This is a genomic window from Streptomyces sp. NPDC006207 (assembly GCF_040613835.1).
Lineage (GTDB): Bacteria > Actinomycetota > Actinomycetes > Streptomycetales > Streptomycetaceae > Actinacidiphila.
The window spans coordinates 170,595-228,265 of sequence record NZ_JBEXSX010000003.1 but is presented as its reverse complement, the minus strand read 5'-3'; the positions used below and the strand labels follow the sequence as shown (position 1 = coordinate 228,265).

Below are 57,671 nucleotides of genomic sequence, written 5' to 3'. Positions count from 1 at the left end.
CGCGGCGCCGAGGTGCTGGAGGACTTCGGCATCCCGCGGCAGGAGGCCGAGGAGCTGAGCGAGCGCTCGGAGTACCTGCAGCTCTTCCGCAGGCTGCTGTTCAGCCGCATCGTTCCGTGCGTGAAGGACATCGGGCTGTGGGGCGAGCGGCTGCAGCGCGCCTACGTCGACATGGGCGTCCTGGAGATGGGCGACTCCAACCTCGACCTGCTGATGGCGCAGGACGAGGAGATCGCCGAGAAGCTCGACGCCGAGCGCTTCGCCCAGGAGGAGACCGAGCGGGCCGCCGAGGTCGAGCAGGCCATCGCGCTGGGCGCCCAGGACTGACCGCGGCCGGCCACGGGATCAGCGTCCCAGCACCGCGCGCATCACGGCGCGGGCGACCGGGGCCGCCTTGCCGCCGCCGCTGATGTCGGCGCGGTCCGCGGCGGCGTCCTCCACGACGACGGCGACGGCGACCTTCGCCGGGGCCCCCCGGCCCTCCTTCGCCCAGGAGATGAACCAGGCGAACGGGTTCCCGCGGTTGTCCTCGCCGTGCTGCGCCGTGCCCGTCTTGCCGCCCACCACCGCGCCGGGCAGGGCGGCGTTGCGGCCCGTGCCGTGCCGCACCACGGCGACCATCATGTCCTGCATCACGAAGGCCACGGTCGCGTCCATCACCTGCCGGTAGGCCCGTTCACCGGTGATCTCCAGCGGGAGGCCGGCGCCGTCGGTGGTCCGGTCCACCAGGTGCGGGTACATCAGCGTGCCGTCGTTGGCCACGGCCGCAGCGACCATCGCCATCTGCAGCGGGGTGGCCCGGGTGTCGTACTGCCCGATGGACGACAGCGCCAGCTGCGCCCGGTCCATGCGGCGGTCGAAGACGCTGACCGCGGGGTGCGACGGGACCCCGATGGAGGGGTCGTTGAAGCCGAAGGCCTCGGCCGTCTCGCGCATCGCCCGCAGCCCCACGTCGTCGCCGAGCTTGCCGAAGACGGTGTTGCAGGAGACGACGTACGCGTGGAGCAGCGGCGCGTCCTCACAGCCCGCCGACGCCGACTCGTTGCCCAGCGTCGTCGTCGTGCCCGGCAGGCGATAGGGGTCCGGGGAGTCGGTGGGCTTCCCGACGTCGGTGACCACCCCGGAGGCGAGCGCCGCGACCGCCGTCACCGTCTTGAAGGTCGAACCCGGGGGGTACGTCTGGCGCAGCGCCCGGTTGAGCATCGGCTGGTCCTCGGCGGTGACGAGCCGGTGCCAGGCGCCGAGCGCCTCCGGGCCGGTGCCGGCGATCGTCGCGGGGTCGTAGGAGGGCGTGCTGACCAGCGCCAGGATCCGGCCGGTCGCCGGATCGAGGGCGGCGACCGCGCCCTTCTTGCCGCCCAGCGCCTTGTACGCGGCCTGCTGGGCGGCCGGGTCGATGGTGGTGCGGACGTCGCCCGGGCGCTGCGGCGCCCTGCTGACCGCGTTCCACAGCGGGAGCGCCGACAGCCCGGGGGAGGAGCCGGACAGGACGTCGTCCGCGGCGGCCTCCAGCAGGGCCGTGCCGTACGTCTGGGAGGAGAAGCCGGTCACGGGCGCGTAGAGCGGGCCGTCGGCGTAGGTGCGGACCCAGTCCAGCTGGGCGCCGGTGGACCGGGAGCCGGTCACGGGCCGGCTGCCGACGAGGATGTCGCCGCGCGGCTGCGCGTAACGGTCGATCGGCACCCGCCGGTTGGCGGGGTTGGCGTCGTACGCGGGGGCCCGCACCACCTGGACCCGGATGGCGTTCACCAGCAGGGCGACGAGGAGCAGCAGGCACAGTGCCGCGGCCCGGCGGGCGTACGGGGTCACGCCGCGGCCGACCCGCCGCTGGTGGCCCGGCCGGCGGTCCGGCCGGTGTCCGGGCCGGGCGGCGGGCGTCGGGCGGTGTCGCTGAGCAGGATCAGCAGCGCGACGATCACCCAGTTGGTGACGACCGACGAACCGCCCTGCGCCAGGAACGGCATCGCCATCCCGGTCAGCGGGATCAGGTCCGTCACCCCGCCCGCGATCACGAAGACCTGCAGCGCGACGATCGAGGCCAGCCCCACGGCCAGCAGTCTGCCGAACGGCTCGCGGACTGCCAGCCCCGTCCGGTAGCCCCGGGCCACCAGCAGTCCGTACAGCAGGAACAGCGCGGTCAGCCCCGTCAGTCCCAGCTCCTCGCCCGCCGTGGCCAGGATGAAGTCGGACTTGGCCGCGAAGCCGATCAGGATCGAGTGCCCCTCGCCCAGGCCCGTGCCGAGCAGCCCTCCGGCGGAGAACGCGAACAGCGACTGCGCCAGCTGCCCCGGCCCCTGCCCGGCCTCGATGCTGGCGAAGGGGTGCAGCCAGTCCGCTACCCGGGAGTGCACGTGCGGTTCGAGCGAGCCGACGAGGAAGGCACCCGCCGCCGACAGCAGCAGCCCGATCGCGATCCAGCCGGTGCGGCCGGAGGCGACGTAGAGCAGGATCACGAAGAGGCCGAAGAACAACAGCGAGGTCCCCAGGTCGCGTTCCACCACCAGCACGCCGAGGCTGATCGTCCAGACCGCCAGCACCGGGCCCAGCACCCGGCCGGTCGGCAGTTGCAGCCGGCGGAACCGCCGGACCTGCCGGCCGGCGTACGCGAGCGCGGCGCGGTTGTCCGCGAGGTACGCCGCGAAGAAGACCGCCAGCAGCACCTTCGCGAACTCGCCGGGCTGGAAGGAGAAGCCCGCGACCCGGATCCAGATCCTGGCGCCGTTCACAGCGGGGAAGAGGCTCGGCACGATCATCAGCACCAGGGCCGCCACGACGCCCAGGTACGCGTACCCGGCCAGGGCGCGGTAGTCGCGCAGCAGCAGGACGACCGCGATGAACAGGGCGACGCCCAGCCCGGACCAGACCAGCTGCGCCGGGGCGGCGGCGTCGGGGGTCTCCAGGTCGAGGCGGTAGATCAGGACCAGGCCGAGTCCGTTGAGCAGCACCCCGATCGGCAGCAGCAGCGGGTCCGCGTACGGGGCGCGCAGGCGCACCGCCAGATGGGCCACCAGCGCCAGCCCGCCGAGCGCCGCGCCGTAGCCGGCCGCCCCCTGCGGTACGGCGCCGTCGTGCGCGAGGCCCACGGCGCAGTAGCCGTACACCGGGATCAGCACCGCGCCGACCAGCAGCGCCAGCTCGACGCCACGGCGCCGGGGCAGCCGGACGGCGGGCACGGCGAGGGCCGGTGGCGAGGTCCCGGGGGCGGGGGCGGTCATGGGACGCAACGTAGCAAGACATCCCGGACAAATCGTTCATATTCGTGGGAGGTGGCGTTGTCACAGGGGGCCACTAGCGTGGCCGCCATGACCTTCAAGGCGCCGCAGTCCCTGTCCGAGCTGCCGTACGCGCAGGCACTGGAGCCGTTCGACGAGCCCGGGCTGGGCGTCGAGGAGCGGTACGACACCGTGCACTTCGACGGCCTCACCTTCGGCGAACAGGACGCCGGCGGCGCCGTCTTCCTGGAGTGCGCGGTCACCGACACCGTCTTCGAGGGCGGCAGCCTGCGCCGGGCGCGCTTCAACGAGGTCTGGCTGCAGGGCGACCGCTTCGTCGGTACCTCGGCGGCCGAGACGAACTGGATGGACGCGACCGCCGACTCCTGCGTGCTCGCCGGTGTCGAGGCCTTCGGCGCGGTGCTGCGGCGGGTGGTCTTCCGGCGCTGCAAGTTCGACTCCGTCAACCTGCGCTCGGCCCGGCTGCACGAGGTCGTCTTCGAGGACTGCGTGCTGCGCGACGTCGACCTCGGCGGCGCCCGCCTGAAGGACGTCTCCTTCCCCGGCACCGCCCTGGAACGCCTGCGGCTCGGCCGTGCCGAGCTCGACGCCACCGACCTGCGCGGCGCTACCCGCCTCGACCTCGCCGACGGGCACGACTCGTTGCGCGGCGCCGTCATCGGCAGCGCCCAGTTGCTCGACCTGGCCCCGGCGCTGGCCGCCGCGCTGGGCATCGTCGTCCGGGACGGAGCGGACGACGGCCCCCGCCGTCCCCGGCGGCGCTGACCCGTCCACGGCCGAAAAGGTGCGGCGGAAGCCGGGCCGCCGCCGCAGAATCACAGGCATGGGAAAGACGTACGAACGCATCGACGGGCGCCTGCGCGCGTTCATCGAGGAGCAGAAGGTCTTCTTCACCGCCACCGCGCCCCTGTCCGGCGACGGGCACGTCAACGTGTCGCCCAAGGGCCTCGACGGTTCCTTCGCCCTCCTCGACGACCGCACCTTCGCCTACGCCGACCTCGGCGGCAGCGGCGCCGAGACCATCGCCCACCTGCGGGAGAACGGCCGCATCACCCTGATGTGGTGCGCCTTCACCGGGCCCCCGACCATCGTGCGGGTGCACGGGCGCGGCGAGCCCGTCTTCCGCGACGACCCGCGCTGGGACGACCTGCTCCCGCACTTCTCCGACGACATCCGGGCGCGCACCGACCTGCGCGCCGTCATCCTCGTCACCGCCGAACGCATCAGCGACAGCTGCGGATTCGCCGTCCCCTGCATGGACTTCCGGGAGGAACGGCCCCTGCACACCCAGCGCTTCTCCCGCGAGACCGAGGAGTCCTTCAGCGACTACTGCGTGGGCAAGCCGTACGTCGCGGTCAGTCTCGACGGGCTGCCGGGCCTGCCGCTCCCGCTGCCGCCCCGCACGTCCTGACGGGGGCGCCACCGCGCCAACCCGGTTCCGGGCCGCACGATTTGGGACGACAGAGTCTCAAAAGCACCCTTGCGGCGACAAGATCCCTCTGTCGTACTTGTACGGCCGTGTGTCCGGAGCCGAGAGGTGGTCCCCCCATGCCCGTACGGCCCGTGCGCGGTCGCCACCGCAGACCCCAGCCGCCGAGCCGGCTCTCGCCGGTGTCGGTCGCCGTCACCGCCGCCTCCGGAGCGGGACTCGCGCTGCCGCTGGTCGCGGCCACGGGCGCGGGCGCGGCCACGACCGGCACGTGGGACAAGGTCGCCCAGTGCGAGAGCAGCGGCCGCTGGCACATCAACACCGGCAACGGCTACTACGGCGGGCTGCAGTTCGCCCAGTCGACGTGGAAGGCCTACGGCGGTGGGAAGTTCGCCGCCCGGGCCGACCTGGCGACCAGGTCCGAGCAGATCGCGATAGCCGAACGGGTCCTGGACGGGCAGGGTCCCGGGGCGTGGCCCGTCTGCTCGCAGCGCGCCGGGCTCACCCGGGGCGGACCGCAGGCGCAGGACCCGCCGCGACGTGCGGCGGCCCCGGCGAAGAAGACCGAACGCAAGGAGAAGCCCGGGACGGACCGTGCCCCCGCGGCGCGGGACGACTCCTACACGGTCGTCAGCGGGGACACGCTCTCCGGGATCGCCGACGAGCAGGACGTCCACGGCGGCTGGCAGCGGCTCTACGCCGTGAACCGCCGGGTCGTCGGAGCCGACCCCGACCTCATCCTCCCCGGACAGGAACTGTCCGTGCCGGGAGCGGAGCCCGCGAAGGACCCCAAGCCGGCCAAGCCCGCCAAGCCCGCCAAGCCCGCCAAGCCCGCCAAGCCCGCGAAGACCGCCAAGCCCGCCGAGCGGCACGCCGCGCCCGCCTCCGCCGCGCGGACCTTCGTCGCACCGGTCGGCGGAGCGCTCGGCACCCCGTACCACCGCAGCGGATCCCACTGGGCCAGCGGTTACCACACCGGCCAGGACTTCGCCGTGCCCACCGGCACCTCCGTCAAGGCGGTCGCCGCGGGCACGGTCGTCGAGGCCGGCTGGGGCGGCGCCTACGGCTACCAGGTCGTGATCCGGCACCACGACGGCATGTACACCCAGTACGGCCACCTGTCCTCGCTGACCGTACGGACCGGCCAGACCGTGGCCGCCGGCCGCCAGGTCGGCCGCTCGGGCTCCACGGGCAACACCACCGGCCCGCACCTGCACTTCGAGGTGCGCACCGGCGAGGGCTACGGCTCCGACGTCGACCCGGTCGCCTACCTGCGGCGGCACGGGGTCCGCCTCTAGGTCGTGTCGTCACACCGGTCCGCTGGGAGGTGCCCCCAGGTGCGGTGCATCGCAAGGCGGAGAGTCGTCCTCGTAGTGGGCTACTCGGACGATTCGACGACTCCCCCGGGCCGAAGGCTGGGGGAGTGCCGTGCCTGGGGGCACCTCCCAGCGCCGGCTTGGGGAGCGTCGCGGGGTGGGGCCACCCCCGGGCCGAAGGTTGGGGGAGGGCATGTGACGACACGGCCCAGCGGCACACGCTTGCGGCCCGTCGCGGTCCGTGCGCGGCGGGCCGCACGGACCGCGCGCAGTGCCGGCTAGTGCTCGCGCTCGACGAGGTCCTTGAAGCGTTCGAGGTCGTCACGGACCGTGCGCTCGATCGCGCTGACCTGGGCGAAGCCCTTGGGGCCGCCGAAGGCGTCGCGGATCTCGGCGGGGTCGTACTCCATGCGCACCTGGACGCGGCTGTGCTGCTCGTCGATCGGGAGGACCGAGCACGTCCCGGTGATCTCGGCACCGCCGCTGGTGCGCCAGGTCATCTCCCGGGTGTCGCTCCGGGCCTTGGTGCGGTCGGAGAACTCCGCGTCGAGCAAGCCGCCACCGGTCCCCGACACGCCGAGCCGGGCCTTGCCGTCCCCGGTGGCGCCGGCCTCCCGGACACCCGCGACGAACTGCGGGTACTCCTCCAGGCGGTGCAGGTGCTGCCACGCCACCTCGGTCGGCACGTTCAGGTCGATCTGCTCTTCGAGTCTGCTCATGAGCTGCCACCTGCCTTCCTCCCTCCAGCGTGCCCCCCGGCCCCGGCTCACGCCACGTTGACCTCCGGGACGTCTGGGAGGCGAGGGACGTTTGGGACCTCGGTGACCGCTTCCGTTACGGCGACGCGGCCGCCGAGGCGGGGGGCGGCGCGGAGCCCGGCGTGGCCCTGGGTGAGCAGGCGGACGGCGGCCCAGGGCAGGTTCACGCCGGTGAAGGCGGTCTGGAAGATCCCGGCGGAGGGGCGCGGGTTCGCCTCCAGGAGCACGGGCTCGCCCTTGCGGTGGCGCAGCTGCACATTGGAGAGGTAGGCGAGGCCGAAGTGCCTGACGAGGCGACGGGCGATCTCCGTGATGGCGGGGTCGTCCAGCAGGAGCCGGTAGCGGCCCTCCTTGGCCCGGGGGATCGCGGCGAGCAGTTCCCCGCCCGGGGCGGACAGGCAGTCGACGCTGACCTCGGGGCCCTCCAGGTACGGCATGACGATCATGCTGGGCACGTGCTCGCCCTCGTCGGCGGCCCGCTTCATCGCCTGGGCGACCGCCTCGACCGAGGCCATCGGCCTGGCGGGGGCGAGCAGGTCACGGATGTCCATCGGCCGGTCTTCCAGGATGCGGAAGCCGAAGGCCGAGTACTCGCCGGCGGGCTTGATGCAGACGGTCTCGCCGGTCGCGGCGAGCTCGTCCACCGCGTCCCGCAGGCCGTCGGCGTCCCGGACCACCCGCCACGGCGGCACGGGGATGCCGGCGGCGAGCGCCTCCTGGTACGTACGGCTCTTGCTGGTCAGCACCTTGACCGAGGCCGGTGGCGAGCACATCAGCCGGGTCCCCGCGGCGGCGAAGTCGCCGGCCCGCCCGGCGAGCGCGGTCAGCCGGCGCGGCGGGACGAGGACGTCGATGCCGTGCCTGCGGCAGAAGTCGAGGGCGAATTCGGCGTACGCGTCGTCGCCGACGTGGCGGGGCTCCACCTCGGCCACGTCGCAGGCGGCCAGGGCGGGTGCCGAGGGATCGACATTGCTCCCGTAGACGCGGACGTCCACGGAGTCGGGGTTGCCGCGCAGCATCCGCATCACCTGGGTGGTGGCCACCCCCGCGCTGCTGAGCCATATTCGGAGGGCTATCGGACGCTCCCCTCATGCATGCGGCACGGCAGGAAGGCATGCGGGAGCGCACCTTTTCCGGCCGTCCGGGATCTTGTGTGAGGCGGATCATATCCGTGTTCGATGACGCCGGTGTTTCACGTCCGCGGAGCCCACGCGAAGGGCGGACGACCCGCCGTCACTCGTCCGTCCCCCGGGAACGAGCGGGACGGCCGCGGCGGGCCAAGGCTGGGAGGCGACAGCAGCCCCTCCGGCCGGAAGAGAGAACAGCATGGCTGGGCCGTCCTCCCCCGCTCCGCTGCACCGACGCCACATAGCCCGCGCGGGAGCGCTCGTCGCGGCCCTCGCCTCGACGGCGCTCGCCGCCGCCCCCGCCCTCGCCTCGTCGGTCGCCGACGGCGCCGCCGCGGGCCGCGGTGCCCGGCCGACCGTGGTGCTGGTGCACGGCGCCTTCGCCGACGCGTCGAGCTGGAGCCCGGTCGTCGAGCGCCTCGAGAACGCCGGCTACAAGGTCGTCGCCCCCGCCAACCCGCTACGGGGCCTGGTCGGCGACTCCACCTACGTGGCCAGTGTGCTGAAGAGCATCGACGGCCCGATCGTGCTCGCGGGCCACTCCTACGGCGGCGCGGTGATCAGCGGTGCCGCGGCGGGCAACCCGAACGTCAAGGCACTGGTCTACGTCTCGGCGTTCATGCCGGACGCGGGGGAGACCCTGGGCGCGCTCTCGGCCAAGTTCGCACCGAGCGACCTCGCCTCGGCGCAGCGTCCCGTGCCGTACCGGGACGGGTCGGGCAGCGGCACGGACATCTACATCCGCGACTCCGTCTTCCGCAAGGTCTTCGCCGCGGACCTGCCCGTGGCGGCGACCCGGCTGATGTCCGCCGAGCAACGGCCCATCGCCCTGCGGGCGTTCACCGACAAGGCGCCCGGCGCAGCGTGGCGGACCATCCCCTCGTGGGCGCTGGTCGCCTCCGCCGACCACGCCATCAACCCGGCCCTCGAACGCTTCGAGGCCAAGCGCGCGGGCTCGCACACCGTCGAGGTCGACTCCTCGCACGTCGCGATGCTCTCCCACCCCGACGCCGTCGTGCGCATGATCCGCGAGGCCGCCGACAGCACCGCGTCCGGTTCCGAAGGCGGTCCCGCACTCGCCGACACCGGCCCCCGGGACGAGGTCCTCACCAGCGTGGGCGGCGTCGCGAGCGTCGCCCTCGTGGCCGGCGCGGTGCTCGTCGCGGCGGTGCGGCGCTTCCGCCGCTGACCGGCGGCGCGGTGGGGGCGCCGCCCCCACCGCGCCGTGTGCCGTCAGCGGGCCCGGGTCCGCGCTACGCCGCGGCCGGCTTGCGGGCCAGGAACACCGCGGCCAGCACGGCCGCCGCGAAGGACACCCCGGCGACGACCCACAGGCCGGTGTGGATGCCGACCGTGAAGGACGCGCCGATCGCGTCCGTCACCGCGGGTGTGGAGCGGCCGCTGCCGCTTCCGCCGCTGCGCGCCACCGCCACGACCGCGTCGGCGACCGGCGGCGGCACATGGGCGGCCGTCAGCCGCTCCGGGAGCGCACCGATGAAACGGACCGCCAGGACGGCACCGAGCACCGAGGTCGCCAGCACCGAACCGATCTGCCGGAACGCGGTCACGGCGTTCGACGCGGCACCCATCTGCGCGGGCTGCACCACCGCGAAGGCGGCCGCCGTCGACGGCGCGACGACCAGCCCGCTGCCCAGACCGGCCAGGGCCAGGCCCACCGCCGTGATCGCGTACGCGCTGTCCGGCTGCTGCCGCACCAGCACCACGGCGGCGGCGGCCGTCACCAGCGAACCGGCCGCCAGCAGCCGGGCGGCGCCGACCCGCCCGGCGAGCCGCTGGGCGACCAGGGTGGACAGCACGAAGAAGACCATCGCGGGCAGCAGCCGCACGCCCGTGGCCATCGGCGCCACGGCCTGCACCCGCTGCAGGAACAGCACCTGCAGGAAGATGACGCCGACGAACGCGAACAGCGCCGCCGCGGCCACCACCAGCGCCGCCGACACCCGCACCGAGCCCATCATGCGCACGTCCAGCATCGGCACGTCCGTACGGCGCTCCACCAGCACCAGCGCCACCAGCGACACGACGCCCACCGCGAGCGCCGCCACCACCACCGGGTCGTCGTACCCGGCGCGGCCGCCGACCGCGATCCCGTACACCAGCGTGCCCAGGCCCAGCACGGACAGGCCCTGGCCGGGCAGGTCCAGCGGCCGGTCGGGCACCTTCGACTCGCGCACCGCGTACAGCGTGACGGCCACCGTGACCACCGCCAGCGGGGTGTTGACCAGGTAGACCGCGGGCCAGTCGAAGCGGTCGAGCAGGGCGCCGCCGAGCAGCGGCCCGAGGGCCAGGCCGAGTCCGGACACCGACACCCACACCGTGATGGAGCGCAGCATGCGCGGCAGGTCGACGAAGAAGGTGGTGGTGATGATCGCCAGCGAGGTGGGCAGCACCAGCGCCCCGCCGACACCGCTGACCGCCCGCCCCACCAGCACCTGCGGGAAGCCGCCGGCGGTGGCCACGACCAGCGAGCCGGCCGCCAGCGCGACCACGCCGGTCAGGAACACCCGCCGCCGCCCGTAGCGTTCGCCGAGCGCGCCGCCCGACAGCACGCACGCGGCCACCACCAGGGTGTAGGTGCTGGACACCCAGCTCAGGTCGGCGGGGGCGACCTGCATGTCGACCTGCAAGGCGCGCAGCGTGGAGATCGCCGCCGTCACCTCGATGAACGACATGAACAGCCCGAGGCAGGCGGCGAGCAGCACCAGCCGGCCGCGCGGGATCACCGGCTTCTGCGGCGCCTGCGCGGACGCTGCGCCCGTCACGGTGCTCACTGGGCGCGCTCCTTCTCCGCCAGGCGCCGGGTGGCGTCGTCCCAGGCGACGGGCAGGGCGTCGCGGGCGGTGGGGTAGAAGACGAACACCGAGCGGTCCATCACCTTCCGCAGCCGCGCCACGATCCGCGCGTGCGGGTCGGTGCGGGCGAAGGCGTCCAGCGCCTCCTGGTCCCGCCACGCCGACAGCGTCCAGAAGGTCCTCTTCAGCGGCTCCGCCCGCAGCGAGGCACCGACCACGCCGGGCGCCGACCGCACCTGCTTCCACACCACCAGCGACAGCAGGAAGAAACGGGGCACGCTCAGCAGCGACTTCACTTGGAGCTTGGAGGCCATGACCACGGCCTCACCGGAGCCGGCGGACTCCTTGGCGGCGGCCCCAGGCATCCAGGGAATGGTGGGCATGGCAGCTCTCTCCTCTTCGGTACGGGTGCGCGGCCGGTGCGCGCCGTCACGGCGGGAACCCCCGCCACCCACATGAGTCCCTCCCGCGGGCCTTCCGGACACCTCCGGGAGGCCGATAGGCCGGTCCGCGCGGCAGTTGGCCTGTTCGCGCCCCCGGTGCCCCCCGGGCACCGATCCGGACACCCGGGACGGGGCGCATCGGCGGCCCCGATGGGCCGGAAACCGTCGATGATGCGGTGTTTGACCCTCCGGCCCGGGCCGCCCTACGTTCCCAGTGCGCCGCCCGCCGCGCCGATCCGCGCGGGACACGGACGACTTCACGCCTTCAGAGGTCCCAGCCCTCTGCGCTCCAGCCGCCGTCGCCCAACGCGACCGGTTCCTGAGAACTGCTCGAGCCGAGGGGCTGCCTGTCATGACCACCCGTGTCGCTGTCGTCGGGGCCGGCATATCCGGCCTGTCCGCCGCGTACCACCTGCCCGACGACGTCGAAGTCACCGTCTACGAGAAGGAGGACCGGCCCGGCGGCCACGCCCTGACCGTCGAGGTGGAGGAGGACGGCCGCACCATCGGGATCGACACCGCCTTCGTGGTCTTCAACTCCCGGACGTACCCGCAGCTGAGCGCCTTCTTCCAGGAGATCGGCGCCACGGCCCTGGACCACACCGGCGGCTTCGACTTCTTCGACCTCGACCGCGGACTCGACTACGGCACTGCCGAGTTCGAGCTCACCGAGGAGGAGATCGCGCGGCGCTACCCGGCTGACTTCCTGCCGCTGTGGCGGGACGCCGAGCGCTTCCACCGCGAGGCCCCCCGCGACTTCCTGCGCAAGCGCACCGACATGGCCCTCGGCGAGTACCTGGACCGGGGCGGCTACTCCGACGCCTTCAAGTACGGCTACGTGGTGCTGCTCGCCACCGCCGTCTGGTCGGTGCCGGCCGAGCTCATCTGGGAGATGCCGGCCACCACCGTCATCGCCTTCTTCATGTCGCACGACCCGGGCGGCCTCGGCGGCCGCTCGGTGGCGTGGAAGACCGTCTCCGGTGGCAGCGTCGAGTACGTCCGCCGGGTCGTCGCCGCGGTCAACGGCACGGTCCGCACCGGCAGCCCGGTCACCGGGGTCCGGGAGGAGGCGGGCCCGGACGGCGGCGTCGTCATCGGCACCGCCGACGGCGAGGAGCGCTACGACTACGCGGTGCTCGCCTCGCACGCCGACCAGACCCTGGCGATGCTGGAGCGGCCGACCGCGCTGCAGGCCGACATCCTCGGCAAGGTCCGGTACAGCTCCACCCGGGCCGTCCTGCACACCGACCCGTCGGGCATGCCGCCGGAACGCGCCCGCTGGCAGAGCTGGAACTACGGCCTGAAGACCGTCGACGGCCGCACCCGCACCTGGGTCGCGTACTACATGAACTCCCTGCAGGGCTTCACCGCCCGCGAGGACTACTTCGTCACCCTCGACTGCCCGGTCGTCCCCCGCGACGAACTGGTCATCCGCGAGCTGCCGTTCACCCACCCGGTGATCGACCTGGACGTGCGCTCCATGCAGCGCACCATCTACGCCGTCAACGACACCGGCCGGATCAAGCTCGCCGGCTCGTACTTCCACTCGCCCAGGATCGGCCACGACCTGATCGGCTCCCACGAGGCCGGGTACGTCTCCGGGCTCAAGGCCGCCGAGTCCATCGCCCGCGACATCAAGAAGTGAAGTGAGGGAATCCCCATGCAGCGTGTCACCGCCGAGGAAGCGCAGGCCTGGCTGGTCGAGAAGCTCGCGGTCCGGCTGGAGGTCGAGCCGGCCCAGATCGACGTCGACCGCTACTTCGACGAGTTCGACCTCGACTCCACCGAGGCGCTGATCCTCGCCGGCGAGCTGGAGAAGTGGCTCGGCTTCGAGCTGGAGGCGACCGCGCTCTGGTACCACCCCACCATCGCCGCGCTGTCGGAGCACATCGCCGAGGAGAACGCCCGCCATGTCGCAGCGGCCTGACCGTACCGCCCCCCGCCCGGTCCTCACGCCGCTGCGCGAACCGGCCGGCGGGGCGGCCCGCCGGCTCTACGCCGTCCACCCGGGTGCACTGGCGCCCACGGCGTGGCAGCCGCTCGCCGACCGGCTGCCCGCGGACACCGCGCTGTGGCTGCTCGACCTCGGCACCATCCCGGAGTTCTTCGCCGCCGCCCTCGACCCGGACGCGGCCGCGGACACGGTCTCCATCGCCGGCCTGGCGGAGCGCTGCCTGTCCGAACTCACCGCCTCCGCGCCCGCGGACGCGGCGTTCTCCCTGGTCGGCTGGTCCTTCGGCGGCGTCGTCGGGTTCGAGATCGCCGCCCGGCTCGACGCCGCGGGACAGGGCGCCCGGCTGGAGGAACTCGTCCTGCTCGACAGCATCGCCCCCGTCCCCGCCTTCAAGCGCGCCGACGAACTGCTGGACCCCGCGATGCTCCTCGACTGGTTCGCCATGTACCTCGGCGCCAAGCGCGGCCGCCCGGTCGTCCTGCGCGTCCCGCCGGTCGCCGACACCGACGAGGGCCTGCCCGCGCTGCTTGCCGCGGCCACCGCCCAGGGCGTACTGCCCCCAGGCACCGAACTGGCCGGGCTGCGCAAGCTCTACGCCGCGTACCACGGTGGGCTGCTGCGCAACAACCGCTGCACCGCACCGTACGAACCCGCTCCGCTCGACCGCACGGTCACCCTCGTCAAGCCGGAGCGCTCCCTGCTCCCGGACCGCGGTGACCTCGGCTGGAGCCGGCTCAGCACCCGCCCCGTGCGGCAGCTGGGCGTCCCCGGCGACCACTACACGATGCTCGGGGAACCCACCGCCGTCGCCGTGCTCGCCGGACTGCTGGCCGACCCGGCCGTCGCCTGAGCACTCGTGGATCCGCGCCCCCGCCACCCGGCGCCCATGACCGAGAGGACCGTCGTGCATCACTCACGTCTGGCCGAGACACCGATCGCCATCGTCGGGTTGGCCGGCCTGTTCCCCAAGTCGCGCGACCTGCGCGAGTTCTGGCACAACATCGTGGACGCCCGCGACTGCATCGAGGACGTCCCCGCGAGCCACTGGAACGTGGACGACCACTACGACCCGGACCCCGCCGCCGAGGACAAGACCTACGCCCGGCGCGGCGGTTTCCTGCCGGAGGTCGCCTTCAACCCCATGGAGTTCGGCCTGCCCCCGAACACCCTGGAGGTCACCGACATCCTGCAGCTGCTGTCGCTGACCGTCGCGCGCGACGTGCTGCGCGACGCGGGCACGGACGGCGCGGACTGGTACGACGCGAGCCGGACCGGCGTCATCCTCGGCGTCACCGGCGCCAACTCCCTCACCCAGCCGCTCTCCGCGCGCCTGCAGACGCCCGTGCTGAAGGAGGTCGTGCGCAGCGTCGGACTGAGCGAGGCCGACGCCGAGGAGATCGCCCGCCGCTTCAAGAAGGCGTACGTCCCGTGGGAGGAGAACTCCTTCCCCGGCATGCTCGGCAACGTCGTCGCCGGGCGCATCGCCAACCGCTTCGACCTCGGCGGCACCAACTGCACCGTCGACGCCGCCTGCGCCAGCTCGCTGGCCGCCGTCAAGCTCGCCGTCAGCGAGCTGATCGAGGGCCGCGCCGACCTGATGATCACCGGCGGCTGCGACGCCGAGAACACGATCCTCATGTACATGTGCTTCAGCAAGACCCCGGCATTCTCCAAGAGCCAGGTCATCAAGCCGTTCGACGAGTCCGCCGACGGCACGCTGATCGGCGAGGGCATCGGCATGCTCGCCCTCAAGCGGCTCGCCGACGCCGAGCGCGACGGCGACCGGGTCTACGCCGTGCTGCGCGGCATCGGCACCTCCAGCGACGGCCGCTTCAAGTCCATCTACGCCCCGCGCGCCGAGGGCCAGCAGCTCGCGCTGCGGCGCGCCTACGAGGACGCGGCCGTGCCCGCCGGCTCCGTGGAGCTCTTCGAGGCCCACGGCACCGGCACGGCGGTGGGCGACCACACCGAGCTGTCCGCCCTCGGGTCGTTCGTCACGGAGCAGCCCGGCTCCGGTCAGCTCGGCTACGCCGCCATCGGCAGCGTCAAGTCCCAGATCGGGCACACCAAGGCCGCCGCGGGCGCGGCGGGCCTCATCAAGCTGGCGCTCTCCCTGCACCAGAAGGTGCTGCCGCCCACCATCAACGTCGACCGGCCCAGCGATGCCGTCGACCCCGTGCGCACCCCCTTCTACGTCAGCCCCCAGGCACGCCCCTGGGTCCTGGACCCCTCACGCGACAAGCGGCGCGCCGCGGTCTCCTCCTTCGGCTTCGGCGGCACCAACTTCCACATGGTGCTGGAGGAGCACGACCCCGCCGCGGCCCGCACGGTGCTCGGCCCGGTGGCCCGCACCGGCCTGTGGCACGCCGCCGACCCCGAGGCGCTCGCCCGCCGCCTGGAGCAGGGCGCCGCCCCCGACCCGGCCGGCCGGGTGCCCACGGGCGACGCGCGGCTCGGCATCGTCGCCCGCGACGACGCCCAGTTCGAGGAACTGCGGGCCGCGGCCGTGGAGCTGCTGCGCGCCAAGCCCGAGGCGTCCTCCTGGCAGCACCCCAAGGGCATCACCTACCGCCGCGCCGGGCTCCCGTCCGGGACGAAGACGGCCGCCGTCTTCGCCGGGCAGGGCAGCCAGTACGTCGGCATGGGCCGCCGGGCCGCCCTCGCCCTGCCGCCCGTCCTCGCCGCGTACGACAGGGCCAACCGCATCAGCACCGGCCCGCAGACCCTCGGCCGGGTCGTCTTCCCGCCGCCCGCCTTCGACGACGCCACGCGTGCGGCCCAGGAGGAGGCGCTGCGCCGCACCGACTTCGCGCAGCCCGCCATCGGCGCCCTGTCGGCCGGGCAGTTCGCCTGGTTCCGCGAGCTCGGATTCGCCCCCGACGGGGCCGTCGGCCACTCCTTCGGCGAGCTCACCGCCCTGTGGGCGGCCGGCGCCCTCGACGACGACGGCTTCGCCGAATTGGCCCGCGCCCGCGGCCTGGCCATGGCCCCGCCACGCGCGGCCGCCGCCGACTTCGACCCGGGCGCCATGGCCGCGATACGCGCCGAACTCGGTGAGGTGCAGGGGCTCGTCGCCACCTACCGCAGTGTCGCCATCTGCAACATCAACGCTCCCGGCCAGGTCGTCGTCGGCGGCCCCACCGCCGAGATCGACCGCCTCGTCGCCGATGTCGCCGCCCGCAAGATCCCCGCCAAGCGGCTCCCGGTCTCCGCCGCCTTCCACACCCGCTTCGTCGCCCACGCCGCCGAGGCCTTCCGCGAGGCCGTCGACCGCGTCGGCCTCGGGGCGCCGAGCATCCCCGTCTACGCCAACACCCCGGGCGCCGCGTACGGCACGGACGCCGACGCCAACCGCGACACGCTCGTCGAGCAGTTGCTGCAGCCCGTCGCGTTCCAGACCCGCATCGAGGAGATGTACGCCGACGGCTACCGCGTCTTCGTCGAGTTCGGGCCCAAACGCGTGCTGTCCGACCTCATCGACCGCATCCTCGACGGGCGCGGCGACGTGGTCTGCGTCGCGGTCGACGGCGGGCCCAGCAAGGACGGCGAGATCTCGCTGAAGCGGGCCGCCGTCGAACTGGCCGTCCTCGGCCTCCCGGTCACCGGCATCGACGACCACGCCGAGCCGCTCCCGGACGCACCCGTCCGCAAGGGGCTCACGATCCCGCTGCGCGGCGTCAACTACGTCTCCGACGCACGGCGCGAGGCGTACGCGAAGGCCCTGTCGGAGCCGGGTGTCACCGTCGCGCCGCGCAGGGCGGAGCCCGCCGCGGCTCCGGAGGCGACGCCGTCCGACGCGCTGGGCGACGTCGTCCGTGAGGGCCTGGGGCTCCAGGCCGAGATCCTGGACGCCCACGTCGCGACCGTCCGCGAGGCGATCACGTCCCTGGAACGGACCGTCCGCGCGGGCGGCCACCCCGACACGGACGCCGCACTGCGGCTCATCGAGCAGCACGGCAGCTCCATCACCACCGCCCACGAGCGCGCGACGCGCCTGCTGATCGACACCCTCCGCGGCGACGCCGCGCCCGCGCCCCAGACCGTGCCCGAGGTCACCCCTGTGGAGACCGTTGCGCCCGCGCCTGCTCCCGCTGTTGCCGATACTGCGGTGTTGGTGGCGTTGCTTGAGGTGGTGGCGGAGAAGACGGGTTATCCGGCGGAGATGCTGGAGCCGGGGATGGATCTGGAAGCCGATCTGGGCATTGACTCGATCAAGCGGGTGCAGATCATGGGGGCGCTGCAGGAGCGTTTCCCGGTGTCGGGGGACATCGATCCGGAGCGGCTGGGTGAGCTGCGGACGTTGGACGACATCGCCGGGTTCCTCGGTGGTGTCGCTGCGCCGGCACCCGTGGAAGCCCCTGCCCCTGCCCCTGCCTTTGAGGCTGCTCCCGCTGTTGCTGACACTGCGGTGTTGGTGGCGTTGCTTGAGGTGGTGGCGGAGAAGACGGGTTATCCGGCGGAGATGCTGGAGCCGGGGATGGATCTGGAAGCCGATCTGGGGATCGACTCGATCAAGCGGGTGCAGATCATGGGGGCGCTGCAGGAGCGTTTCCCGGTGTCGGGGGACATCGATCCGGAGCGGTTGGGTGAGCTGCGGACGTTGGACGACATCGCCGGGTTCCTCGGTGGTGTCGCTGCGCCGGCACCCGTGGAAGCCCCTGCTCCTGTTGCTGCCGACACTGCGGTGTTGGAGGCGTTGCTTGAGGTGGTGGCGGAGAAGACGGGTTATCCGGCGGAGATGCTGGAGCCGGGGATGGATCTGGAAGCCGATCTGGGGATCGACTCGATCAAGCGGGTGCAGATCATGGGGGCGCTGCAGGAGCGTTTCCCGGTGTCGGGGGACATCGATCCGGAGCGGCTGGGTGAGCTGCGGACGTTGGACGACATCGCCGGGTTCCTCGGTGGCGTGGCCACGCCGGCACCCGTAGAAGCGCCTGCCCCTGCCCCTGCCCCTGCCCCTGCCCCTGCCCCTGCCTCTGAGGCTGCTCCCGCTGTTGCCGATACTGCGGTGTTGGTGGCGTTGCTTGAGGTGGTGGCGGAGAAGACGGGTTATCCGGCGGAGATGCTGGAGCCGGGGATGGATCTGGAAGCCGATCTGGGGATCGACTCGATCAAGCGGGTGCAGATCATGGGGGCGCTGCAGGAGCGTTTCCCGGTGTCGGGGGACATCGATCCGGAGCGGCTGGGTGAGCTGCAGACGTTGGACGACATCGCCGGATTCCTCGCCGGTGCCTCCGCTCCCACCTCCGGGCCCGCGCCCGTCCCCGCGACCCGTGCGGAGGCGCCGTTGACGGTGACGTACCCGGCCGCGCCCGGGATCGGGCGGACGTTCGCTTCATTACGCGAACTGCCCGCGCCGTACTCGGTCGTGGGGGCGTACGCCGAGCAGCGGACCGCGCTCGTGGTGGACGACGGGTCGACGCTGACCCGGCCGGTGGTGGCCGCGCTGCGCGCGGACGGCTGGCGGGTGGAGGTCGTGGGGCTGCCCGACGGGGTGGCGACCGCGGCCGAGGCGGACGCCGTACGGTCGCTGCGGACGTGGGAGGCCGACGAACTGGCCCGCGTCGTGACGGCGGGCAGGCTCGACCTCGTCGTCCAGGTGGCGGCCGCGGCCGGGGAAGAGTGGGCCGATGCCGCGCGGCGGCTGGCGCACACCGTGCTCGTGGCCCGGCAGACGCAGCCCGCGCTGAAGGCCGCGGCGGCCGGGGGCACGCGCGCGGCGTTCGTGGCGGTCACGCAGCTGGACGGGGCGAACGGCTACCGCGGTGGTGCGTCCGGCCCGGCGCTGCTGGGCGGTGTGAGCGGACTGGTGAAGACCCTCGCCATCGAGGCGCCGGAACTGTTCACCCGCACCGTGGACTTCGCGCCCGGCCTGGACGACCACACGATCGCGGCCCGCTTCCTGGGTGAGATCAAGGACCTGGCCGGCGACCTCGCCGACGTCGGGCACGACGCGCAGGGCCGTCGCACCGTCGTGCCGTCGGCGCAGGCACCGGCCGGGCCCGCGGTGGCCGTGCCGGAGATCGGCGCGGACGACCTGCTCGTGGTGACCGGCGGAGCGCGCGGCATCACGGCGGACTGCCTGCGGGCGCTGGTGGCGGCCCGCCCGGCGGGGCTGCTGCTGCTCGGCCGCAGCGAGGCCGCCCCGGAGCCCGAGTGGGCCGCCGGGCTGGAGGGCACCGCGCTGAAGGGCGCGATCGCCCGGCGGATCGCCGCCGGCGGCGAGAAGCCGACCCCGCGCGGGGTGGAGGCGGTCTACCGGGAGCTGACGGGCAGCCGGGAGATCTCGGAGAACCTGCGTCGGCTGAGGGCGTACGGCGGGAGCGTGCAGTACGTCGCCGTCGACATCACCGACGCCGCCGCGGTGAGGACCGCCCTGGCCCCGTACGCGCCCCGGGTCACCGGGGTCGTGCACGGCGCGGGGGTGCTGGCCGACCGGCTGATCGTGGACAAGACGGCGGAGGAGGTCCACCGCGTCCTCGGCACAAAGATCGTCGGCTTGGGCAACGTCCTGGACGCGCTGCGCGGCACCGCCGCCCTGCGGCACCTGGTGTTCTTCTCCTCGGTCGCCGGGTTCTTCGGCAACCGCGGCCAGTCCGACTACGCCGTGGCCAACGAGGCGCTGAACCGGCTCGCCGTACGGCTCAAGCGGGAACTGCCGTCGGCCCGGGTGACCTCGGTCAACTGGGGTGCCTGGGACGGCGGGATGGTCACCGACGACCTGCGCCGGATGTTCGCCTCGCGCGGGGTGGAGCTGGTCCCGGTCGCGACCGGGGCGGGCATCTTCGCCGAGCAGTTCACGGCGGAGCGCGGCCACGACACGGTCATCGTGGCGGGCCCGCTGAGGCCGCTGTCGGCGCCGCCCGCCACCGGGTCCGGCGCGCCGGTGTCGCTGCTGGTGGACCGTGGGCTCGACCGGCTGGCCGCCGAGACGGTGCTGGCCGACCACGCGATCGGCGGCAGGCGGGTGCTGCCCGCCACCGCCGCCGTGGGCGCCCTGCTCAACGCCGTCGAGACGGCGACCGATGGGACGGTCACCGAGGTGAGCGGGTTCAAGGTCTTCAAGGGGGTCGTCCTGGACGGTGCCGAGGGCGAGGTCCCCGAGCGGCTGCGGCTGTTCGTGGAGCCCGGCCGGAACGCCGGCCCCGGCACCCTGGACGTGCTGGCCTCCGCCGTCGACACCGCCGGGCGCAGCCGCCCGGCGTACGGCGGCACCGTCGGCACGGACGGACCCGGCCCGCGTCCCGCGGACCGCGCGGACCTCGCCGAGGCGGCCCGCGCGGCGAGCGGCACCGACGCCGGCTACCTCTACCGCGACGGCACGCTCTTCCACGGCCCGTCGCTGCGCGGGCTGCGCCGGATCCTCGCCTCGGACGAGCACCGGCTGCTGCTCGGCGCCCGTCTCGGCGACCCCGTCCCGGCGCACGGCGCCTACCACGGCCTGCGGCACAGCCCCGTCCTGGCCGACCTGCTGCTGCAGGCCGGGCTGGTGTGGGTCCGGCTGTTCCGCGGCCGGGCCAGCCTGCCGATGGAGGTCTCCCGGATCCGGCTCTTCGCCCCCCTGCCCGCCGACGAGGACTTCCTGATCGCGGTGGAGGACGTCCGGCCGGCCACGACCGGGGTGACCTGCTCGATCACCGCGCTCGACCGCGAGGGCCGGGTCCTGCAGGTGCTCGACGGGGTGGCGTTGGTCGAGGACCCGGAACTGGAGGGCAAGTTCGGGCCCTGCGGGCGGTCCGGCGCGACCGCCGCCGTCCCGGTCTGACGACCGCCGACCCGACCGGACCGACTCGGACACTCGGAGGCTGACCCACCATGGGCACGTACGCGATCGTCGGCCTGGCCTGCCTCTTCCCCGGGGCAGGGACACCCGACGACTACTGGCGGAACCTGACCGGCGGCGTGGACTCGCGCACCGACGGGGACAGCCGGATCTTCGGGCAGGACCCACGGGTCCGCGAGACCGACCCCGACGACCGGCACCGCATCTACTGCACCCGGGGCGGGTTCCTCACGGAGGAGGACGCGACGGCCTTCGACCCGAGCGGATACCTGCTCCCGTCCGACTACCTGGCCGGCCTGGACCGCTCGTTCCACTGGGCGCTCCGGGTGGCCGGGGACGCTCTGGCCGACGCGGGCTCTCCCCCCGGCGCCGCGGCCGGCCGGAGCGGACGGAGGACCGGGGTGGTGTTCGGGAACTACCCGTTCCCCACCCCGGCCTCCGGCAGGGTCGCCGGAGAGTTGTGGGACTCGGCGGTGGCCCGGGGACTGGCGGACGCCGGTCTCCCGGCGGCGGCACCCGGCGGCGACCCCGCCGGGGCCGCCGGCCCGGCGGGCACCGCCGCCGCCCACAACCTGTGGGCGGGCGGGATGCCCGCCCAGGTGGTGGCCGCGGCGCTCGGCCTCGACGGGCCCCGCTTCACCCTGGACGCCGCCTGCTCCTCAGCGCTGTACGCGCTGAAGCTGGCCTGCGCCCACCTGGAGACGGGCCGCGCCGACCTGATGCTGGCGGGCGGGGTCTGCGCCCCCGACCCGACCGTCATCCACCTGTCCTTCTCCGACCTGCGGGCCTATCCGCCGGACGGCTTCAGCCAGCCCTTCGACGCCCGCTCCCGGGGCATCGTCACCGGCCAGGGCGCCGCCATGGTCGCCGTGAAGCGCCTGGCCGACGCCCGGCGCGACGGCGACCGGGTGTACGCGGTCGTCGACGCGCTCGCCCTCACCAACGACGGCCCCGGCAAGCACATGCTGGTGCCGAACGCCGCCGGGCAGCTCGCCGCGTACGAACTCGCCTACCGCGAGGCGGGCGTGGACCCCTCGGCCGTCCAGTACCTGGAGTGCCACGCCACCGGGACGCCGCTCGGCGACAGCACCGAACTCGGCGGGGTCGAGGCGTTCTTCGGCCGCGGACCGCTGCTGGGGTCGGTCAAGTCCAACATCGGCCACCTGCTGACCGTGGCCGGCATGACCAGCCTCATCAAGGTCGTCCTCAGCCTGTCGCACGGCATGATCCCGCCCACCATCGGCGTCGGGCAGCCCCTGCCGGGGACCGTCGCCGACCGGGTCGTCCGTGAGGCGGTGGCCTGGCCCGAGCCCGCGGGCGGCGGTCCCCGCCGGGCCGGCGTCTCGGCCTTCGGCTTCGGCGGTACGAACGCGCACGTCGTCCTCTCGGCCCCCGACCCCGACCCCGACCCCGCGCCCGACCGCGTTCCGGAGCCCGCTTCCGCGGCGACGCCGGTGCCGCCGCTGGCCGTCATCGGCATGGGCGCGCACTTCGGCTCGTTCACCACGCTGGACGCCTTCGAGCGTGCCGGGTACGAGGGCCTGGACGCCGTGCGCGCGCTGCCCCGACAGCGGTGGCGCGGCTTCGAGGACGTCGAGGGCGGCCCCCTGGCCCGGGCCGGGCTCGCCGGCGAGCACGCGCCGAGGGCCGCGTACGTCGAGGAGTTCGAGGTCGACGCGACCTCGTACAAGATCCCGCCCAAGGACCTCGACCACTTCAACCAGCAGCACCTGCTGATGATGCGCGTCGCCGAGGAGGCGCTGCGCGACGCCGGGTACGAGCGGCCGCGCCCCGGCACCGGCGGGGACGCCGGGCCGCGCCGGGTCGCCGTCGTCGTCGGCATGGAGATGGAACCGAGCGCGCACGGCCACGGCTCCCGCTACGAACTGGGCCGCAAGCTCGCCGACTGGTGCGCGCAGGCCGGCGTGGAGCCCACCCCCGGGCAACTGGCCGAGCTCACCCGGGCCGCGCGCAACGGCGTCCACGACTCCATCGAGCCCAACGAGGTGCTCAGTTACATCGGCAACATCATGGCCAGCCGGGTCTCCTCGCTGTGGAACCTGACCGGCCCCTCCTTCACCCTCTCCTCCGACAGTTCGGTGGGCGTCGACGCCCTCGACGTCGCCCGGTTGCTGTTGCTCGACCCGACCGTCGAGGCCGTCCTCGTCGGCGCCGTCGACCTCGCGGCCGGGCCCGAGAACACGCTCGCCCGCGAACTGCTGGAGCCCGGCTCGGTCCGGGACGGGCTGCGTGTCCTCGGCGAGGGTGCCGGGGCCGTCGTCGTCACCCGGCCCGCGTCGGTGCCGCCGGGACGGACCGTGTACGCCACGGTGGAGGCCGTCGCCGTCCACCACTGCGGGGACGTGACCCCCGGGGCCCGCCCCGAACTGGTCGCCTGCGCCGCCGAGGAAGCGCTGGCCGCCGCCGGGCTCACCCCGGCCGACGTCGAACTCGTAGAGGCGGGCGCCGCGACCGCCGCCGAACGCGAGGGCCTGGCCTGGGTCTGGACCCGTGACCGGGCCGGCGGCGAACTGCGCACCGCGCTGTCCGGAGTCCACGCCTGCGTCGGCGACACCGGCCGCGCCTCCGCGCTCGCCTCCGTCATCCGGGCCGCGCTGTGCCTGCACCACGCCTACTTCCCGGTCGCCCCGGGCGGCGGAGCCGTCCCTCCGGACGGCTCCTCCTTCTTCCTCCCCGCCGACTCCCGCCCCTGGCTGCGGGCCCGGCGCGACGGACGGCGCGCGGCGTCGGTGAGCGTCACCGGCACGGCGGGCAGCCACGGCCACGTCGTCCTGGCCGGTGCCAGGGTGCGCGGCGAGGTCGCCGAGACCGACTGGGCCCGCTCCGGCGGCGGCCTCGTCGTGCCCGTCGGCGCCGACGACATCGAGGGGCTGCTGCGACGGCTCGGCGAGCTGCGGGCGGCGCTCGACGGGGACTGGGCGGCCCTCGCCGAGGACCGCCCCGCCCGGCTCAAGGCCGTCCTCGTCGCCGACGACACCGCCGGGCTCGCCCGGCAGATCGACCAGGCCGTCAAGGACCTGCCGCAGGTGTGGCGGTCGGGCGGGGAGTGGACCTCGCCCTCCGGCAGCCACTTCACCTCCCGGCCGATCGGCGCCGGCGGCAGTGCCAAGGTGGCCCTGGTCTTCCCCGGCGCCTTCAACTCCTACCTGGGCCTGGGCCGTTCCCTCTTCCGCGCCTTCCCCGGGCTGCTGCCCCGCTTCGAGGCGCAGGCCGAGCTCCCCGCGGAGCTCCTGCGCAGCGCCGCCCTCTACCCGCGCTCCCGTGAGCTCCTCGGACGGCGCGAACTGATGCGCCGGGAGGGCGAACTCGTCGAGGACATCCCCCTGATGCTGGCCGCCGGCACCAGCTACGCGCTGCTGTCGACGGACCTGGTGCGGGAGGTCCTGGGCGTGCCCGTGCAGGGCGCGTTCGGCTACAGCCTCGGCGAGAGCAGCATGCTCTTCGCCACCGGCGGCTGGATCAAGAGCGCCCGCGGCGACGCGAAGATCAGCGCCTCGCCGCTCTTCGACGACATGCTGCGCGGACCCAAGCGCACGGTGCGCGAGCTGTGGGGACTCGGCGACGACGTCCCGGACGCGCAGGTGTGGGCCACACATGTGCTGCTCGCCCCGGCCGACGACGTACGGGCGGCCGTCGAGCGCTTCGACCGGGTCTTCGTCACCCACGTCAACACCCCGCAGGAGGTCGTGGTCGCCGGCGACCCCGGCCAGTGCGCCGAGCTCATCGCCGCACTGGACTGCCGCAGCGCCCGCTCGCCGGCCAACCACGTCATGCACTGCCCGGTCGTCGACGGCGTCCTCGGCGAACTCGCCGACCTCAACCGGTACCCGACCGGCGACGTCGGCGGCCTGACGCTCTACAGCAGCCGGCACTACGCGCCCGTGACCGGCCTCGACCCGGACGCCGTCGCCGCGAACATCGCCGTCACGCTGCGGGAGACGGTCGACTTCCCGCGGCTGGTGCGGCGGGCGTACGCGGACGGGTTCCGCTGCTTCATCGAGGTCGGGCCGAGCAGCACGTGCGCCCGCTGGATCCACGAGACGCTCGGCGACGAGCCGCACGTGGCGGTCTCCGTCGACCGGCGCGGGGCACGCGGCGCCGGCGACATCGCCCGCCTCGTGGCCCGACTGGCCTCCCACGGCGTCCCGGTCGACCTCGGCGCGTTCGCGGTCCCGGCGTCCGTCTCCGCGTCCGCCGCCCGGCGCCCGATCGGCCTGCGCACCTTCACGGTGGGCGGCGCGCCGGTCGCGCCGCTGGTGGCCGCGGGCGCGGGACCGGTGGTGGCGGGGCTGCGGCCCGCGCGGGGCGCGGTGGTTGCGGCTGCGGCTGCGGGTGCGGGGGCCGGGCTGGTGATGCGCGGCGTCGCGGGCCGCGGGTCCGTCGTGGGGTCTCCCATCCGCCCGCCCCTTCCCGGTGCTCAGGTGCCGGAAGGCGGTCAGTCCGTCCCGGACGTTGCGGGCGGCGAGTCCGGGATGGCGGTTTCTGCCGATCCGCCGGTGTCCGTCGCGGGGGAGCGCGGGTCCGTCGTAGGGCCTGCCACCCGCCCGCCCCTTCCCGGTGCGGGTGTTGCGCGGCCGCACGTGTCGGCCGCCGCTGTCGCGGAGCGCGGGCTCGGGGCGGGTGCGGGAGGTGCGGCGTCGCAGGAGCCGGCGTCCGGCGCGGGGGCCGCCGGGCCCGGTAGGCGTGCAGGGAACGTCATCCCCGCCCCGGGGCACCCCGTGGGCGGGGGGTCCGCCGCCGGCGTCCACGCGTCCCGGACGGCCACTCCTGCCGGGTCGCCGCTTTCCTGCGCGACGGGTCCGGCGGCTCGAAGGTCCGAGCCCGGCGTGCGTGCCGGGAACGTCATCCCCGCCCCGGCGAACGCCGTGGGTGCCGAATCCGCCACGGAATGGGACACCGCGATGTCGATCAGCCCCGCCGCACAGCCGCCCGCACCAGCGCTCGTGCTGGAGCGGGAGCCGATCACGATGATCCCGGCCGCCGCCGTGACCGCCACCGTCATCGCGGCCGCCCCGCCGGTGCCGGTCGTGGAGCCGCAGGAGCCGCCGGGCCCGGCCATCTTCGGGGCGCCGCTGCCCGTACAGCCGCCCCGGCAGGAGAGCACCGCCGCGCTCGTGCGCGGGCTGCGCAGCGAGATGCTGGAGGCCCACCGGGAGGTGCTGGACGCCCAGCGGGCCCTGCGCGACCAGCTGGCGGCCCTGCTGTCCGCCGCCACCCCCGCGACCGTCCCCGTCCCCGAGCCCGCGACCCCCGCCGTACGCGCGCCCAAGCCGGAGGGCGTGATCTGGGACGAGCACGACCTCCTGGAGTTCGCCACCGGGAAGATCGGGAACGTCTTCGGCCCGCGCTTCGCCGAGATCGACGGTCACCGCCGCCGTGTCCGGCTGCCCGCCCCGCCGTACCACTTCGCCACCCGCGTCACCGCGCTGGAGGCCGAACCGGGGGCGTTCGAGCCCTCGTTCATCCGCACCGAGTACGACGTTCCGCTCGACGCCTGGTACGCCGTGGACGGCCAGGTGCCCCCGGCCGTGACCATCGAGGCGGGCCAGTGCGACCTGCTGCTGATCAGCTACCTCGGCATCGACTTCACCAACCGCGGCGACCGCGTCTACCGCCTGCTCGACAGCAGCCTCAGCTTCGTGGGGGACCTGCCGCGGGTCGGCCAGACGCTGCGCTACGACATCTGGATCGACCAGTTCGTGCGGCAGGGCGACACGACGCTGTTCTTCTTCCACTACGACTGCTACGCCGACGGTGAGCTGATCCTGAAGCTGAACAACGCCTGCGCCGGCTTCTTCACCGACGACGAGCTGGAGAACTCGCTCGGCATCATCCAGGGCAGGGCCGTGCCGCCCAAGGGCGACGGCGCCTTCTCCGGGGCGAGTTCCTTCAAGCCCGTGCAGCCCACCTCCCGCACCGCACTGACCGCCGCCGACCTGGCGGCGCTCGCCGAGGGACGGATCGCGGACGTCTTCGGGCCGGGCCACCGGCAGCCCGAGGGCTGCAACACCTCCCTGCGCCTGCCCGGCGAGCGGCTGCGCATGGCCGACGAGGTCACCGTGCTGGACCGCAAGGGCGGCGCGCACGGCCTCGGCCGGATCGAGGCCGTCAAGCACCTTGTCCGGGACGGCTGGTACTTCACCTGCCACTTCCCGGACGACCCGGTGCTCGCCGGCTCGCTGGTCGCCGAAGGCGCGGTGCAGCTGCTGGAGGTGTACGCGATGTCCCTCGGCCTGCACCTGTGCTTCCCCGACGCCCGCTTCCAGCCCGTCCAGGGCCTGACCACGGAGGTCAAGGTCCGCGGCCAGATCACCCCGGCCACCGAACGCATCGAGTACCGGATCGACGTCACCGGGCTGACGCTGCTGCCCCGTCCCGCCATCACCGCGGACGTGGTCGTGCTGCGCGACGGCAAGCCGTCGATCGGGGTCACCGGCCTCGGGATCCGCCTGGTGGAGAAGCCCGGCACCCCGTACCGCCCGGAGACCGGCGGCACGGTGCCGCACTTCCTCGGCCGGCTCAGCCCCGCGAGCGGCGAGCCCGCGCTGCTCAACGAGTTCCACATGGCGCACGCCGCCAAGGGGGACCTGGCGGTCGCGATGGGCCCCGAGTTCGAGGTCTACGCCGACAGCCGCGCGCCGTACATCCCCAACGGCGACTTCCTCTTCGTCGACCGCGTCATGGCGCTGGAGGGCACCCGCGGCGTCCTGAAGAAGGGCGCCGTCATGGTCACCGAGTACGACGCGCCGGAGGACGCCTGGTACTACGCGCACAACGGGCACCCGTACATGCCGAACTGCGTCCACATGGAGTCCAGCCTCCAGGCCGCCATCCTCCTCGGCTACTACCTGGGCGCCACGCTGCCCTTCCCGGACGAGCAGTTCAGCATCCGCAACCTGGACGGCCGCGCCACCCTCGTCAAGGACGTCGACCTGCGCGGCAAGACCATCAGGCACCGTTCGACGCTGCTGTCCAGCGACCGGATGCCCGGCTCGATCCTGCAGAACTACGCGTACGAACTCTCCACCGACGGCGAGGTCTTCTACCGCGGCGAGTCCCTGTTCGGCTACTTCAACGCCAAGGCCCTGGAGAACCAGGTCGGCCTCGACAAGGGCGAGCACGTCCTGCCCTGGCTCGACCGGCAGCCCGCCCGCCCGGCCGGCGTCCGCCGCGTCGAGCTGGCCGCCCACCGCGCCGCGCAGGCCACCCGGGGCACGACCCGGCTGGCCGGCGGCCACCTCGACCTCGTCGAATGGGTCGACGTCCTGCCCGGCGGCGGCGAGCACGGCCGGGGCTACCTGCGCGGCCACCGCTCTATCCGCCCCGACGACTGGTACTTCAGCTGCCACTTCCACCGCGACCCGGTGATGCCCGGATCGCTGGGCGTGGAGGCGCTGCTGCAGGGCCTGCAGGTGTACGCCGTCGAGGCCGGGCTCACCGACGGGCTGGTGAACCCGCGCTTCGCGCTCGCCTCCGGCGCCGAGATGACCTGGAGCTACCGCGGCCAGATCCTCCGCACCGACCCGGACATGGAGTTCGACGTGCACGTCAAGGAGGTGCGCCGCGAACCGGGCCGGATCCTGCTGCTCGGCGACGCGAGCGTCTGGAAGTCGACCCTGCGGATCTACCGGCTGGGCGACATCGGCATCGAGATCCACCACGACCAGACCTGAGCAAGCGGCGAGCGACAGGAGACGCAGCATGACCACCGACCTCCACCGGCCGCGGTGGACCGGACCCCAGGCGCCGGCTGTCGGCGACACCGGGGTCTACGAAGCCCTGATGCGGCTCGACGAACCCGTCTACGTCCTGCGCGGTCCCTACGGGCTGGGCGCCGCCACCGGCGGCGTTTTCGGCCCGGCCGGCGAGCACGAGATCGTCGCCGCCGCGCCCCCGCTCGGTCCCGAACGCCTGGGCAGCGCCGCCTTCCTGAAGGCCCACGGCCTGCGCTACGCCTACATGAGCGGCGCCATGGCCAACGGCATCGCCTCCGCCGGCATGGTCGTCGCCATGGCCCGGGCCGGCTTCCTCGGCTCGTACGGCGCGGCGGGCCTGCTCCCGGAGGCCGTGGAGAAGGCCCTGGTCCGCTTCCGTGACGAGATCCCCGGCCTCCCGTACGCCTGCAACCTCATCCACAGCCCGAGCGAGGAGCGCCTGGAGCGCACCGCCGTCGACCTGTTCCTGAAGTACGGCGTGCCCTGCGTGGAGGCCTCCGCCTTCCTCGCCCTCACCCCGCACCTCGTCCGCTACCGGCTGGCCGGGTTGCGGGCCGGCGGACCGTACGGCGTCACCGCGGGCAACCGGGTCATCGCCAAGATCTCCCGCCCCGAACTCGCCGAGCTGTTCATGCGGCCCGCCCCCGAGGCCATGGTGCGGGCGCTCGTCGCCGAGGGCGCGATCACGCAGGAGCAGGCCCGGCTCGCCGAACGCGTCCCGCTCGCCGACGACATCACCGTCGAGGCCGACTCCGGCGGCCACACCGACCGCCGCCCGCTGCCCGCGCTGCTGCCCGTCATCATCCGGCAGCGCGACGCCGTCCAGCAGGAGGAGGGCTACGCCGAGCGCATCCGCGTGGGCGCCGCCGGCGGCATTGGCACGCCCGAGGCGGCGGCCGCCGCCTTCGCCATGGGTGCCGACTACGTGGTGACGGGATCGGTCAACCAGTCCTGCCTGGAGGCCGACACCTCACCCCGCGTCAAGGAGATGCTGGCCCAGGCGGGCATCGCCGACTTCGAGATGGCGCCGGCGGCCGACATGTTCGAGATGGGCGTCGAGCTCCAGGTGCTCAAGCGGGGCACGTTCTTCCCGATGCGGGCCAAGCAGCTCTACGAGCTGTACCGGACGTACGACGGGATCGAGGCCATCCCGGCGGCGGTGCGGCAGAAGGTGGAGCAGCAGGTCTTCCGGCGCCCGCTGGACACGGTGTGGGACGAGACCCTCGCGTACTTCCGGCGGCGCGACCCCGACCAGCTGGCCCGCGCCGAGGGCAACCCCAAGCGGCGCGCCGCGCTGGTCTTCCGCTGGTACCTGGGCATGGCCTCGCGCTGGGCCAAGACCGGCGAGGCCGACCGCGCCGTCGACTACCAGATCTGGTGCGGGCCGGCGATGGGCAGCTTCAACGCCTGGGTCCGCGGGACGTACCTGGCGGCCCCCGAGCACCGGCGGGTCGCGGACGTCGCCCGGCAGATCATGACGGGCGCCGCCTTCCACCAGCGGCTCGCGTTCCTGCGTGCGGCGGGGGTCGCCTTCCCGGCGGGCATCGCGACCCGGCCCTCGCCGGACGACGCGAACGCGCCCGGCCCCGCGGTGGGGGTGCGGCCGTGACGGCCCGGCCGTCATTCCCGGCAGGCGGCAGGGCCGCCGGGGCGGACAGCCCGGCGCCAGCGGGGGCGTCGCCGTCGGCTGAGGTGGGGAACGGCCGCGCCGACGGGCGGGGGACGGGGCGCGGGCTCCGGCTGCCCCCGCAGGACGGAGCCGTCGCGGGCGTGAAGGTGACCGCCTCCGGCGCTCCGGGCGACGACGTGCCGTGGTCCGGAGCGGACGGCCCGGTGGCGTCTGCTGCAGATGCGGAACACCCCGGGGCCCCGGGCCGGTCCGGTCGGGGGAGCGGGCCTTCCGGCCGGGTGGCCGGCGCGGCACCGCGACCGCCGGGCGGGGCCCTCGTGGTCGACGCGCCGCGGGACGACGAGGCGCGGCCTCCGGCGGACCGCGGCCAGGGGCCGCGTGCGGCCCGAGGGGCGGAGGGGGACGGCCCCGCGCCGTCGTCGACGGCCGTCGCAGTGCGGCCGCGAAGGCCCGGCGACGTGACGCCCGCGGGACCGGAGACCCCCTTCGCCGCCGCCGAGGCGCTGGACGCCGCGCTCGGGGATCCGTGGGAGCCCGGGAACCCGTACGGCTTCGCCGCCGGGACGGCCCGTGACGACGAAGAGGCGTACCCGGCGCGGTGGGAGGCGCGGCTGCGGGAGGAGGACTTCCACGTCGCCTACCTGCCCGCGGACCTCGGCGGGAGCCTGCGCACGCTGGAGGACACCCACGTCCTCGTCCGCGTCGCCGCCCGGCGGGACGCGAACGTCATGCCCGCCACCATGTTCGGCATCTCCGCCGTCATGACCGTGCTCGCCGCCGGCACCCCCGAGCAGCGCAGGACCGTCGCCGCGTGGGCGCGCGAGGGCCGTACCGTCGCGTTCGGGCTGTCCGAGGAGCACGCGGGAAGCGACGTGCTGGCGAACACCTGCCGCCTCGACACCGCCGCCATGACGCTGACCGGCACCAAATGGCTCGTGGGGCGCGGCGCGAGCGCCGACGCGGCCGTCGTGGTGGCCAGGACCGCGGACCGGGGCCCGGCGGCGTTCACGGCGCTGCTGCTGGGCCCGGAGACCCTGGCCGACGCCCGCGTGCGGCGGCTGCCCGCGCGGCGCACCACGGGGATGCGGGGCATCGACTTCGCGGACCTGGCCTTCGACGCGGTGCCCGTGCCGCCGGACGCGGTGGTCGGCGGCGCCGGCGCCGGGCTCGCCGGGGCGATGCGGGCCCAGCAGATCGTCCGGCTGATGAGCACCGCGGGCTGCCTGGCGACCGCCGACACCGCGCTGCGCACCGCCCTGAGGTTCGCGCGGGCGCACCGCACGGGCGGCGAGCCCGTCGCGGACACCCCGTACGGGGCGCGGGAACTGGCGGTGGCCGCCGCGGAGTTCATGGCCGCCGACCTGACGGCGCTCGTCGCGGCACGGTACGCCCATGTCGCGCCGGGCACCTTCGGCCTGGCCTCGTCCGTCGTCAAGCGCGTCGCCACCCGGCTCACCGCCGACTGCGCGCACCGTGCCCGCGCCCTCGTCGGGGCGCGTGCGGTGCTGCGGGACGGCGACGGCCCGGGCGCCGTCCTCGACAAGGCCGTCCGGGACAACGCGATGGTCGAGGTCATCGACACCAGCGTGCTGGGCAACCTGCGGGCGGTCGCGATGTTCCTGCCCGCGTACGCCACGCCCCGGGAACCGGAACCGGAGCGCGAGCGCAGGCTCGCCGCCCTCTTCGACCTGGGCGGCGCCGCCCTGCCGGGCCTCGACCCCGCCGCCCTCGACCTGGGGGCCCGGCCGGGCGACGACATCCTGCTCGGCTTCGCCTCGCACGCCGACACCATCGCCGCCGAGCTCCACCGCAGGGGCGCGACGCGCGCCGCGACGCTGGTCACCGGGGTGCAGTCGGGCCTGGCCGCGACCTTCCGGGAGGCGGCGGCCGCGCCGCGGCAGCGGACGGCCCCCGACCTGCTCGACCTGGCGGACCGGCTGTGCCCGCTCCACGCGGCCGCGACGGCGGCCCTGACCTGGTGGTTCCACCGCGACCGCGGCGGCCTGTACGGCGAGCCGGAGCCCGGCGGAGCCGGATGGCTCACCGCCGTGACGGCGCTGCTCCTCACGGTGGCCGAGGGCCGCGACCCGCGCACCGCCGGCCGGGACGTCGCCCCGGCGGGCCGGCTGATCGCCGAACTCGACGCGGCACGCCGCCTGTTCACGGCACTGCCGGTGCGGCTGTGCGACCGACCGGGACCGGAGGACGAGGAGACATGACCGATCTGCCCGCGCTCATGGCCGACCTGGAGCGCCACCTGGGGAGCCCCAACGACCCCGCCGGTCCCATGCCGTACGCCCGCGTCCTCGACCTGGACGAACGCGAGGCGTATCCGCACGAGTTCGTCGACCTGCTGGCCTCCTGGGGCCTGTACGACTGGATCGTGCCCGCCGCGCACGGCGGCCGGGCCGTCGACGTGCAGGACGGCTACCACCTGTTCCGGCTGGTCGCCCGCCGCGACCCCACCACCGCCACCGCGATGGTGATCACCAGCATCGCCTACATGCCGCTGTGGATCGCGGGCAGCGACGAGCAGCGCACGTCCTTCGCCGACCACGTCCGCTCCGGCGGCAAGATGGCCTGGGGCCTGTCCGAACGCCGGCACGGCAGCGACGTGCTCGCCAACGAGCTGACCGCGCGGCCCGTCGAGGGCGGCTGGCTGCTCGACGGCGAGAAGTGGACGATCGGCAACGCCACCCAGGCCGACGTCGTCATGCTTTTCGCCCGCACCTCCCCCCAGGGCGGCCCCGGCGGCTACTCGATCCTCGCCCTGGACAAGCGCGCCCTGACCGCGGGCAGCTGCGAACCGCTGCCCGACGAGCCGCTGCACGGCCTGCGCGGCCTCGACATGAGCGGGGTGCGGCTGCGGGACTGCTTCGTGCCGTCCGCCGCGCTCGTCGGCCGCGAGGGGCAGGGCCTGGAGATCGCCCTGAAGGCCGGGCAGTTCGCCCGCGTCCTGATCAACCTGATCGCGCTGAGCACGGTGGACACCGCCCTGCGCACCACCTTGGACTTCGCCACGACCCGGGAGGTCTTCGGCACCACGGTCTCGGCGATCCCGTACTCGCGGCGGCAGCTCGCGGAGTCCTACGCCGAACTGCTGGTCGCCGACGCCATGACCTCCACCGCGGTGCGCGCCCTGCAGATGGCCCCGGCGCAGATCAGCATCTGGTCGTCGGTGGTCAAGTACTTCGTGCCCACCCTGCTGGAGGGGACGCTCGGCCGGCTCGGCGTGGTGCTCGGCGCCCGCCACTGGCTGCGCGACCACCCGCGGCACGGGATCTTCCAGAAGGCGCGGCGCGACTTCGGCGTGGCCGGTTTCGCCGACGGCAACACCGTGGTCAACCTGAAGAACATCGCCCTGCAGCTCGGACCGCTGCTCAGCTCCGCCGTCACCCCGCCGCCGGGGCTGGTCGAGGAGGCCGCGGCCAGGGTCGCCGTGCTCTTCGACCCGGCCCACCCCATGGAGCCGTACCGGCCCGCCGGGCAGCAGCTGTTCAGCCGCGGCGTCGACGACCCGGTGGTCACCCTGCGCGCGGCCGTGGCCGAGCTGCGGCGGGAGGCGGCGGCCACGACCGGCCGCGACGCGGCCCGGCTCGCGGACGGCGCGGCGACCGCGGACGCGCTCGCCGGCGAACTGGACCGGATCGCCGAGGAGCACCGCAAGCTCACCTCCGCCCTCGGCAAGGCCGCCAGCCAGTCGGCCGAGCTGTTCGACCTGGCCGAGCAGTACACGACGGTCTCCGCCGCCGCGGCCGTCGTCCACCTCCACCTGCGCGGCCGGGAGAGCCTGAGCCCGCCGCTGCGCTCCCCGGCGGTGCTGCTGCTCTGCCTGGAGCGGCTGCTGCGGCGGTTCCACCCCACGCGCCGGGTGACCGGCCCCGAGGAGGTCGACGAGGTGGCCGCGGCGCTGGAGGCGGCGCACCGCGACGGCCTGCTCTTCTCCTTCCGCGCGTTCCCCGTCAACTGGTGACCCACCGATGGAGGCAGTGCTCATGGACACCGCGGTACCGTCCGCCGACCCGCTCGCCGACAGCGCCGACGTGTGGCTGCTCGCCGAGGAGGACGTGGACCGGTTCGCCGAGGCGACGGGCGGTCTGGAACTGCTGACCGACGAGGAGCGCGCCCGGCACGACCGGCTGCTGTTCCCCGCCGCCCGGCGCCGCTTCCTCGGCGCACGGCTGCTGTCCCGTCAGGTCCTGTCGCTCTACACCGACGAGCCACCGGACTCGTGGCGCTTCCGCAAGGGCAAGTACGGCCGGCCCGTCGTCGACGGTGCCGACTGGGGGCTGGACTTCAACATCACCCACACCAACGGGCTGATCGCCGCCATCGTCGTGCGCGGCCGCACCGCCGGAGTGGACGCCGAGACCACCCCCGCCCGGCCCGAGGCGATGCAGTTCGCGCCGAAGGTCTTCACCCCCCTGGAGAACGAGGTGCTGCGGCGCGACCGCGAGGACCAGCGCGGTCACGCCTTCGCCGACTCCTGGGTCGCCAAGGAGGCGTACACCAAGGCCACCGGCATGGGCATGTGCCGGGGCTTCGACGCCTTCTCCGTGCACCGCCTGCGCGACGGCGGCCTGGCCGTCGTCGACGACGAGATCCCCGAACCCGAGCGCCCCCTGTGGCAGGTGCAGGTGCTCCAGGTGTGGGACCGGTTCGCGCTCGGCGTGGCCATCCGCGCCAGCGAGGACGACGAGGGGCCGCTGCCGGTACGGCTGCGCTCCGCCATGGCAGAACTCCTCCCGGAGGGGACATCCCGATGACCGCGAACGACGACGCCCACGCCCCCTTCCCGCTGACCGAGATCCAGTACGCGTACTGGGTCGGCCGCGGCCCCAACTTCGTGCTCGGCAACGTCGCCCCGCACGCCTACTTCGAGCTGGAGGGCCGCCGCCTGGACCCGGCGCTGCTCTCCCGCGCCTGGACCCGGCTGATCGAGCGGCACGGCATGCTGCGCTGCGTCGTCGGCGAGGACGGCCGGCAGCGGATCCTGCCCGAGGTCCCCGCCTACGAGATCCGCTGCACCGACCTGCGCGGGGCGCCCCCGCAGGAGGCGCAACGGCATCTGGCCGAGGTGCGCGAGGAGATGTCGCACCGCGTGTACACCGCGGCCGACTGGCCGCTGTTCGACATCCGCATGTCCCGGCTGCCCGGCCACGACCGGCTGCACGTCAGCCTCGACCTGCTCATGGTCGACCTGGCCAGCATCACCGTGCTGTTCAGCGAGTGGGCGCAGCTGTGCCAGGACGAGGAGCGGGTGCTGCCGCCGGTCGAGGTGGGCTTCCGCGACTACGCGCTCGCCCTGGAGCGGGGCGACGAGTCGCCGCGGCACCGCGAGGCACGGGAGTACTGGACGGCGCGCGCCGCGACGCTGGCCCCGCCGCCCGACCTGCCGCTGGCCAAGTCCCCGGTCGCCGTGCACAAGCCGGTCTTCACGCACCGCGAGTTCCACCTGGCGCCGGAGGACTGGAAGCGGCTGCAGGGGCGCTGCGAGGAGCGAGGCCTGACCCCGACGGCGCTGCTGGCCACGGTGTTCTCCGAGGTCCTGGCGATGTGGAGCGGCACCCGCCGGTTCACCCTCAACCTCACCCTCTTCAACCGGCTCCCGCTGGTGCTCTCCGGCGACGGAGCAGGGCACCGCGGAGTCCACCCCCATCTGCGCCGCGTGGTCGGCGACTTCACGTCCATCTGCCTGCTGGAGACGGACGCGAGCGGCGGCGTTCCGCTGGCCGAGCGGGCCGGCCGCGTCCAGCGGCAGCTGCGCAAGGACCTGCGGCACCGCCACGTCAGCGCCCTGCAGGCGCTGCGCGAACGTCGCCGCCTCGGCCTGCAGAACGGCTTCGAGACGATGCCGGTCGTCTTCACCAGCGGCCTGGGCACCGCCGCGGACGTCTCGTCGGCCATGGACCACTTCGGTTCCATCACGTACCGGATCAGCCAGACCCCGCAGGTCTGGCTCGACCACCAGGTCGTCGACATCACCGGAAGCCTGGACCTGACCTGGGACGCGGTCGAGGAGCTCTTCCCCGAGGGCATGCTCGACGACATGTTCGCGGCCTACACCGGCGCCGTGGCGCGGCTCGCCGCCGACGGCGCCCCGTGGGACGAGGAGCTGGTGATCCCGCTCCCCGCCCACCAGCTCACCGCCCGGGAGGCCGCCAACGGCACCGAGGGCGAGGCGCCGTCCGGACTGCTGCACTCCGCGCTGCCCGACCGTGCCGAGCGGCATCCGGGGCGTCCCGCCGTGATCACGACCACCGGCACCGTGACCTACGGCGAACTCGCCGCGTGGGCCGCCTCCGTCGCCGGCCGGCTCTCCGGCGGCGACCTGCGCGACCGTACCGTCGGCATCACCCTCGACAAGGGCCCCGCCCAGGTCGCCGCCGCCTACGGCGTGCTCATGGCGGGCGGCGCCTACCTCCCGGTCGGGCCGCAACTGCCCGCCCTGCGTCGGGAGCGCATCCTCACGGACGCCGGGGCGGTCGCGGTGGTCACGGACGCCGGGACGGACGCGCGGCTGGAGTGGCCGCAGGACCTGCCCCGCGTCGTCACCGAGCCGCCCTCCGGCACCACCGCCACCCCGGACGCCGCCGTGCAGGCGGGCCCGGCCGACCCCGCCGACCTGGCGTACGTCCTCTACACCTCGGGCTCGACCGGCACCCCCAAGGGCGTGATGATCGAGCACCGGGCGGCCCTCAACACCGTCGCCGACATCAACGAGCGCTTCGGGATCGGCCCCACCGACCGTCTCTTCGGCCTCGCCGACCTCGGCTTCGACCTGTCCGTGCACGACCTGTTCGGCACCTTCGCCGCCGGGGCCGCGCTGGTGCTGCCCGACCCGGACCAGCGGGCCGAACCCGCGCACTGGGCCGAGGTGATGGCCGCGCACGGGGTGACGGTGTGGAACTCGGTGCCCGCGCAGATGCAGATGCTGATCGAGCATCTGGAGGCCGGGGGCGCGCAGGTCCTGCCGGACCTGCGGCTGGTGCTGCTCAGCGGCGACTGGATCCCCGTCGACCTGCCCGGCCGCATTCACGCGCTGTGGCCCCGGGCGCGGGTGATCAGCCTGGGCGGTGCCACCGAGGTGTCCATCTGGTCGATCTTCCACCCGGTGGAGGAGGTCCCGGCGGGCGCGACGAGCGTGCCGTACGGCAAGCCGCTGCGGAACCAGACCTTCCAGGTCCTCGACGAGCGGTACGCGCCCTGTCCCGTGTGGACCGCAGGCGAGCTGTACATCGGCGGCCACGGCCTGGCCCGCGGCTACCGGGGCGACGCCGAGCGCACCGCCGCGGCCTTCGTCACGCATCCGGTCACCGGCGAACGGCTCTACCGGACCGGCGACTTCGGCCGCTACCTGCCGGACGGCAGCATCGAGTTCCTGGGCCGTAGGGACGGTCAGGTCAAGATCAACGGACATCGTGTGGAGCTCGGCGAGATCGAGGCGACCCTCACCCGGCACCCGGGCGTGGACAGCGCGGTCGTGGTGAAGGCCGACGGCGAGGCCGGCGCGGCCCGGCTGCTGGGTTACGTCGTCCCGGCCGGGGACCCCGGCGGCGCCGACGGGCTCTTCGTCACCGAGCACGCCGATCCCGACCGGGCCGAAGCCGACTGGCGGGGGCTGTGCTCCGCCGCCGAGGTGCCCGCCCCCGGTCCCTCGCCGCGGGAGCTGCGCGCCGCCTGGGACGTGCTGAACGAGGTGTACGCGACCGCCGTCGGCACCGCCTTCCGCCGCCTGGGCCTGCCCGACGACGCCGCCGGTGTCGCCCCGCGCTACGAGCGCTGGCTGGCCCGGGCGGTGGCGGCACGGCCGCCCGCCGCGGACGGCATCCCCGACGCGCTCGCCGCCCGCAGCCGCACCGTGCTGGGCGTGGTGCTGGGCATCCCCGAGGACGTCACCGACTGGATGCTGGCCCTGGCCGGGGACGTCGCCGGGGTCCTCACCCAGAGCGTGCACTCCGCCGAGCTGTACGCCTCCGACCGCACCCCCGGCGTCTACGAGCGGCTGTTCGGCCCGACGTACGCCGTCGCCACGGAAGCGGTGCGCCGCCTCACCGCCGGATGGCCGGCCGACCGGCCGCTGCGCGTCCTGGAGGTCGGCGCGGGCTACGGCTCGCTGACCCGGCACCTGCTCCCGCTGCTGCCCGCCGGCCGCACCGCGCCCACGGAGTACCTGTTCACCGACATCTCCCGCTACTTCACCGACCGGGCCCGCGAGGTCCTCGGCACGGAGCACCCCTTCCTGCGCTGCGACCTGCTCGACCTGGACGCGCCCCCGCAGACCCAGGGCTTCGAGGACCACACCGCCGACCTGGTCGTCGCCGCGAGCGTGCTGCACGACACCCGTCAGGTGCGCCGCACGCTGCGCACCCTGCGGGGGCTGCTCGCCCCCGGCGGGACCCTGCTGATCGTCGAGCAGACCGCCTTCCACCCGTGGTTCGACCTGGTGATGGGGCTCCAGCAGGGCTTCGACACCTTCGAGGACACCGAACTGCGCACCACGCACCCGCTGCTCGACCGCGCGCAGTGGGCGGCCGAACTCGCCGCCGCGGGCTTCACCGACAGCGCCGTGCTCACGCCCCGCGACGGCGGCCCCGGCTCGGTGGGCTTCGACGTCCTCGTGGCACGCGGCCCCGACCGGCGCAGCCGCTTCGCCCCCGACGCGCTGCGGGACTTCGCCGCCGGGCAGCTGGCCGCCCACATGGTGCCGGCCCAGCTGTTCGCGCTGACCGAGCTGCCGCTCAGCGGCACCGGCAAGGTCGACCGCAAGGCGCTCGCCAAGGCCGGCGCCCGCACCGCCGCGCGCGGCCGGCCCGCGAAGCCGCCGCGCACCGACCGTCAGCGCAAGCTGGTCGAGATCTGGCGCGAGGTGCTCGGCCTCGGCAGCGCCGACCTCGCCGACGACTTCCTGGAGGCGGGCGGCGACTCGCTGCTCGCGGCCCGGCTGGTCGCGTCCTTGCGCACGGCGTTCGGGATCACCGTGCCCGTCGGCACGGTCCTGCAGTACACGACGGTGGAAGCGCTCGACGGCCACCTGGAGGGGCTGCTCGGCCCGTCCGAGCCGCTGACGGAGGAGACACGATGACGTACGAGCAGATGCGGGAGTGGATCGTCGCCTTCCTGGCGGAACTCCTCGACGTCGCGCCCCACGAGATCGACCCGACGCTGCCGCTGGACCACCTGGGCTTCGACTCGGCGACCACCCTCGACCTGTGCGGGCGCCTGGAGGAGGACCTGGGGATCGACACGACACCCAAGGCGATCGCCGACCACCCGACGGCCGACGCCCTCGCGGCCCATCTCGTCGCCGTCCGACCGGCCCCCCTGGGGAGGTAGTCCCGCCGTGATCACCCAACTGTCGGCCCGCTGGCTGGTCAGCGGGCCCGCCCGGCCCGGCGCTCCGAAGCTGTACTGCTTCGCCCACGGCGGGGGTTCGGCCGCCGAGTACGTCCGCTGGGCGCGCGCCCTGACCGGCGTCGAACTGCACGTCGTGCAGCTGCCCGGCCGCGGGTCGCGCTTCGGGGAACCCCCGCTGACCTCGATGGGGACACTGGTCGCCGCGCTCACCGAGCAGGTGGCGTTCGGCGCGCCGTACACGTTCTTCGGGCACAGCCTCGGTGCCCTGGTGGCGTACGAGCTGGCCGGCGCCCTGCGCGAGGCGGGCCGCAGGCTCCCGGAGCGCCTGGTGGTCTCCGGCTTCCCGGCGCCCCACCTGCCGCGCACCTCGCGGGGGCTGCACCTGCTGCCGGACGACGAACTGCTGGCGGAGGTCTCCCGGCTGCACGGCGGCATCCCGCGGGAGGTGCTGGACGAACCGGAGCTGCGGGCGCTGGTCGCGGTGCCGCTGCGGGCGGACTACACGATCGTGGAAACCTACCGCTGGGGGGACCGGCCCGCGCTGGAGGTCCCCGTGACGGTCTTCGGCGGCCGCGACGACCGGGTCGGCGAGGCCGAACTGGCGGCCTGGCAGGAGCTGACGACCCTTCCGGTGGAGGTGCGCACCTTCCCCGGTGGCCACTTCTACCTGCGCGAGCACAGCGCGGTCGTGCTCCGCGCGCTCGCCGCCCGGCTGCGGACGCCGCCGTGCTGACCTTCGCCGCCGCCTCGCTCGTCCTGATCGTGATCCCCGGGCCCGACCAGGCGCTGATCACCAGGAACGCCCTGGCAGCGGGCCGCGCGGGCGGGCTGCTGACGATGGTGGGCGGGGTGCTCGGGCTGGGCGTGCACATCGCCTCGGCCGCGCTCGGGGTCTCGGCGCTGCTGATGGCCTCGACGGTCGCCTTCACGGTGCTGCGCACCGTGGGCGCGGGCTACCTGCTGTACATGGGCTTCACGACCCTGCGCGCGGCCCGCCGCGCCGCCGACTCCCCGGAGCCGGCGGACGGGGACCCGCCGCCGAACGGCGCGGCCCACCTGCGGCAGGGCTTCCTGTCCAACTCCCTCAACCCGAAGGTCGCCCTGTTCTTCGTGACCTTCCTCCCGCAGTTCCTGCCCGCCCAGGGCAGCGTCCTGCCGCGCGCGCTCCTGCTCTCGCTGGTCTTCGCCGTGCTGTACGTGACCTGGTTCGGCACCTACGTCGTCGTGGTCGACCGGGTCGGCGCGGTACTGCGCCGGCCCGTGGTGCGGGCCCGCGTCGAACGCGTCACCGGAGTGCTGCTCATCGGTTTCGCGCTGCGCCTCGCGGTGCACTGAGCGCGCGGCCTGCTCCGGGCGGCGCTACCCGCGGCCCGCCCGGAGCCGGCAGACGACGAGGTCCCGTGGGTCCGCGGTCTCCGGGCAGTCGTAGACCTCCTCGATGCGGGCCGCGACCGAGGGGTCGACCCGGTCCAGGTCGAACCAGGCGCGCTGCAGGACGGCGTAGGGCGCCGGGTCCTCGGTGATGCAGCGGGCGTTCTCGGCGTGCGACCGGAGCGCGCTCACGTCCGGCAGGTACCGCACGCGCTGCAGGAAGGTGGGGATCGGGTACCGGCACCGCACCGGGTGGTCCACGAAGTAGGCGTCGTCGCCGAAGGCCAGGTAGAGCACGGGCGCGCCGTCGGGGATCCGCCGGCGCACCGCGTCCGCCGCGGCGGCCTTGTCCGCGCTGGTCCGCAGGTACTCGGCGTTGGTCGAGCTCACCCCGGCACGGCTCATCAGGTGCGGGGAGGAGGGCCAGACCGTCACCGCCACGCACAACGCCCCGCAGAGCGCGACCGGGGCCAGGGCGGCGCGACGCCACCGGGCGGTGCCGGGGCGGCGCGCACCGTCACGGGCCAGGCGCAGGTCGGCGCACGCCGCGGCCAGGGCGACAGCGCCGGCCAGCCAGCCCGCCGCCGTCCCCTGGGCCCAGGCGGGCGCGAGGGAGGCGAGGGGCACCAGTACCGCGTACAGCGCCGTGACCGCGGTCAGGAAGAGCGGCGGCCGCTTGAGGTCCGCGTACCAGCGGGCCACCGCCAGGCCCCACACGGCCGCGGCGAAGACCGGCAGGGCGGCGGCGTGGTAGGCGAACCAGTTGCCCTGCACCGCCACCGCGGCCAGGCAGCCGGCGCAGACCAGCACCGCCAGCACGGCCCACTCCACCCGCTTGCGCCGGTCCGCCTGACGGGACAGCAACAGCAGCAGCGCGGCGGGGAGCAGGGCGACCATCGGGCTGAAGTAGACCCGGTTCGCCAGGAAGTCGGCGGCCCTGTCGAGCAGGAAGGCGGGGTCCACGCCCTGCCGGGTCAGCGCCCCCTTGTTGATCCGGGGCATGTCGCGGACCCACTGCCACTCGTGGGACCCCGACCACAGACTGATCGCGAAGAGCAGGGCCCCGCCGGCCACCGTCGTCCCGGCGAGCAGCAACGCCCTGAGCCGGTCGACGGCGAGGACGACGAGAAGCGCCATCGCGGCCGTCGCCGCCGTGGAGTACTTCATCAGCACCGCGAGCGCCAGCGGCAACGACGCCACGAGCGCGGCGGTCCACGGCCGGTCGAGGCCCAGCACCAAGGCGACCGCCACCACCGACAGCAGCGTCGCGGCCCACTCGGGTTGCAGGAAGTCGGTCCGCGGCGCGAACGCGAGGGAGAGCCCTACCACGGCGGCCGTGATCGTCGCGTCGCGACGCGGCAGACGGCGTGCCATGGCCCAGCGCAGCACCAGCGCCGCGGCCGCGCACAGCAGGATTCCGGCGAGCCGGATGATCATCTCGCGCACGGCGACCGGTCCGGCCGTGACCGAGTCCAGCCCGGCGACGAACCACCGGTAGAAGAACGGCCGGTGGGTGAACGTCTCGGAGGGCGAGAGGCCGTCCGCGCCGGCGGTCCGCAGGCACGCCAGGACGTACCGGATGTCCCCGTGGAGTTCCGCCGTCGTGACGGACCAGCCGAGCAGCGCGAGCACGGGGAGCGCGGTGACCCAGTGGAGGAGCCGCGGGGTGCGGCGGGTGGCCGGTGGGAGCGGCGTGTCGAGGGTGAGCAGGCCCGAGTCGTTCACGGGCCGAAGCTAGCATCCACATAACGGACTTATCGAACACATCGTTCGACGGATGCCGCCGTCACCGTCCGTTCCCCGGATGTTCATCCGCACCGTCGTCGCACCGTGATCCGCACCGTGGTCGCACCGCAGCAAGGTGAATTCCACTTTCGCGGGAAACCCCGGTGCCGGTGTGCGCGCCGGACGGGCCGGTTTCCCATTGAGGATCCCGATGGCCGTATCACGAGGACGGCGGCGAACCCGCTGGACCGCCGAGTTGCCGGCGGGGGATTCTGAAGTTGCTTTTTCCGCCCCGGAATGCAGTGGAAAGGAAAGAGAAATGACTGCTCCTGTCGCGGCGCTCCAGTGCCTGGTGTGCGACACGGACATCCCGGTCCGGCAGGACTGGCTGAAGGGCGAGATCACCGAGTGCGCGGCCTGCGGCCAGGAGCACGAGGTCGTCGAGAAGTCCGAGGCCGGCGCACGGATAGAGCTCGCGCCCGAGGTCGAAGAGGACTGGGGCGAGTGACCGGGTCCGACGCCGGGTTAGAGGTGCTGCTGTCGGCCACCGTCCTGCGCCCCGACGAGAAACTCCTCCTGGAGGCGTTGCGTTCGCGGGGGCTCGCGGTCCGCCCGGTCCTGCTGGAGGACCTGGCGGGGCTGGTGACGGGCCGGAAGAAACCGCCCGCCCTCGCACTCATCCGCAATCTCTCGCACCGCGAGGCCGTCAATGTGGCCCGCCGGCTGGAATTCAGCGGAGTTCCCGCGCTGAATCGCGCGACGACGATCGAGACCTGCAACGACAAGGGCCTGCAGGCCCTGTTGTTCAGCAGGCACGGCGTCCCCCACCCGGAGTCCTTCCACGCCTTCAGCTACGCGCAGGTCCGCGAGTCGGTCGGCGAGGTCGGACTGCCCGCCGTCATCAAGCCGGTGAGCGGCTCCTGGGGCCGCGGGGTCTCCCGGATGACCAGCGAGGAGTGCGTCGAGGCGTGGATCGGCGGACGGGAGTCCGCGGACGCCGCGGGCAAGCTCTTCCCCGTCCTGGTCCAGCGGTACGTCGACAAGCCCGGCCACGACCTGCGGATCGTGGTCGTCGGCCGCACACCCGTCGTCGCCATCCGGCGGGTCTCGCCGGACTGGCGCACCAACACCCACCTCGGAGCCGAGGTCGTACGGGTCCCGTTGACCCGCGAGATGGAGAAGCGCTGCGCCCAGGTGGTGGACGCGCTCGGCGAGGGCTTCTACGGGGTCGACCTCGTCGAGGACCGCACCACCGGCGAGCTGATGGTCCTGGAGGTCAACGCGAACCCCGAGTTCGCCCGCTCCTCCGCCAAGCACGGCGTGGACGTGGCCGGCCACCTCGCGGACTACGTCGTCGAGACCTACCGGCCCGAGTCCGCCGCCACCGCCGCGTAACCGGCAGACGGAGGAGAACCCCACCCATGGAAGCGTTCGACACCGCCACGGTGCTCACCCGGGTCCTCACCTCGGGCGTGGTGATGAGCATCGAGAAGAGCGACCGCGAACTGCCCGGCCTGGAGCGGCTGCTCACCCGGCGCACCGGCCGCGCCAGGGCCGCGCTGTTCAACAGCCGCAGCGGCGCCCTGCACGGGGCGCTCGCCGGGCAGGGCATCGGCCACGGCGACCGCGTCGCCGCCCGGCCGGGCGCCGGCGACCGGGAACGCGCGTTCCTGGACTGGCTCGGCATCACCGCCGTCGCCGGCGCCACCGGCGACGCCGCGGGCCCGGTCCCGTACGACCTGGTCGAGCTTGACGTCGGCAACGCCCACGACCTGGCCCGGCTCGCCGCCGCGGGCACCGCGCCGGTGCTCGTCGTCGACCTCACCGGCCTCGGTTTCGGCCCGGCCGCCGCGGTCCTGACCGACGACCCCGCCGTGTGGGCCCGCGCCGAACGGCTCAAGATCTTCGGCGCGTACGACCTGCGCACCATGTGGACGCAGGAGGAGGCCGACCCGCGACTGGTGCCCGGCGTGCAGTTCAACTACCGGCTGAGCCCGCTGGTCGCCGCCTGCGTCCGGATGGCCCTCACCCAGGCCGCCCCGCCGGGCGACCTCTCGGGAGCTGACTCATGATCACCGACTTCCCCGCGGCACCCCTGCCGCTGCCGCACCCCGACGACGTGACCGCCGAACTGGCCGCCCTCGGCGGCGCGCCGGTCATCCCCAGGGACCTGCGCCGCACCCTGTTCCCGGTCATCACCAAGGAGGACGTCTTCAACCTCCTGCTGGCCCAGCGGCAGGACCCCGACAAGGTCGTCGCCGACTTCGCCGAGGCCTACCGGGCCTACGTGGGCGCGGCGTTCGCGCTGCCCACCGCCAGCGGCACCTCCAGCCTGCACATGGCGCTGGTCGGCGCGGGCGTCCGGCCCGGCGACGAGGTGATCGTCCCGGCGTTCACCTTCATCGCCACCGCGCAGGCCGTCGTGGCCGCGCACGCGGTCCCGGTCTTCGTCGACGTCGACCCGCGCACCTACTGCATGGACCCGGCCGCGGCCGAGGCGGCGGTCACCGAGCGCACCCGCGCCCTGATGCCCGTCCACGTCCACGGCCTGCCCGCCGACGTGACCGCGCTGCGCGCCCTGGCCGACCGCCGCGGCCTCGCCCTGGTGGAGGACGCCTCGCACGCCCACTCCGCCCGCGTCGGCGACCGCGTGGCCGGCTCCTTCGGCGACGCCGCCGGGCAGAGCCTGATGGCCGACAAGAACTTCCCGCTCGGCGGCGAGGGCGGCATCGCCTTCTTCGCCGAGCAGGAGTCGTACGACCGGGCCACGGCCTACCTCGACCGGCACGGCATCGACTACGGCATGGCCTGGATCGCCGCCGCCTTCGGCGCGAGCCAGTTGCAGCGGCTGCCGTACTACGACGCGGTCCGCGCCCGGAACGCCGCCCTGCTCGGCGAGGCCCTGAAGGACACCGGCCTGTTCACCCCGCCGTACGTGCCCGAGGGCCACGTCCACGCCTACAACATGTACCGGGTCACCCTGCACCCCGAGGCGATCGGCCTGGCGGACCTGCCCGCGTACGCGGTCAAGGAGGCCGTCCACGAGCTGCTGGTCGCCGAGGGCGTACCGGCCCGCGAGTGGCAGAACACGCCCATCCCCTGCCACCTGCCCTTCGTGCACCGGGCCGGCTTCGGCGGCGGTCACCCCTTCACCCTCAACCCGGGCGCCGTGCGCGACCACACCCCGCAGGACTTCCCGGTGATCCGGCACATGCTCGACACCACGCTCGTGCTCTGCCGCGAGCTGCGCTCCCCGGTCGAGTACGAGCGCATCCTGCGCTACGCCGACGCCTTCGCCAAGGTCGCCCGCCGGCCCGACGCGATCCGCAAGCTCGTCCAGGAGGGCGACTTCCGCCGTCCCTACGAGAAGGCGGCCCGCCTTGGCTGACACCACGCCCGGCACGGTCCGGGTCGCCGTCGCGGGGGCCAGCGGCTACAGCGGGGGAGAGCTCGTCCGGCTGCTGCTGGACCACCCCGGCGTGGAGCTCGCCTTCCTGTCCGCCGAACGCGCCGCCGGTGCCGCGCTCGGCGCCGTCCACCCGTGGCTGCGCAACCACCCGCGTGCCGCGGGGCTGACGCTGCGCCCGCTGCGGGAGCTGGCCGACGAAGGCAACGACGTCGACGTCGCCATCTCCTGCCTGCCCACCGGCACACTGCCCGGGCTGCTGCCGCTGCTGTCCGGGCACGCCAAGCGGGTCCTCAACGTCGCGGGCGACTTCCGGCTGCGCGACCCGGGCGAGGTCCGCGCCCACTACCCGCGCACCGCCGAGCAGCCGGCCGCCGAGGACTTCGCGTACTACGTCCCGGAGCTGTCCCCGGCCGTCCCGCAGGGCCGCTTCGTCAACCTGCCCGGCTGCATGGCCGTCGCCTCGGTCTACGCCCTGCACCCGCTCTTCGCGGACGGGCTCGCGCTGCCCGAGGTCGTCGTCGACGCCAAGACCGGATCCACCGGCGGCGGCCGGGACAGCGGCGAGCACCCCGCGGAGCGGGCCGGCAACTTCCGTGTCCACAAGCCCTTCGGGCACCGGCACGCCCCCGAGATCCGGCAGGCCATCGCCGACCTCACCGGCACCGTGCCCGAGCTGCGCTTCACCAGCCACAGCCTCGACGTGCCCCGCGGCATCCTCGTCACCGGGTACGCCCGGCTGCGCGAGGGCGTGACCGGCCTGGACGTCAAGCGCGCCTACGCACGCGCCTACAAGGGCCGCCCCTTCGTCAAGGTGCGCCCCGCGCCCAGGGCGCCGCAGGACTTCCCGATGCTCAAGGCGGTCGTGGGCTCCAACGTCGCCGAGGTCGCCGTCGTCGTCAAGGACGACCAGGCCGTCGCCGTCGCCGCCCTGGACAACCTGGTCAAGGGCGCGGCCGGGCAGGCCGTCCAGGCGATGAACCTGCTCTGCGGCCTCGACGAGACCGAGGGCCTGCCCCGGACGGCGGTGGCACCGTGACGTCCCCGTACCGGCCCCTGTACGTCGTCAAGGTGGGCAGCGCCACCCTCGCCCGCGGCGCGATCCTCCACGAGCTGTCCGACCTCGTCGCCCGCGGCGCCCGCGTCCTGCTCGTGGCGGGCGGCGCCGTCGGCATCGAGCGGCACTACACCGCCCTCGGGCGCGCCATGCCCGAAATGCGCCTCGCGAGCGGCGACACCGTGCGCTACTGCCCGCCCGAGGAGATGACGCACATCGTCGACGCCTACGAGCGGGTCACCCTGCCCTCGGTCGAGGCGGGCCTGCGCGACCTGGGCCGTACCGTCCTCACCGCCGTCGCCGCCCGCGGCGGGCTCGTCGGCGGGCGCGCCAACCGGCCGCTGAAGACCGTCACGCCCGAGGGCCGCAGCCGCGTCGTGCGCGACCACCGGGCCGGGGTCCCGCAGGACGTCGACACGGCGGCGCTGCGCGCCCTGCTGGACGCGTACGACGTGGTGTGCGTGTCGCCGCCGGTGCGCGACCGCGACGGGGGCGCCCCCCTCAACGTGGACGCCGACGTCCTGGCCGCCGCCCTCGCGCGCGCCCTGGACGCCGACCACCTCCGCCTCGTCACCGGCACCGCCGGACTGCTCACCGACCCCGCCGACCCGGCGTCGACGCTCCGCCACGCCCACCCCGGCGAGGCCGCGCGGTACGCGGGCGGCCGCATGCGGCAGAAGGTCCGCGCCGCCGAACTCGCCCTCGACGGGACCGGGGACGTCGCCATCACCGGCCCCCACACCCTGGCCGAGCCCACCGGCTGGACCCGGTTCTGGCGCGAGGCGCCCCCCGAGCAGGACCTGACCCTGCTCGGCCGCGCCGCCGGCATCCCCTCCGTCTCCGGGGACGAGCACGAACTCGCCGCCTACCTGCGCGAGTGGTGCGCCGGGCACGGCATCGACGCGCACATCGACGCCGTGGGCAACCTCGTCGCCACCCGCGGGGACGGCCCGCGCCGCCTGCTGCTCCTCGGGCACCTCGACACCGTGCCGCACCACTGGCCGGCCGCCTGGCAGGACGGCGAACTCTCCGGCCGGGGCACCGTCGACGCCAAGGGGAGCCTCGCCGCGTTCCTGGAGGTGCTGGCCGCGGCCGACGTCCCGGACGACGGCCAGCTGCGGGTCGTCGGCGCCGTCGAGGAGGAGGTCTCCTCAGCCAAGGGTGCCTTCCACGCCCGCGACCACTACCCGGCCCACGCCGTCGTCGTCGGCGAGCCCAGCGGCTCCGGCACCCTCACCCTCGGCTACTTCGGCCTGTTCAAGCTCCGCCTCACGGCCACCGCCGCCAGCGGCCACTCCGCGGGCATGGGCGCCGTCACCGCGCCCGACCTGCTGCTGCGCGCCGTCGCCGGCATCCGCGCCGCCGTCGCCGCCCACGCGCCCGACGCGCTCAGCGCCCTCATCGACGTCCGCACCCACGACTCCCGGGAGGCCCAGCGGGCCGTCGGCACGCTCAACTTCCGCATCCCGCCGGACGCCGACCTCGCCACCGTCCGCAAGGCCGCCCTGGTGCTCGACGCCCCTGGCGACGGCCTCGCCGTCGAGGTGCTCCGCGCCACCCCCGGCGTCGCGGGCGGCCGCGCCACCACCCTGGCCAGGTCCTTCGGCCGCGCGTTCGCGCGCGCCGGCATCCGGCCCCGGCACGTCGTCAAGAAGGGCACCTCCGACATGAACACCCTCGCCACGACCTGGCACGGCGTCCCCATGGTCGCCTACGGGCCCGGCGACGCCTCCCTCGACCACACGGACGCCGAACGCCTCCCGGCCGACGAGTACCGCCGCGCCCGCGGCGTCCTCGCCGACGCCGTCCGCCACTGGTTCACCTCCGGCGGCGCGGCATGACGCCCGCGACCGCCGTACGGGAGACCGCGCACCGGCCGCTCGTCGAACGGGCCCGCCGCGCCCGCGAACTCGTCGTCGACATGGCGGCGAGCCCCCGCGGCTGCCACCTGGGCGGGAGCCTGTCCGTCCTCGACGTCCTCGTCGCCGCCCTCGACCACGCCGCCGCGGCGGACGACGGCACCCAGGTCGTCCTGAGCAAGGGCCACGCCGCCGCCGGCCTGTACGCCGCGCTCCACGTCACCGGCGTGATCCCGGACAACCCCGCCCCGCACTACGGTCTGGCCGGCCGGCCCTACACCGGCCACCCGGGACCCAAGGTGCCGGGCGTGGTGTTCCCGACCGGGAGCCTCGGCCACGGCGTGGCGTACGCCGCGGGCTGGGCGCTCGCGCAACGGCTGCAGGGCGGCACCGGCAAGGCGATCGCCGTCGCGGGGGACGGCGAACTCCAGGAGGGCCTGGTATGGGAGACCTGCCAGGTCGCGGCCGCCCAGCGGCTCGGCGGGTTCGTCCTGGTCGTGGACCGCAACGGCGGCCAGAACGACGGCATGGTGGCCGACATCTCCCCCCTGCCGCACCTCGCGGAGCGCTTCGCGGCCTTCGGCTTCGACACCGTCGAGGTCGACGGCCACGACCTGGGCGCGCTGTCGGCCCTGTTCGCCGCCGACCGGTCGGCCGCCACCCGCCCGCTCGCGGTCGTCGCGCACACCGTGAAGGGCAAGGGCGTGCCGCCCGTCGAGGGGAAGGCCGCCTCGCACTACGTGACGATCGACGCCGCGCGCGCCGCCCAGTGGAAGCGACTGATCCGATGACGTTGTCCGGGCGCGACGCCTACCGCGCCGAACTCGCCGCGCTCGCCGCCGGGGACGACCGGGTCCTGTGCCTGGAGGCCGACCTCGGCGGCAGGGGTCACCCCTTCCAGCGGGCGCACCACCGTGGCCGGTTCGGGGCCTTCGGCGGGGACACCGCCACTCGTCCCCTCGCGGTCGCCGTGTGCGCCGCTCCGTGGAAGGGACCGTTGCGATGACGTTGTCCGGGCGCGACGCCTACCGCGCCGAACTCGCCGCGCTCGCCGTCGCGGACGACCGGGTCCTGTGCCTGGAGGCCGACCTCGGCGGCAGGGGTCACCCCTTCCAGCGGGCGCACCACCGTGGCCGGTTCGGGGCCTTCGGCGGGGACACCGCCACTCGTCCCCTCGCGGTCGCCGTGTGCGCCGCTCCGTGGAAGGGACCGTTGCGATGACGTTGTCCGGGCGCGACGCCTACCGCGCCGAACTCGCCGCGCTCGCCGCCGGGGACGACCGGGTCCTGTGCCTGGAGGCCGACCTCGGCGGCAAGGGGCACCCCTTCCAGCGGGCGCACCCCGAACGGTTCCTCAACCTCGGCATCGCGGAGGCCGCGATGGTCGACATGGCGGCCGGGCTGGCCGCCGCCGGATGGAAGCCGTTCGTCTCGACCTTCGCCCCCTTCGCCGCGCTGCGCGCCGCCGAGAGCCTGAAGCTGACCCTCGGCTACCTGCGCGCCGGCGTCACCGTGGTCGCCCCGTACGCGGGCGTGTCCGGCGCGTGGTTCGGCACGACGCACCACTGCCTGGAGGACCTGGCCGTCCTGCGCAGCATCCCCGGCGTGACGATCGCCGCGCCGTACGGGGAGGCCGAGATGCGCTCCGTGGTCCGCGCCGCGGTGCGCTCCGGACGTCCGCACTACATCCGCACCGGCCGCAACGCCGCGTACGAGAGCCTGCGGGCGCCCGTCGCGGAGGGCGGCACCGTCACCTGGGAGCACCACGGCTCCGGCGCCGCCGGCGAGCGGTGCCTGGTCTCGGTCGGCGAGGAGGGCACCCGGCTCGCGCTGGCCGCCCGCGCGGAGTGCCCCGGCACCGCGCACGCCCACCTCACCTACCTGGACCACGCCCACCTCTCCCGCGCCGCGGCCGAACTCGCCCGCCACCACCGCCGCTTCGTCGTCGTCGAAGAGCACCGCACCGAGGGCGGCGTCGCCGAGGCCCTCGCGCTGCTGCTGCCGGCCTGCGAGGTCACCTCCGTCGGCGCCGGCCACGGCTGGCCGTCCGAGGGCGGCGACCACCAGGAGGTGATGGCCGCGCTCGGCCTCCACCTGCCCGCCGTGCTCCGCGCACTGAATCCGATCCCGCACCAACCGAGGGGGTTCTCATGCACGTACTGATGGTCGAATGCAATCCGAACGGCGTCGCCGGCATCGCCAACGCCCTGTCCCTGGGCCATGAGGTGACGCTGGTCAGCGCCGACCCCGGCTTCTACGTCGCCGCGTCACCGCTCGCCGAGCCGGCCTTCGCCCACCCCCGCTGCCGGGTGATCACCAGCGAGTCCGCGTTCTCCATCGACGCGCTGGAGCAGCTGGCGAAGGAGGTGCACGCGAGCAGCCCGGTCCACGGCGTGACGACCTACAGCGAGTACCACACCGTCCACACCGCCTCCGTCGCCCGCGCCCTCGGCCTGCCCGGGATGAGCGTGGAGGGCGCCCTCAACGCCCGCCACAAGCACCGCACCCGGCTCACCCTCGCCGGCACCGACGTGCGCCAGCCGCGCTTCGCGCACGCCCGCGCCCTGGACGAGGTGGAGGCCGCGATCCGCGAGGTGGGCTTCCCGTGCGTGGTCAAGCCCTCCGACGGCACGGCGAGCCTGCACGTCCTGCACCTCACCGGCGAGGAGGACCTGGCGGCCTACCTCGCCGACCTGGCGGAGGTCGCCGACTACGGGCGCGGCGTCACCCGCATCCCGGACGTCGTCGTCGAGGAGTTCGTCGAGGGCGAGCTGGTCTCCGTCGAGGCCGTGGTGCTGGACGGCGGGGAGATCGTCAACCTCGGCATCACCGACCGCTGCCTGAGCGGCTTCCCGTACTTCATCGAGATGGGCGCGACGTACTTCCGCGGCCACCCGCTGCAGGACGAGCTGTTCGAGATGAACGAGAAGGCGCTGCGCGCCCTCGGCATCGACTTCGGCTTCATCCACGCCGAGTACCTGCTGTCCGCCGACGGCCCGGTGCTGTGCGAGGTCAACGGCCGGCTCATCGGCGGCATCGTGCCGCAGCTGATGAAGATCTCCAGCGGGGTGGACCCCTACCTGGAGGTCATCCGCCAGGCGCTCGGTCAGACGCCGGACCTGCCCTTCCCCGGCACGGTCACCGCGAGCGGCCGCTGGTTCGGCTCGCCGGTCGAGGGCACCCTGCGCGCGGTGGACTTCACCGCGCTCAACGAGCAGCCGGGCTTCGTCGAGGCCCTCAGCTACCGCGCCCCCGGCACCGGTGTCGCGCGGCTGTCGAAGAGCAACTTCGACTGGCTCGGCCACGTGATCTTCACCGGCAACGGCCGCGCGGAGGCCGGGGGCCGCTGCGAGGCGGCGCTGGACCGGATCGCCGTCGACCTGTCCGTCCAGGTCGCCCGGTGAGCGCGCTCCGGCGCGTCGCCGTCCCCCTCCTCGACCCGCAGACGCTGTACGACGTGGAGGTCGGCGAGGGGGTCTTCACCCGGATCGAGGCGGTCGCCGACCGGGACGTCCGGGCCGGCGGCGAGCCGGAGCTGTGGCCGGGCTTCGTCGAGGCGCACGCCCACCTCGCGCTGCCCGCCAACTTCGACGACTCCCTCGACGACGCGCGGATCTCCGCCCTGTCGTACCTCTTCCACGGCGTCACGCACGTCGTCGACATGTTCGGCTTCCCGCTGGTCGCCGACGCCTGGGAGGCCGGCCGCGCCACGTCCCCGGTGCCGTACCCGCGGCTGGCGCACTGCGGCTACGCGGCCACCTCCATGCGCGACGGCGAGGGACTGACCGGGCACGGCGTGGAGTTCCCCGCTCCGGTCTTCATGCTCGGGGTCGGCGACGACCTGGAGCCGCTGATCACCGCCAACCGCGCGCGCGGCGCGACCTTCCTCAAGGTCATGTTCACCGACGGCACCGAGCAGCCCGGCACGGCCCGGCGCTTCTCGCGGCTGCCCGCGCCCGTGCTGGAGCACGTCGCGCGGGTGGTCCACGCGCACGGGCTGCCCGCGATCCTCGACTGCAACACCCGCGAGGAGGTCCTGCAGGCGTACGCGTACGGCTTCCGGCTCTTCGCCCACCCCGTCCGCGACCTGGAGCTGACGGCGCAGGACTGGCACGCCCTGGAGGGGGCGCGCTTCGTCTCCACCCTCGGCGGGCTGTACCCGATGGTCATGGAGCGGGAGGACTTCCGGCGCGAGTACGGCAGGCCCGGCTTCCGCGAGACCCAGGACCCGGCCAACCTCGACTTCGTCGCGGGCGTCGAGGAGCCCTTCGGCATCCGCTTCGGCTGCCAGGACACCCGCACCGCCGCGCTCGCCACCATGCGGGCCAACAGCCTCCGGGCCCTGTCCCGCCGCGGCATGCTGGTCGGCACCGACTGCGGCAACACCGGCGCCTTCCACGGCTACAGCCTGCTCGGGGAGCTCGACCGGCTCGCCGGCGACGACCCGCGCGAGCGCGCCGCCCTGCGGCACGGCCTGCTGCGCGCCGCCACCTTGGACAACCGGCTCTTCTTCGACGAGGTGTCCGGGTCGGCACCCTCGCCGGATCTTCTTCACGAAGGCGCCCCCGCGACCTTCAACCTGCTCCCGGCGGCCGCCAAGGAAGAACCGCTGTCCACCCTGCCCGAACTCACCGTCGCGGCAGGCGTGGTGGTCGACCGCCAGGCCGTCGCGCAGGAGATCAGGTCCCTGCGGGCGACCCCCTCGGGAGGGAAGGTCGGCCTGCACCACGACGAGAGGTCGGACTCGTGAACGCAACGGCGAAAAGGACGCTCGCCGGTGTCTGCGTCGGCATCGCGCTGGCGCACGTCGGCAACTACATCTACTTCCCGCACCTCATCTCCACCCTGGGCGTCGAGTACAGCGGTTTCTGGGCCGGGTTCGTGATGTTCCTGACCTACGTGGGCCGGCTGTCCTCCACCTTCTTCTACGAGGGGCTGGGCGCCCGCCTCGGCACCCGCGGCAGCGTCATCGCCGGCATCGCCCTGGAGGCCGTCGCCCTCGGCCTGATGGGCTTCGCGGACGGGCTCGTGGCGTACGGTCTGTGCGCCTTCTTCGTCGGTTTCGGGTCGGGCATGTCCTTCCCGGGGCTGAAGAACATCCTGGGCGCGCTGCCGGAGGAGCACCGCGCGAAGGCCTTCTCGTACTTCCAGATGGCCTGCCAGACCGGCGTCATCGCCGGTGCGGTCGTCGGCGGGCTCTTCCTGTGGGCCGACATGCGCGTGCTGTTCGGGGTGGTCTTCGCGCTCTTCGCGGGCTACTGCCTGGCCGCGGTCTTCGTCATCCCGCGCGACGAGGAGCAGGACCGGGCGGCCGCCGCAGCGACCCCGCTGGTCAACTTCGCGGTCCTGAAGGGCCTGAAGGCGGGTGCGGGCACGCGCTACTTCTTCCTGTCCAGCCTGTTCTGGATCATGTCGATCAGCTTCCTGGTCGGCATGCCGCTGTTCATGGAGGAGTACGTCAAGGGGCTGCCGGTCTCGGCGCCCTTCTGGATCAGCGGCATCACTCTGATGGCGCTGCAGTACCCGGCCTTCCGGTTCATGATCAAGCACTTCCGTCCCGGGCAGGTCATGGCGGTCGCGTTCGGTGCGATGGCGCTGGCGTTCGTCCTGTTCGGCGCGGGGCGGAACGTGCTGTGGGTGGTGGTCGGCTGCTTCGTGGTGGTCTTCGGGGACATCCTCTTCACGCCCTCGTTCGACCTGTGGGTCACCCGGCGGATCCCGGCGGACCGGCTGGCGCGCGCGATGGGCGCCATGCACTTCTTCCGCAGCTTCGGCAACATGGCCGGCACGCTGGTCGCGGGCGCCCTGTTCGACCTGGCCCACAACACCGGGATCCCGGGGCTCAACTGGTACCTCACCGCCGCCCTCGCGGCCGCCTGCGCCCTGGTCAGCCTCGGCGTCTCCGCCCGCGAGCGCACGGCCGAACCCGGCCCCGACCCCGAGACGACCCCCGCCCCCGCGCCTTCGGCGGCCTAGGGAGGGTCGGGTGCACCCGCGGCACCGCACCCGTGCGGTGCCGCCGTGGGGCGCGCCCAGGCGTGCGCCACCGTGACCCGGTCCGCGCACCGGACGCACCGCTGTCCAGGTGCGGCCAGGCCGCTTGCTGACAGCGGGCACCGCTTGCCCGCAAACCCCCGCGCCGGGTTGCATGGAATACGCACCCGTCGAAAGTCCGGTAATTTCCAGACGGAGGAATCCCAATGACCCGGAAGGGGAATGCGGAGCTTCTGGCGGGGTGTGCGCGAGGGGAACAAACGGCCTGGGACGAGATGGTCGAGCGATTCGGCCGGCTCGTCTGGTCCGTCATCCGGAGCCACCGGATGAACGACGTGGACGCCGAGGACGTACGGCAGTTGACCTGGTTCCGGCTGGTGCAGAATGTGGACCGCATTCGCGACCCGGACCGGATCGGTGACTGGCTCGCCACCGTGGCGAGGCGTGAATCCCTCAAAGTGGTGACACGGGGAAAGCGACTCGTCATGGTGGGGGACAGCCAGACCCTCGAGGTCCTGTCCGGCCACCACGAGAGCCCCGAGCAGATCACCCTGCGGGCGCACCGCAAGGAAGAGGTCCTGCGGGCCATCCACGGCCTGTCGGACCAGTGCCGCGGCGTGCTGCGGATGGCGCTGGAGGACCCGCCGGCCTCGTACGAGGAGATCTCTTCGGCGCTGTCGATGTCGCTGGGCTCGGTCGGCCCCATCCGCACCCGCTGCCTGCGCAGACTGCGCCGCGCGCTGGCGGCCGCGGAGGAGGGCGAGCCCGTGCCGCCGTCCGGGCCGGCGCCCTGCGGGCGGTGCCCGGGGGGCGAGGTGTCCGGTCCGGGGCGGTCGGCGGATCTGGTGGGGGAAGGCCCCGAAGCCGCGGCCGGCCGAGCTGCCGGATGGGAGTGATGCGCATGCCTCGCTATGACGTCGAGGAATTGGTGCGGTCCGTCGTCGTGGAGGCGATGGGAATCGACCCGGAGAAATACCATCCCGATCTCGCCTTCGCCTCCGACCTCGGCCTGGAATCGCTCGACCTGCTCGACGTGTTCTTCCGGATCGAATGCTGCGTCCCGGTGGTCCTCTCCGTCGAACGGTGCGGCCGCTATCTCCAGGGCGAGGTCCCGGACGAGGAATTCTGCGACGCGAACGGAATCATCAGCCGGCGCGGTCTGGAAAGGCTGGCGGTCGTCATGCCGCAACTCGACCCCGAAGTCTGGGCGGGGAGACTCACCCTCGACCGGATGCTGGAGCGGCTGACCGTCGGGAACCTCGTCGCGATGGTCGAGCACATGCTGGCCGAAGGGCGGCCGGTCCATGCCTGAGGAATCGGCGGGGGCGTCCGCGGAGGGCAGGACCGTGGTGCGGGTGGGCAGTTGCGACGTCCACGTGGACTCCTTCCGGAGGCTGGTGGCCTGGCACGGCCCCGAGGCGCTGCGGCTGCCGGCCGGCGGCGCCTCGGCGGTCGGCTGGTCGCTGCGGCAGGCCGCGCTGCGAGCCCTGGCCGCGCCGCCCCGGGTGGGCGGCCGCTGGGGCGACATCGACGTACGGGGCCCCGAAGGAGGGCCCTGGACCCTGCTGTTCAAGGGAGAGCTGGCGCGCTTCGCCGACACGGTGCTCAGCGGTGACGTCAACGTGACCGTCACCGCCGACGCCGGCCGGGTCACCGCCTTCGCCGTGCTGACCCGCCGCGAGCGCCCCGCCACCCCCACCGACGACGAGACCGAGGTACGCAGGTGAGCACAGCGACCGAGACCGGGCTGCTGGTCAGCCGCGAGATCATCACCGGCGAGGAGCTGGGTGGCGTCCCGCTCGCCGGACCCGGTGCCGTGGCCTCGGCCGCCCGCCGGGCGGCCGCCGCCGCGCCGGGCTGGGCGGCGCTGCCGGCCACCGACCGGGCCGAGGTGCTGGGGCGCGCCGCCGGGCTGCTCCTGGAACGCGCCCAGGAGGTCCAGGACCTGCTGGTCCGCGAGGGCGGGTCGATCCCCGGCAAGGCCTTCTACGAGGTCCACGCCGGCGCCGGGGAGTTACGGCACGCCGCCGAACTGGTGCGGGAGCCCGAGGCCCCGCACGGCCCCGGCTCCGACCCCGGCAGGCAGACCGAGGTGCGGCGGGTGCCGCTGGGCGTCGTCGGGGTGATCGTCCCCTGGAACTTCCCGCTGCTGCTGGCCCTGCGCTCGGTCGCCCCGGCCCTCGCGCTGGGCAACACCGTGCTGCTGAAGCCCGATCCGCACACCCCGCTGTCCGGCGGCCGCGTCCTGGCCGGGATCCTCGCCGACGCCGGGCTGCCGGGGGGCGTGCTGGAGGTGGTGCACGGCGGCGCCGACACCGGCCGGGCCCTGGTGCAGGCACCGGACGTGGCCATGGTGTCGTTCACCGGCTCCACCGAGGCCGGGCGGGAGATCGGCGCGACCTGCGGCCGCCTGCTGAAGCGGGTGGTCCTCGAACTCGGCGGGCAGAACGCCTTCGTCGTCCTGCCGGACGCCGACCTCGAACAGGCCGCCTCCGCCGGTTCCTGGGGGTCCTTCCTGCACCAGGGCCAGATCTGCATGGCCGCCCGCCGGCACCTCGTCCAGCGCGAGGTGGCCGCGGAGTACACCGCCGCGCTCGCCCGGCACGCCGGGGCACTGCGGATCGGCGACCCGTACCGCGAGGACGCGCAGATCGGGCCGGTCATCGACCAGCGGCAGCTCA

42 protein-coding genes (2 of these 42 cut by a window edge) are annotated in these 57,671 nt (G+C 74.2%); 35 read left to right on the top strand and 7 right to left on the bottom strand.

The window, feature by feature from the left end; translation table 11 throughout:
* Nucleotides 1–327 carry the end of a ferritin-like domain-containing protein gene (locus ABZ312_RS03680; protein ID WP_500325514.1) on the top strand. 756 nt of this gene lie to the left of the window's left edge, so only the last 327 of its 1,083 coding nucleotides appear in the window; its start codon lies beyond the left edge, outside the window; the stop codon is at nucleotides 325–327.
* An 18-nt stretch (nucleotides 328–345) separates the two neighbouring features.
* On the opposite strand, the gene ABZ312_RS03675 is transcribed toward ABZ312_RS03680, so the two are convergent.
* The gene (locus ABZ312_RS03675) at nucleotides 346–1,809 is read right to left on the bottom strand and encodes a penicillin-binding transpeptidase domain-containing protein (RefSeq protein ID WP_500325512.1); all 1,464 of its coding nucleotides are present in this window, start codon (nucleotides 1,807–1,809) and stop codon (nucleotides 346–348) included.
* On the bottom strand, nucleotides 1,806–3,215 hold the full coding sequence (locus tag ABZ312_RS03670) for an FtsW/RodA/SpoVE family cell cycle protein (protein WP_500325510.1): 1,410 nt from the start codon (nucleotides 3,213–3,215) through the stop codon (nucleotides 1,806–1,808). The genes ABZ312_RS03675 and ABZ312_RS03670 overlap by 4 nt, the downstream gene beginning before the upstream one ends.
* A gap of 87 nt (nucleotides 3,216–3,302) precedes the next feature.
* On the opposite strand from ABZ312_RS03670, the gene ABZ312_RS03665 reads away from it, so the two are divergent.
* The 3 genes from ABZ312_RS03665 to ABZ312_RS03655 all read left to right on the top strand — a co-directional run bounded on the left by ABZ312_RS03665 (nucleotide 3,303) and on the right by ABZ312_RS03655 (nucleotide 5,960).
* On the top strand, nucleotides 3,303–3,998 hold the full coding sequence (locus ABZ312_RS03665; RefSeq protein WP_500325508.1) for a pentapeptide repeat-containing protein: 696 nt from the start codon (nucleotides 3,303–3,305) through the stop codon (nucleotides 3,996–3,998).
* 58 nt (nucleotides 3,999–4,056) lie between these two features.
* Nucleotides 4,057–4,644, top strand: a complete 588-nt coding sequence (locus tag ABZ312_RS03660; protein ID WP_500436368.1) for a pyridoxamine 5'-phosphate oxidase family protein — start codon at nucleotides 4,057–4,059, stop codon at nucleotides 4,642–4,644.
* Nucleotides 4,645–4,781: 137 nt separating this feature from the next.
* Nucleotides 4,782–5,960, top strand: coding sequence for a transglycosylase family protein (locus ABZ312_RS03655; RefSeq protein WP_500436366.1), 1,179 nt, complete (start codon nucleotides 4,782–4,784; stop codon nucleotides 5,958–5,960).
* Between the two features lie 296 nt (nucleotides 5,961–6,256).
* Here ABZ312_RS03655 and ABZ312_RS03650 read toward each other — a convergent pair whose 3' ends face one another.
* Nucleotides 6,257–6,697 carry an SRPBCC family protein gene (locus ABZ312_RS03650; RefSeq protein WP_499513952.1) on the bottom strand — a complete coding sequence of 147 codons (441 nt, stop codon included), beginning with the start codon at nucleotides 6,695–6,697 and terminating at the stop codon, nucleotides 6,257–6,259.
* 47 nt (nucleotides 6,698–6,744) lie between these two features.
* Nucleotides 6,745–7,779, bottom strand: coding sequence for an ATP-grasp domain-containing protein (locus ABZ312_RS03645; protein ID WP_500436364.1), 1,035 nt, complete (start codon nucleotides 7,777–7,779; stop codon nucleotides 6,745–6,747).
* A 283-nt stretch (nucleotides 7,780–8,062) separates the two neighbouring features.
* On the opposite strand from ABZ312_RS03645, the gene ABZ312_RS03640 reads away from it, so the two are divergent.
* Nucleotides 8,063–9,052, top strand: a complete 990-nt coding sequence (locus ABZ312_RS03640; RefSeq protein ID WP_500325500.1) for an alpha/beta fold hydrolase — start codon at nucleotides 8,063–8,065, stop codon at nucleotides 9,050–9,052.
* 64 nt (nucleotides 9,053–9,116) lie between these two features.
* On the opposite strand, the gene ABZ312_RS03635 is transcribed toward ABZ312_RS03640, so the two are convergent.
* Complete coding sequence (locus tag ABZ312_RS03635; RefSeq protein WP_500436362.1) at nucleotides 9,117–10,655, bottom strand: MFS transporter; 1,539 nt, start codon at nucleotides 10,653–10,655, stop codon at nucleotides 9,117–9,119.
* The gene (locus ABZ312_RS03630; protein WP_500325496.1) at nucleotides 10,652–11,059 is read right to left on the bottom strand and encodes an antibiotic biosynthesis monooxygenase; all 408 of its coding nucleotides are present in this window, start codon (nucleotides 11,057–11,059) and stop codon (nucleotides 10,652–10,654) included. The genes ABZ312_RS03635 and ABZ312_RS03630 overlap by 4 nt, the downstream gene beginning before the upstream one ends.
* A 412-nt stretch (nucleotides 11,060–11,471) precedes the next feature.
* Between ABZ312_RS03630 and ABZ312_RS03625 the strand changes: the two genes are divergently transcribed.
* The 13 genes from ABZ312_RS03625 to ABZ312_RS03565 all read left to right on the top strand — a co-directional run bounded on the left by ABZ312_RS03625 (nucleotide 11,472) and on the right by ABZ312_RS03565 (nucleotide 40,914).
* Entirely contained in the window at nucleotides 11,472–12,764 is a 1,293-nt protein-coding gene (locus ABZ312_RS03625; protein ID WP_500436360.1) for an NAD(P)/FAD-dependent oxidoreductase, read from the top strand.
* A 15-nt stretch (nucleotides 12,765–12,779) separates the two neighbouring features.
* Nucleotides 12,780–13,046, top strand: a complete 267-nt coding sequence (locus ABZ312_RS03620) for an acyl carrier protein (protein ID WP_499513958.1) — start codon at nucleotides 12,780–12,782, stop codon at nucleotides 13,044–13,046.
* Entirely contained in the window at nucleotides 13,030–13,923 is an 894-nt protein-coding gene (locus tag ABZ312_RS03615; RefSeq protein ID WP_500325492.1) for a thioesterase domain-containing protein, read from the top strand. Before ABZ312_RS03620 ends, ABZ312_RS03615 begins: the two co-directional genes overlap by 17 nt.
* A gap of 36 nt (nucleotides 13,924–13,959) precedes the next feature.
* On the top strand, nucleotides 13,960–20,838 hold the full coding sequence (locus ABZ312_RS03610; protein WP_500436358.1) for an SDR family NAD(P)-dependent oxidoreductase: 6,879 nt from the start codon (nucleotides 13,960–13,962) through the stop codon (nucleotides 20,836–20,838).
* Between the two features lie 50 nt (nucleotides 20,839–20,888).
* Entirely contained in the window at nucleotides 20,889–28,550 is a 7,662-nt protein-coding gene (locus ABZ312_RS03605; protein WP_500436356.1) for a beta-ketoacyl synthase N-terminal-like domain-containing protein, read from the top strand.
* Nucleotides 28,551–28,578: 28 nt separating this feature from the next.
* Nucleotides 28,579–30,201 carry a PfaD family polyunsaturated fatty acid/polyketide biosynthesis protein gene (locus ABZ312_RS03600; RefSeq protein ID WP_500436354.1) on the top strand — a complete coding sequence of 541 codons (1,623 nt, stop codon included), beginning with the start codon at nucleotides 28,579–28,581 and terminating at the stop codon, nucleotides 30,199–30,201.
* Between the two features lie 479 nt (nucleotides 30,202–30,680).
* A complete protein-coding gene (locus ABZ312_RS03595) occupies nucleotides 30,681–32,441 on the top strand; it encodes an acyl-CoA dehydrogenase family protein (protein ID WP_500358376.1) in 1,761 nt (586 codons plus the stop codon).
* The gene (locus ABZ312_RS03590; protein WP_500325481.1) at nucleotides 32,438–34,195 is read left to right on the top strand and encodes an acyl-CoA dehydrogenase family protein; all 1,758 of its coding nucleotides are present in this window, start codon (nucleotides 32,438–32,440) and stop codon (nucleotides 34,193–34,195) included. Before ABZ312_RS03595 ends, ABZ312_RS03590 begins: the two co-directional genes overlap by 4 nt.
* 22 nt (nucleotides 34,196–34,217) lie before the next feature.
* Complete coding sequence (locus ABZ312_RS03585; RefSeq protein ID WP_499513965.1) at nucleotides 34,218–34,988, top strand: 4'-phosphopantetheinyl transferase family protein; 771 nt, start codon at nucleotides 34,218–34,220, stop codon at nucleotides 34,986–34,988.
* Nucleotides 34,985–39,307 (top strand): non-ribosomal peptide synthetase, encoded by a 4,323-nt coding sequence (locus ABZ312_RS03580; protein ID WP_500436352.1) that lies wholly within the window; start codon nucleotides 34,985–34,987, stop codon nucleotides 39,305–39,307. The genes ABZ312_RS03585 and ABZ312_RS03580 overlap by 4 nt, the downstream gene beginning before the upstream one ends.
* Entirely contained in the window at nucleotides 39,304–39,558 is a 255-nt protein-coding gene (locus ABZ312_RS03575; protein WP_500325477.1) for an acyl carrier protein, read from the top strand. Before ABZ312_RS03580 ends, ABZ312_RS03575 begins: the two co-directional genes overlap by 4 nt.
* 7 nt (nucleotides 39,559–39,565) lie before the next feature.
* Entirely contained in the window at nucleotides 39,566–40,312 is a 747-nt protein-coding gene (locus ABZ312_RS03570; protein ID WP_500325475.1) for a thioesterase II family protein, read from the top strand.
* Nucleotides 40,306–40,914, top strand: a complete 609-nt coding sequence (locus ABZ312_RS03565; RefSeq protein ID WP_500325473.1) for a LysE family translocator — start codon at nucleotides 40,306–40,308, stop codon at nucleotides 40,912–40,914. The genes ABZ312_RS03570 and ABZ312_RS03565 overlap by 7 nt, the downstream gene beginning before the upstream one ends.
* Before the next feature lie 24 nt (nucleotides 40,915–40,938).
* Here the strand turns inward: ABZ312_RS03565 and ABZ312_RS03560 are convergent, their stop codons facing one another.
* Nucleotides 40,939–42,675, bottom strand: coding sequence for a hypothetical protein (locus ABZ312_RS03560; RefSeq protein WP_500325471.1), 1,737 nt, complete (start codon nucleotides 42,673–42,675; stop codon nucleotides 40,939–40,941).
* 319 nt (nucleotides 42,676–42,994) lie between these two features.
* Between ABZ312_RS03560 and ABZ312_RS03555 the strand changes: the two genes are divergently transcribed.
* The 17 genes from ABZ312_RS03555 to ABZ312_RS03475 all read left to right on the top strand — a co-directional run.
* Nucleotides 42,995–43,183 (top strand): lysine biosynthesis protein LysW, encoded by a 189-nt coding sequence (locus ABZ312_RS03555; protein WP_450387848.1) that lies wholly within the window; start codon nucleotides 42,995–42,997, stop codon nucleotides 43,181–43,183.
* The gene (locus ABZ312_RS03550) at nucleotides 43,180–44,070 is read left to right on the top strand and encodes a RimK family alpha-L-glutamate ligase (RefSeq protein ID WP_499513971.1); all 891 of its coding nucleotides are present in this window, start codon (nucleotides 43,180–43,182) and stop codon (nucleotides 44,068–44,070) included. The genes ABZ312_RS03555 and ABZ312_RS03550 overlap by 4 nt, the downstream gene beginning before the upstream one ends.
* Nucleotides 44,071–44,096: 26 nt before the next feature.
* Nucleotides 44,097–44,747, top strand: coding sequence for an aspartate aminotransferase family protein (locus tag ABZ312_RS03545; RefSeq protein WP_500436350.1), 651 nt, complete (start codon nucleotides 44,097–44,099; stop codon nucleotides 44,745–44,747).
* Nucleotides 44,744–46,063, top strand: coding sequence for a DegT/DnrJ/EryC1/StrS family aminotransferase (locus tag ABZ312_RS03540; RefSeq protein ID WP_500325468.1), 1,320 nt, complete (start codon nucleotides 44,744–44,746; stop codon nucleotides 46,061–46,063). The genes ABZ312_RS03545 and ABZ312_RS03540 overlap by 4 nt, the downstream gene beginning before the upstream one ends.
* Nucleotides 46,056–47,120 carry an N-acetyl-gamma-glutamyl-phosphate reductase gene (gene argC, locus ABZ312_RS03535; protein ID WP_500325467.1) on the top strand — a complete coding sequence of 355 codons (1,065 nt, stop codon included), beginning with the start codon at nucleotides 46,056–46,058 and terminating at the stop codon, nucleotides 47,118–47,120. Before ABZ312_RS03540 ends, argC begins: the two co-directional genes overlap by 8 nt.
* Nucleotides 47,117–48,979, top strand: a complete 1,863-nt coding sequence (locus tag ABZ312_RS03530; protein WP_500436348.1) for a M20/M25/M40 family metallo-hydrolase — start codon at nucleotides 47,117–47,119, stop codon at nucleotides 48,977–48,979. The genes argC and ABZ312_RS03530 overlap by 4 nt, the downstream gene beginning before the upstream one ends.
* The gene (locus ABZ312_RS03525) at nucleotides 48,976–49,788 is read left to right on the top strand and encodes a thiamine pyrophosphate-binding protein (protein ID WP_500436347.1); all 813 of its coding nucleotides are present in this window, start codon (nucleotides 48,976–48,978) and stop codon (nucleotides 49,786–49,788) included. Before ABZ312_RS03530 ends, ABZ312_RS03525 begins: the two co-directional genes overlap by 4 nt.
* Complete coding sequence (locus ABZ312_RS03520; protein ID WP_500358387.1) at nucleotides 49,785–50,003, top strand: hypothetical protein; 219 nt, start codon at nucleotides 49,785–49,787, stop codon at nucleotides 50,001–50,003. Before ABZ312_RS03525 ends, ABZ312_RS03520 begins: the two co-directional genes overlap by 4 nt.
* Nucleotides 50,000–50,218, top strand: a complete 219-nt coding sequence (locus ABZ312_RS03515) for a hypothetical protein (protein WP_500436345.1) — start codon at nucleotides 50,000–50,002, stop codon at nucleotides 50,216–50,218. The genes ABZ312_RS03520 and ABZ312_RS03515 overlap by 4 nt, the downstream gene beginning before the upstream one ends.
* The gene (locus ABZ312_RS03510) at nucleotides 50,215–51,159 is read left to right on the top strand and encodes a transketolase family protein (protein ID WP_500325462.1); all 945 of its coding nucleotides are present in this window, start codon (nucleotides 50,215–50,217) and stop codon (nucleotides 51,157–51,159) included. The genes ABZ312_RS03515 and ABZ312_RS03510 overlap by 4 nt, the downstream gene beginning before the upstream one ends.
* A complete protein-coding gene (locus ABZ312_RS03505; RefSeq protein WP_500325460.1) occupies nucleotides 51,147–52,400 on the top strand; it encodes an ATP-grasp domain-containing protein in 1,254 nt (417 codons plus the stop codon). Before ABZ312_RS03510 ends, ABZ312_RS03505 begins: the two co-directional genes overlap by 13 nt.
* Nucleotides 52,397–53,746, top strand: coding sequence for an amidohydrolase family protein (locus tag ABZ312_RS03500; protein WP_500325458.1), 1,350 nt, complete (start codon nucleotides 52,397–52,399; stop codon nucleotides 53,744–53,746). The genes ABZ312_RS03505 and ABZ312_RS03500 overlap by 4 nt, the downstream gene beginning before the upstream one ends.
* Nucleotides 53,743–54,972: an MFS transporter gene (locus ABZ312_RS03495; protein WP_500436343.1), complete on the top strand. Its 1,230-nt coding sequence runs from the start codon at nucleotides 53,743–53,745 to the stop codon at nucleotides 54,970–54,972. Before ABZ312_RS03500 ends, ABZ312_RS03495 begins: the two co-directional genes overlap by 4 nt.
* Nucleotides 54,973–55,196: 224 nt before the next feature.
* On the top strand, nucleotides 55,197–55,886 hold the full coding sequence (locus ABZ312_RS03490) for an RNA polymerase sigma factor (RefSeq protein ID WP_500325454.1): 690 nt from the start codon (nucleotides 55,197–55,199) through the stop codon (nucleotides 55,884–55,886).
* Nucleotides 55,886–56,302: an acyl carrier protein gene (locus tag ABZ312_RS03485; protein ID WP_500325452.1), complete on the top strand. Its 417-nt coding sequence runs from the start codon at nucleotides 55,886–55,888 to the stop codon at nucleotides 56,300–56,302. The genes ABZ312_RS03490 and ABZ312_RS03485 overlap by 1 nt, the downstream gene beginning before the upstream one ends.
* On the top strand, nucleotides 56,295–56,717 hold the full coding sequence (locus ABZ312_RS03480) for a hypothetical protein (protein ID WP_500358394.1): 423 nt from the start codon (nucleotides 56,295–56,297) through the stop codon (nucleotides 56,715–56,717). The genes ABZ312_RS03485 and ABZ312_RS03480 overlap by 8 nt, the downstream gene beginning before the upstream one ends.
* On the top strand, nucleotides 56,714–57,671 hold the 5' portion of the coding sequence (locus ABZ312_RS03475) for an aldehyde dehydrogenase family protein (RefSeq protein ID WP_500358395.1). The gene runs 455 nt beyond the window's last position; the window shows 958 of its 1,413 coding nt (coding positions 1–958); its start codon is at nucleotides 56,714–56,716; the stop codon falls past the right edge of the window. The genes ABZ312_RS03480 and ABZ312_RS03475 overlap by 4 nt, the downstream gene beginning before the upstream one ends.

What these genes read in the sequence shown, in the direction of transcription:
- ABZ312_RS03525 (WP_500436347.1), top strand. Translation starts at nt 48,976, where the DNA reads ATGACGCCCGCGACCGCCGTACGGGAGACCGCGCACCGGCCGCTCGTC.
- ABZ312_RS03625 (WP_500436360.1), top strand. Translation starts at nt 11,472, where the DNA reads ATGACCACCCGTGTCGCTGTCGTCGGGGCCGGCATATCCGGCCTGTCC.
- ABZ312_RS03505 (WP_500325460.1), top strand. Translation starts at nt 51,147, where the DNA reads ATGCACGTACTGATGGTCGAATGCAATCCGAACGGCGTCGCCGGCATC.
- ABZ312_RS03615 (WP_500325492.1), top strand. Translation starts at nt 13,030, where the DNA reads ATGTCGCAGCGGCCTGACCGTACCGCCCCCCGCCCGGTCCTCACGCCG.
- ABZ312_RS03610 (WP_500436358.1), top strand. Translation starts at nt 13,960, where the DNA reads ATGACCGAGAGGACCGTCGTGCATCACTCACGTCTGGCCGAGACACCG.
- ABZ312_RS03520 (WP_500358387.1), top strand. Translation starts at nt 49,785, where the DNA reads ATGACGTTGTCCGGGCGCGACGCCTACCGCGCCGAACTCGCCGCGCTC.
- ABZ312_RS03660 (WP_500436368.1), top strand. Translation starts at nt 4,057, where the DNA reads ATGGGAAAGACGTACGAACGCATCGACGGGCGCCTGCGCGCGTTCATC.
- ABZ312_RS03510 (WP_500325462.1), top strand. Translation starts at nt 50,215, where the DNA reads ATGACGTTGTCCGGGCGCGACGCCTACCGCGCCGAACTCGCCGCGCTC.
- ABZ312_RS03605 (WP_500436356.1), top strand. Translation starts at nt 20,889, where the DNA reads ATGGGCACGTACGCGATCGTCGGCCTGGCCTGCCTCTTCCCCGGGGCA.
- ABZ312_RS03545 (WP_500436350.1), top strand. Translation starts at nt 44,097, where the DNA reads ATGGAAGCGTTCGACACCGCCACGGTGCTCACCCGGGTCCTCACCTCG.
- ABZ312_RS03640 (WP_500325500.1), top strand. Translation starts at nt 8,063, where the DNA reads ATGGCTGGGCCGTCCTCCCCCGCTCCGCTGCACCGACGCCACATAGCC.
- ABZ312_RS03580 (WP_500436352.1), top strand. Translation starts at nt 34,985, where the DNA reads ATGACCGCGAACGACGACGCCCACGCCCCCTTCCCGCTGACCGAGATC.
- ABZ312_RS03650 (WP_499513952.1), bottom strand. Translation starts at nt 6,697, where the DNA reads ATGAGCAGACTCGAAGAGCAGATCGACCTGAACGTGCCGACCGAGGTG.
- ABZ312_RS03665 (WP_500325508.1), top strand. Translation starts at nt 3,303, where the DNA reads ATGACCTTCAAGGCGCCGCAGTCCCTGTCCGAGCTGCCGTACGCGCAG.
- ABZ312_RS03630 (WP_500325496.1), bottom strand. Translation starts at nt 11,059, where the DNA reads ATGCCCACCATTCCCTGGATGCCTGGGGCCGCCGCCAAGGAGTCCGCC.
- ABZ312_RS03620 (WP_499513958.1), top strand. Translation starts at nt 12,780, where the DNA reads ATGCAGCGTGTCACCGCCGAGGAAGCGCAGGCCTGGCTGGTCGAGAAG.
- ABZ312_RS03585 (WP_499513965.1), top strand. Translation starts at nt 34,218, where the DNA reads ATGGACACCGCGGTACCGTCCGCCGACCCGCTCGCCGACAGCGCCGAC.
- ABZ312_RS03670 (WP_500325510.1), bottom strand. Translation starts at nt 3,215, where the DNA reads ATGACCGCCCCCGCCCCCGGGACCTCGCCACCGGCCCTCGCCGTGCCC.
- ABZ312_RS03590 (WP_500325481.1), top strand. Translation starts at nt 32,438, where the DNA reads ATGACCGATCTGCCCGCGCTCATGGCCGACCTGGAGCGCCACCTGGGG.
- ABZ312_RS03515 (WP_500436345.1), top strand. Translation starts at nt 50,000, where the DNA reads ATGACGTTGTCCGGGCGCGACGCCTACCGCGCCGAACTCGCCGCGCTC.
- ABZ312_RS03555 (WP_450387848.1), top strand. Translation starts at nt 42,995, where the DNA reads ATGACTGCTCCTGTCGCGGCGCTCCAGTGCCTGGTGTGCGACACGGAC.
- ABZ312_RS03490 (WP_500325454.1), top strand. Translation starts at nt 55,197, where the DNA reads ATGACCCGGAAGGGGAATGCGGAGCTTCTGGCGGGGTGTGCGCGAGGG.
- ABZ312_RS03655 (WP_500436366.1), top strand. Translation starts at nt 4,782, where the DNA reads ATGCCCGTACGGCCCGTGCGCGGTCGCCACCGCAGACCCCAGCCGCCG.
- ABZ312_RS03480 (WP_500358394.1), top strand. Translation starts at nt 56,295, where the DNA reads ATGCCTGAGGAATCGGCGGGGGCGTCCGCGGAGGGCAGGACCGTGGTG.
- ABZ312_RS03485 (WP_500325452.1), top strand. Translation starts at nt 55,886, where the DNA reads ATGCGCATGCCTCGCTATGACGTCGAGGAATTGGTGCGGTCCGTCGTC.
- ABZ312_RS03600 (WP_500436354.1), top strand. Translation starts at nt 28,579, where the DNA reads ATGACCACCGACCTCCACCGGCCGCGGTGGACCGGACCCCAGGCGCCG.
- ABZ312_RS03575 (WP_500325477.1), top strand. Translation starts at nt 39,304, where the DNA reads ATGACGTACGAGCAGATGCGGGAGTGGATCGTCGCCTTCCTGGCGGAA.
- ABZ312_RS03540 (WP_500325468.1), top strand. Translation starts at nt 44,744, where the DNA reads ATGATCACCGACTTCCCCGCGGCACCCCTGCCGCTGCCGCACCCCGAC.